This is a genomic window from Candidatus Zixiibacteriota bacterium, from assembly GCA_040753875.1.
Taxonomy (GTDB): domain Bacteria; phylum Zixibacteria; class MSB-5A5; order GN15; family FEB-12; genus DATKJY01.
Map to the genome: position 1 here is coordinate 1 of JBFMDV010000025.1, position 57,671 is coordinate 57,671.

Annotated in this window: 50 protein-coding genes and 1 pseudogene (1 of these 51 running past the window's edge); 33 read left to right on the top strand and 18 right to left on the bottom strand. The window is 56.1% G+C overall.

All coding sequences use genetic code 11. The features are described from left to right. Nucleotides 1-122: 122 nt before the first annotated feature. Nucleotides 123-887, bottom strand: coding sequence for a type III pantothenate kinase (locus tag AB1644_09015; protein ID MEW6051183.1), 765 nt, complete (start codon nucleotides 885-887; stop codon nucleotides 123-125). Between the two features lie 59 nt (nucleotides 888-946). Next, the gene (locus AB1644_09020; protein MEW6051184.1) at nucleotides 947-1,234 is read right to left on the bottom strand and encodes a hypothetical protein; all 288 of its coding nucleotides are present in this window, start codon (nucleotides 1,232-1,234) and stop codon (nucleotides 947-949) included. A gap of 106 nt (nucleotides 1,235-1,340) precedes the next feature. Between AB1644_09020 and AB1644_09025 the strand changes: the two genes are divergently transcribed. Beyond that, a complete protein-coding gene (locus tag AB1644_09025; GenBank protein ID MEW6051185.1) occupies nucleotides 1,341-2,012 on the top strand; it encodes a DUF116 domain-containing protein in 672 nt (223 codons plus the stop codon). Next, nucleotides 2,002-2,436 carry a GNAT family N-acetyltransferase gene (locus AB1644_09030; protein MEW6051186.1) on the top strand — a complete coding sequence of 145 codons (435 nt, stop codon included), beginning with the start codon at nucleotides 2,002-2,004 and terminating at the stop codon, nucleotides 2,434-2,436. Before AB1644_09025 ends, AB1644_09030 begins: the two co-directional genes overlap by 11 nt. Before the next feature lie 85 nt (nucleotides 2,437-2,521). Here AB1644_09030 and AB1644_09035 read toward each other — a convergent pair whose 3' ends face one another. Continuing rightward, on the bottom strand, nucleotides 2,522-2,965 hold the full coding sequence (locus AB1644_09035; GenBank protein MEW6051187.1) for a DUF5684 domain-containing protein: 444 nt from the start codon (nucleotides 2,963-2,965) through the stop codon (nucleotides 2,522-2,524). Between the two features lie 199 nt (nucleotides 2,966-3,164). Between AB1644_09035 and AB1644_09040 the strand changes: the two genes are divergently transcribed. Both AB1644_09040 and AB1644_09045 read left to right on the top strand, forming a co-directional pair. After that, entirely contained in the window at nucleotides 3,165-4,685 is a 1,521-nt protein-coding gene (locus AB1644_09040) for a c-type cytochrome (protein MEW6051188.1), read from the top strand. After that, nucleotides 4,672-5,694: a hypothetical protein gene (locus tag AB1644_09045; GenBank protein MEW6051189.1), complete on the top strand. Its 1,023-nt coding sequence runs from the start codon at nucleotides 4,672-4,674 to the stop codon at nucleotides 5,692-5,694. The genes AB1644_09040 and AB1644_09045 overlap by 14 nt, the downstream gene beginning before the upstream one ends. Nucleotides 5,695-5,964: 270 nt before the next feature. Here AB1644_09045 and AB1644_09050 read toward each other — a convergent pair whose 3' ends face one another. From AB1644_09050 to AB1644_09095, 10 genes are all read right to left on the bottom strand, one after another. After that, the gene (locus AB1644_09050) at nucleotides 5,965-6,531 is read right to left on the bottom strand and encodes a TlpA disulfide reductase family protein (GenBank protein ID MEW6051190.1); all 567 of its coding nucleotides are present in this window, start codon (nucleotides 6,529-6,531) and stop codon (nucleotides 5,965-5,967) included. Beyond that, nucleotides 6,531-7,121 carry a DUF255 domain-containing protein gene (locus AB1644_09055; GenBank protein MEW6051191.1) on the bottom strand — a complete coding sequence of 197 codons (591 nt, stop codon included), beginning with the start codon at nucleotides 7,119-7,121 and terminating at the stop codon, nucleotides 6,531-6,533. The genes AB1644_09050 and AB1644_09055 overlap by 1 nt, the downstream gene beginning before the upstream one ends. Before the next feature lie 59 nt (nucleotides 7,122-7,180). Further along, nucleotides 7,181-10,648 carry a DNA polymerase III subunit alpha gene (locus AB1644_09060; protein ID MEW6051192.1) on the bottom strand — a complete coding sequence of 1,156 codons (3,468 nt, stop codon included), beginning with the start codon at nucleotides 10,646-10,648 and terminating at the stop codon, nucleotides 7,181-7,183. Between the two features lie 75 nt (nucleotides 10,649-10,723). Next, nucleotides 10,724-11,203 carry a GNAT family N-acetyltransferase gene (locus AB1644_09065; GenBank protein ID MEW6051193.1) on the bottom strand — a complete coding sequence of 160 codons (480 nt, stop codon included), beginning with the start codon at nucleotides 11,201-11,203 and terminating at the stop codon, nucleotides 10,724-10,726. Between the two features lie 27 nt (nucleotides 11,204-11,230). Beyond that, the gene (locus tag AB1644_09070; GenBank protein ID MEW6051194.1) at nucleotides 11,231-14,332 is read right to left on the bottom strand and encodes a M1 family metallopeptidase; all 3,102 of its coding nucleotides are present in this window, start codon (nucleotides 14,330-14,332) and stop codon (nucleotides 11,231-11,233) included. Further along, nucleotides 14,307-14,945, bottom strand: a complete 639-nt coding sequence (locus AB1644_09075; GenBank protein MEW6051195.1) for a LysE family transporter — start codon at nucleotides 14,943-14,945, stop codon at nucleotides 14,307-14,309. Before AB1644_09075 ends, AB1644_09070 begins: the two co-directional genes overlap by 26 nt. A 96-nt stretch (nucleotides 14,946-15,041) precedes the next feature. Then, entirely contained in the window at nucleotides 15,042-15,779 is a 738-nt protein-coding gene (locus AB1644_09080) for a class I SAM-dependent methyltransferase (GenBank protein ID MEW6051196.1), read from the bottom strand. A gap of 29 nt (nucleotides 15,780-15,808) precedes the next feature. Continuing rightward, entirely contained in the window at nucleotides 15,809-16,594 is a 786-nt protein-coding gene (locus tag AB1644_09085) for an enoyl-CoA hydratase-related protein (protein ID MEW6051197.1), read from the bottom strand. 56 nt (nucleotides 16,595-16,650) lie between these two features. After that, complete coding sequence (locus tag AB1644_09090) at nucleotides 16,651-17,502, bottom strand: 3-hydroxybutyryl-CoA dehydrogenase (GenBank protein MEW6051198.1); 852 nt, start codon at nucleotides 17,500-17,502, stop codon at nucleotides 16,651-16,653. A gap of 38 nt (nucleotides 17,503-17,540) precedes the next feature. Further along, nucleotides 17,541-18,020 (bottom strand): GNAT family N-acetyltransferase, encoded by a 480-nt coding sequence (locus tag AB1644_09095; protein MEW6051199.1) that lies wholly within the window; start codon nucleotides 18,018-18,020, stop codon nucleotides 17,541-17,543. A gap of 149 nt (nucleotides 18,021-18,169) precedes the next feature. On the opposite strand from AB1644_09095, the gene AB1644_09100 reads away from it, so the two are divergent. The 29 genes and pseudogenes from AB1644_09100 to AB1644_09240 all read left to right on the top strand — a co-directional run bounded on the left by AB1644_09100 (nucleotide 18,170) and on the right by AB1644_09240 (nucleotide 50,926). Continuing rightward, entirely contained in the window at nucleotides 18,170-19,372 is a 1,203-nt protein-coding gene (locus AB1644_09100) for an acyl-CoA dehydrogenase family protein (protein MEW6051200.1), read from the top strand. Nucleotides 19,373-20,070: 698 nt separating this feature from the next. Next, a complete protein-coding gene (locus AB1644_09105; protein MEW6051201.1) occupies nucleotides 20,071-20,271 on the top strand; it encodes a hypothetical protein in 201 nt (66 codons plus the stop codon). Nucleotides 20,272-20,413: 142 nt separating this feature from the next. Continuing rightward, nucleotides 20,414-20,977, top strand: coding sequence for a redoxin domain-containing protein (locus AB1644_09110; protein MEW6051202.1), 564 nt, complete (start codon nucleotides 20,414-20,416; stop codon nucleotides 20,975-20,977). A gap of 106 nt (nucleotides 20,978-21,083) precedes the next feature. Further along, the gene (hypF, locus tag AB1644_09115) at nucleotides 21,084-23,402 is read left to right on the top strand and encodes a carbamoyltransferase HypF (GenBank protein ID MEW6051203.1); all 2,319 of its coding nucleotides are present in this window, start codon (nucleotides 21,084-21,086) and stop codon (nucleotides 23,400-23,402) included. Nucleotides 23,403-23,414: 12 nt separating this feature from the next. Beyond that, entirely contained in the window at nucleotides 23,415-23,660 is a 246-nt protein-coding gene (locus tag AB1644_09120) for a HypC/HybG/HupF family hydrogenase formation chaperone (protein MEW6051204.1), read from the top strand. 15 nt (nucleotides 23,661-23,675) lie between these two features. Then, on the top strand, nucleotides 23,676-24,782 hold the full coding sequence (hypD, locus tag AB1644_09125; GenBank protein MEW6051205.1) for a hydrogenase formation protein HypD: 1,107 nt from the start codon (nucleotides 23,676-23,678) through the stop codon (nucleotides 24,780-24,782). A gap of 107 nt (nucleotides 24,783-24,889) precedes the next feature. Then, nucleotides 24,890-25,423 carry a MarR family transcriptional regulator gene (locus AB1644_09130; GenBank protein ID MEW6051206.1) on the top strand — a complete coding sequence of 178 codons (534 nt, stop codon included), beginning with the start codon at nucleotides 24,890-24,892 and terminating at the stop codon, nucleotides 25,421-25,423. A 9-nt stretch (nucleotides 25,424-25,432) separates the two neighbouring features. Continuing rightward, nucleotides 25,433-25,894, top strand: coding sequence for a hypothetical protein (locus AB1644_09135; GenBank protein ID MEW6051207.1), 462 nt, complete (start codon nucleotides 25,433-25,435; stop codon nucleotides 25,892-25,894). Beyond that, the gene (locus tag AB1644_09140) at nucleotides 25,891-26,820 is read left to right on the top strand and encodes a S41 family peptidase (GenBank protein ID MEW6051208.1); all 930 of its coding nucleotides are present in this window, start codon (nucleotides 25,891-25,893) and stop codon (nucleotides 26,818-26,820) included. Before AB1644_09135 ends, AB1644_09140 begins: the two co-directional genes overlap by 4 nt. Nucleotides 26,821-26,966: 146 nt before the next feature. After that, nucleotides 26,967-27,263, top strand: a pseudogene (locus tag AB1644_09145) (PAAR domain-containing protein). A 786-nt stretch (nucleotides 27,264-28,049) separates the two neighbouring features. Continuing rightward, entirely contained in the window at nucleotides 28,050-31,331 is a 3,282-nt protein-coding gene (locus tag AB1644_09150; GenBank protein MEW6051209.1) for an OmpA family protein, read from the top strand. A gap of 131 nt (nucleotides 31,332-31,462) precedes the next feature. Continuing rightward, on the top strand, nucleotides 31,463-32,551 hold the full coding sequence (locus AB1644_09155) for a hypothetical protein (GenBank protein MEW6051210.1): 1,089 nt from the start codon (nucleotides 31,463-31,465) through the stop codon (nucleotides 32,549-32,551). An 11-nt stretch (nucleotides 32,552-32,562) separates the two neighbouring features. Next, the gene (locus AB1644_09160; GenBank protein MEW6051211.1) at nucleotides 32,563-32,994 is read left to right on the top strand and encodes a DcrB-related protein; all 432 of its coding nucleotides are present in this window, start codon (nucleotides 32,563-32,565) and stop codon (nucleotides 32,992-32,994) included. A 16-nt stretch (nucleotides 32,995-33,010) separates the two neighbouring features. Next, a complete protein-coding gene (locus AB1644_09165) occupies nucleotides 33,011-33,904 on the top strand; it encodes a hypothetical protein (protein MEW6051212.1) in 894 nt (297 codons plus the stop codon). After that, nucleotides 33,901-35,085, top strand: a complete 1,185-nt coding sequence (locus tag AB1644_09170; protein MEW6051213.1) for a hypothetical protein — start codon at nucleotides 33,901-33,903, stop codon at nucleotides 35,083-35,085. Before AB1644_09165 ends, AB1644_09170 begins: the two co-directional genes overlap by 4 nt. A gap of 51 nt (nucleotides 35,086-35,136) precedes the next feature. Beyond that, the gene (locus AB1644_09175) at nucleotides 35,137-35,811 is read left to right on the top strand and encodes a hypothetical protein (protein ID MEW6051214.1); all 675 of its coding nucleotides are present in this window, start codon (nucleotides 35,137-35,139) and stop codon (nucleotides 35,809-35,811) included. A 167-nt stretch (nucleotides 35,812-35,978) separates the two neighbouring features. Then, a complete protein-coding gene (locus AB1644_09180) occupies nucleotides 35,979-37,430 on the top strand; it encodes an AAA family ATPase (protein ID MEW6051215.1) in 1,452 nt (483 codons plus the stop codon). Next, nucleotides 37,427-38,533 carry an AAA family ATPase gene (locus AB1644_09185; GenBank protein ID MEW6051216.1) on the top strand — a complete coding sequence of 369 codons (1,107 nt, stop codon included), beginning with the start codon at nucleotides 37,427-37,429 and terminating at the stop codon, nucleotides 38,531-38,533. The genes AB1644_09180 and AB1644_09185 overlap by 4 nt, the downstream gene beginning before the upstream one ends. A 16-nt stretch (nucleotides 38,534-38,549) precedes the next feature. Next, complete coding sequence (locus tag AB1644_09190; protein MEW6051217.1) at nucleotides 38,550-38,990, top strand: type VI secretion system contractile sheath small subunit; 441 nt, start codon at nucleotides 38,550-38,552, stop codon at nucleotides 38,988-38,990. Nucleotides 38,991-39,008: 18 nt separating this feature from the next. Further along, nucleotides 39,009-40,433: a hypothetical protein gene (locus AB1644_09195; GenBank protein ID MEW6051218.1), complete on the top strand. Its 1,425-nt coding sequence runs from the start codon at nucleotides 39,009-39,011 to the stop codon at nucleotides 40,431-40,433. 53 nt (nucleotides 40,434-40,486) lie between these two features. Continuing rightward, complete coding sequence (gene tssD, locus AB1644_09200; GenBank protein ID MEW6051219.1) at nucleotides 40,487-40,891, top strand: type VI secretion system tube protein TssD; 405 nt, start codon at nucleotides 40,487-40,489, stop codon at nucleotides 40,889-40,891. A 62-nt stretch (nucleotides 40,892-40,953) separates the two neighbouring features. Beyond that, nucleotides 40,954-42,708: a phage baseplate assembly protein V gene (locus AB1644_09205; protein ID MEW6051220.1), complete on the top strand. Its 1,755-nt coding sequence runs from the start codon at nucleotides 40,954-40,956 to the stop codon at nucleotides 42,706-42,708. A 6-nt stretch (nucleotides 42,709-42,714) separates the two neighbouring features. Then, nucleotides 42,715-43,089 (top strand): GPW/gp25 family protein, encoded by a 375-nt coding sequence (locus AB1644_09210; protein ID MEW6051221.1) that lies wholly within the window; start codon nucleotides 42,715-42,717, stop codon nucleotides 43,087-43,089. A 121-nt stretch (nucleotides 43,090-43,210) separates the two neighbouring features. Further along, a complete protein-coding gene (locus tag AB1644_09215) occupies nucleotides 43,211-44,773 on the top strand; it encodes a hypothetical protein (GenBank protein MEW6051222.1) in 1,563 nt (520 codons plus the stop codon). After that, nucleotides 44,770-45,663: a type VI secretion system baseplate subunit TssG gene (locus AB1644_09220; protein MEW6051223.1), complete on the top strand. Its 894-nt coding sequence runs from the start codon at nucleotides 44,770-44,772 to the stop codon at nucleotides 45,661-45,663. Before AB1644_09215 ends, AB1644_09220 begins: the two co-directional genes overlap by 4 nt. An 84-nt stretch (nucleotides 45,664-45,747) precedes the next feature. Next, nucleotides 45,748-47,190, top strand: a complete 1,443-nt coding sequence (locus tag AB1644_09225) for a hypothetical protein (protein MEW6051224.1) — start codon at nucleotides 45,748-45,750, stop codon at nucleotides 47,188-47,190. A gap of 16 nt (nucleotides 47,191-47,206) precedes the next feature. Continuing rightward, a complete protein-coding gene (locus tag AB1644_09230) occupies nucleotides 47,207-48,136 on the top strand; it encodes a hypothetical protein (GenBank protein ID MEW6051225.1) in 930 nt (309 codons plus the stop codon). Between the two features lie 33 nt (nucleotides 48,137-48,169). Beyond that, entirely contained in the window at nucleotides 48,170-50,359 is a 2,190-nt protein-coding gene (locus tag AB1644_09235; protein MEW6051226.1) for a GTPase domain-containing protein, read from the top strand. Nucleotides 50,360-50,398: 39 nt separating this feature from the next. Further along, nucleotides 50,399-50,926, top strand: coding sequence for a hypothetical protein (locus AB1644_09240; protein MEW6051227.1), 528 nt, complete (start codon nucleotides 50,399-50,401; stop codon nucleotides 50,924-50,926). A 205-nt stretch (nucleotides 50,927-51,131) separates the two neighbouring features. Here AB1644_09240 and AB1644_09245 read toward each other — a convergent pair whose 3' ends face one another. The 5 genes from AB1644_09245 to AB1644_09265 all read right to left on the bottom strand — a co-directional run. Next, complete coding sequence (locus tag AB1644_09245) at nucleotides 51,132-52,763, bottom strand: carboxypeptidase regulatory-like domain-containing protein (GenBank protein MEW6051228.1); 1,632 nt, start codon at nucleotides 52,761-52,763, stop codon at nucleotides 51,132-51,134. 14 nt (nucleotides 52,764-52,777) lie between these two features. After that, entirely contained in the window at nucleotides 52,778-53,911 is a 1,134-nt protein-coding gene (locus AB1644_09250; protein MEW6051229.1) for a hypothetical protein, read from the bottom strand. Further along, entirely contained in the window at nucleotides 53,901-55,235 is a 1,335-nt protein-coding gene (locus AB1644_09255; GenBank protein MEW6051230.1) for a tetratricopeptide repeat protein, read from the bottom strand. Before AB1644_09255 ends, AB1644_09250 begins: the two co-directional genes overlap by 11 nt. 30 nt (nucleotides 55,236-55,265) lie before the next feature. Then, nucleotides 55,266-56,330: a CsgG/HfaB family protein gene (locus AB1644_09260; GenBank protein MEW6051231.1), complete on the bottom strand. Its 1,065-nt coding sequence runs from the start codon at nucleotides 56,328-56,330 to the stop codon at nucleotides 55,266-55,268. Nucleotides 56,331-56,408: 78 nt separating this feature from the next. After that, on the bottom strand, nucleotides 56,409-57,671 hold the 3' portion of the coding sequence (locus tag AB1644_09265) for a protein kinase (GenBank protein ID MEW6051232.1). The gene runs 474 nt beyond the window's last position; 1,263 of the gene's 1,737 nt are visible here — the last part of the coding sequence; its start codon lies off the right edge, out of view — the gene reads right to left on this strand; it ends in the stop codon at nucleotides 56,409-56,411.

The following is a 57,671-nucleotide window of genomic DNA, read 5'->3' on the forward strand; positions in this document are numbered from 1 at the left end:
TTTTCGTGGCTCCAGTGGCAGCGACGTATCCTCGTGCGTTGGGAATACTACACCGCTAATTTCCTGGGCTTTGTACAACTCGCCTGTACCCTCATCCTGCTAAAGCAATTTTGAGACAGGTTCTAGTTCATCTCCCCGATTAACCTCAGCCCCTCAAGCGTCAAAGTAGGCTCCGTGCGTTGAATAAACCGGGAATACTTGTGAATGCTGCCCGCCAAACCACCGGTCGCAACAACCATCGGTTGTTTCATCCCCCCCTCCTTGATAATCTGATCTGTAAGAAAATCAACCTGTCCGACGGTGCCATAGAATAAGCCGGATTTCAATGCCCCCGCGGTCGAACGACCGATCACCGAGTCCGGCGGTTCAATGCGAACCTCGAACAGTCGTGCCGCCCGGCGGGCCAGCTCCGACATAGCGGTCTCCGGTCCGGGTAACAGCACGCCGCCGAGATACTCCCCTTTTTCATTCACGACATCGAAATTGGTAGCCGTACCAAAATCGATTACAATCACCGGCCCACCGAACTTTGTGAACGCCGCCGCGCCATTGGCGATCCGATCCGCCCCGAGTTGGTCCGGTTGCTCAATGGTGATGGTGATCGGCAGCTTTATGTGCGCCGAGACCATCACCGGCACACACCCAAAGTACTTCTTGGACGTTGTTTCAAACGTGGGCGTCAGCGGCGGCACCACCGAGGCGATTACAACCTTCTCGATCTCTTCGTTCTGGACCTTCATCCGCTCCAGCAGTCCCGTAATGAAGAAGCCGGCCTCGTCGGCGGTCATCGTTCGGTTCGATGCCACACGGAAGTGGTCCTTCAGGGTCTCGCCTTTGAAAACCCCAACCACAGTATTGGTATTGCCGATATCGATGGCGAGCAACATGGCCGGAATATAGGGTTCGCGATGATTGGGTCAATCAAGAATAGTGAGAGTGGCCGTCGTCAATGCATGGCCGGACCGCCGGACTGCTGCTGATACCAGGCAATCCGCTGGTTGATCTTCTCGGCCGACGTATAGGCATCCCAAATCCCGTAGATGAACAGGATCGGGGTTGTGATGAAACCGATCAAAACTAACATAAGCAGGACGGAAAACCCGTAGGCGATCATGAAGACGATCCCCTTCGCGATCTGGCCGTTATAGATCTGTCCCAGTCCCATCCAGAAGAACGACAGGACGGCCGCCAGACCTGGATTCTTGTAGAAAACAGGCGGAGGCATGGTCTGCATAGCTCAACTCCTCCTAACGTGGTCCAATGCCGCTTCGCATCGAATAATATCACATACGATAAATTCGGACCAAAGTTTTTTCGGCCGGAGTCCATATATTGGGCGTGTGACTCGCACACCACCGACGTATCACCTGAGGCCGGGATTCGACGCCCGACTCGAATCCTTCCTGGATCAGTTCCTGAAAGAGGGGATGGCATATTTTTCTGAAGAATTTGGCGCCATCGACGGTTTCCTGGCTCACGCCCTCGCTGATCGAAGCGAGCGGGACGATCATGAGCTACGCCGCACTCCCAAAGAAAACTATCTTCACGCGCTCTTGACGGTCGCCATGCTCAACCGGCAGAACCGCCAGGCGTTTAACCGCAGCAAGGAGACGCTCATAGTCATGCCCGATTGCCTGTCGCTGCACAATCCGAGTTGCCTGAAAACGGATGAGAAATGGGGAGACCAGTGTCAAAGCTGCACGCCGACCTGCCGGGCGTACCAGGTACAGGAGTTGGCCGACCAGTATGGTGCCACCTGCCTGTTCTCCAAGCGAAAGCTGGCCGAGCAGATCGGGCATTTCGCGGGACGGTCAGAGAACCTCGGTGTGATCGGCATTGCCTGTATCCTCATGCTGGCGGAAGGGATGCGTACGGCCGCCGACGCCGGTCTGCCGGTGCGGGGCGTACTCCTTGATTTCTGCGGATGCGAACACTGGAACGACGAACCATTTGCCTCCGAGTTTGACATAAGTATGCTGGCAGGTATTCTGAAGGAGAAGTATGAACACTGAGATTCGCCGGCTAAGTATTGCCGACTATGACGACGTCATCAAGCTGTGGTCGCTGGCCGGCTTGCCCCATCGCCCGCGCGGTCGCGACAGCCGCCAGAAATTCAGCGAGGAGCTTCAGCTTCCAGTAGTCGGGCTGTTTGGGCTGTTTCACAACAGTGAGCTTCTTGCTGTCGGGCTGGCCAATTACGACGGCCGCAGGGGGTGGGTCAATCGAGTGGCGGTACACCCTGACTATCGCGGTAAAAGACTGGCAGGTGAAATAATTCGGGAATGCGAGCAGTTTCTCAGGAGTCGTGGCGCCGTGGTCATCTGCGCCCTGATCGAAGAGCACAATCTGCCGTCGATGGCGGCATTCTCCAAGGCCGGCTACATCTGTCACAATGATATCAAGTATTTCTCCAAGCGGGAATCACCGGACGCGTGAGGGCTTTGTCAGCAAAGGAAAACGCCGGCGGCAAATCCCTGCCACCGGCGTTTATCATCGGTCAATTGAACTGACCGGACCCCGATTATCGAGCACCGACCGGCTGACGCGGGCGGGTGGGATGAGAGAACGAGCCGGAGCGACGCGGCGGCGTGCTGAACGCCAACACGAGGGTCGCGATCAGGTTCGCAAACGGGATAATCATCAGAAAACCCCAAAATCCCGCCTGGCCGCAGTTTTTCGCAATATCGATCCAGAGGATGCAGAGCACCACGATATTGACGATCGGAATCAGGCAGAGCACGAACCACCACAGTGGGCGCCCTGCGGCCTTGATCATCAAGAAGAAGTTCAGTATCGGTACGAACGCCCACCAGGCACTCTCTTCCTGACCGGCGTTTTTGGCTATCCGATAGAACAGCCAGCTAAACAGCAGGTATAACCCCACCAGCAGCAGCCAGAACGCTGCTCCAATCGCGGCGAACATGCCTGCGCCGCCCGGTTCGACAACCATTTCCTCAACCATCATTTCCTCCTTGGCTATAGTCAGTTGATCTCTGCTTGCGCAACAATCACCGATCGGGGCGGATACAATGGTTATCGGCCAAATCGTGGAGCTACTTGAGAGACTTCGGGCGGCCCACAAACCTGCAAATAAACTTGCTCCGGCCGCCGTTCTGCGGTATGATGACCTCGGCCAAGGAACGGCCTTCCAAAGGAGGTGAGCGATGAATTATCCGTTTTGGGACGTTGGGATCGGGTACGGCTGGCTGATGGCAGTCGTGGCGGTTCTCCATGTCTTTGTTTCCCACTTTGCCATCGGCGGGGGGTTGTATCTTGTCGTGACTGAGCATCTGGCCCGCAGGACGAACGACGGACTTCGGCTTGAGTTCTTGCAGCGGCTGAGCAAGTTCTTTGTCCTGGTCACGCTGGTCTTCGGCGGACTGAGTGGGGTGGGAATCTGGTTCGTTATCGGACTGTTGAATCCGGCTGCCACGGAGGTGCTTATCCACAACTTCGTGTGGGGCTGGGCGACTGAATGGACATTTTTCGTAGTAGAGATCACCTCCGCGTTGCTGTACTACTATGGCTGGAAGCGGATATCGGCCAGAAGCCATCTCATCCTCGGCTGGATCTACTTTGTTGCCGCCTGGTTGTCATTGTTCATTATCAACGGGATCGTCACATTTATGCTGACACCCGGCTCCTGGCTTCAGACCGGCAATTTCTGGGATGGATTCTTCAACCCCACTTTCTGGCCCTCATTGGCGTTCCGAACGGGGGTGTGCATCATGCTGGCAGGATTGTACGCGTTGTTGGTCGCCTCACGTTTCCCTAAATCTGACTCCCTCACGAGGCTCGTTCGCTATAACGCCGGATGGGGCCTGGCAGGACTAATCCTCATGGTGCCCACTTTCTACTGGTATTGGAAGTCGATTCCAGGCGCGATAACCGTCTCTGCGCTTGAGCGGATGCCAACCCCTATTCAGGCGGTTACCGCATCATACTGGTACGCGGGAGGCGTGGCGGTACTGTTAATCCTGTTCGGTTTCCTCTTGGCGAAGAGATACACGACCGTAATTGCTCTGGTCACGATGCTGTTTGGACTCTTGTGGTTCGGCGAATACGAGTGGTTTCGCGAATCGATACGCAAGCCGTTTGTCATCACGGATTTCATGTACGGCAACGGAGTTGAAGTCGCCTATGCCCGCGTCTACCAGGAGGAGGGATATCTCAACCAGATGGTGTACCGTACCGGCGACAAAGGCGCCGATCTCTTTCGGCGGTTATGCCGAAGTTGCCACACCCTTTCGGGATACAAGCCCCTGAAGCCGGTATTCGACGGCACTGATGAGCCGTTTATTGCCGATATGGTGAAGGGCACGCAGCTGATGCGAGGTCATATGCCGCCGTTTCTCGGGAAACCGTGGGAAGCTGATACCCTTGCTGCGTATCTTGCGGCGCGGACCGATCGACGCCCCGTGAGCCAGGTTTTCGGCCTCAGCGGCGTAGAGCTGGGAAAGACAGTATTCGACCAGCGGTGTGCGCCCTGTCACTGGGCGGGAGGGGTTTCGGACAAAACAGAGTCTCTGGCGGGTCTTAGCGACCAGGAATACGACGATATACTGACTAACGCTGCTGAGCTCGGAGATGGTATGCCGGCGTTCACGGCGAGCGAAGAAGAACGTGCGGCACTGATAGCATACTTCAAGACACTACAGAAAGGGGCGGCCCATGTCACTCCCTGAATATAATTTTCTGTCCGCACCGCTCTGGCTCATTACCAGTTTGCATATCCTGACACTGAGCCTGCATTTCGCGGCCATGAATTTCCTGGTCGGCGGTATCATCATCATTCTGTGGGGCAGGTTTAGGAATCGATGGGACGATCCCACCGTCCAGATGTTTGTCCAACTGTTCCCCACCGCCGTAGCAGCCACGGTTACGCTCGGCGTCGCACCGCTGTTGTTCCTCCAACTGGTCTATCATCGCCAGGCCTACTCCGCTTCCATAGTAAGCGGCTGGTTCTGGCTGATGGTCATACCGGCCATGATAATCGGTTACTACTTCGTGTACGGCGCGGCCTTCTCAAAAAAGAGCTCCGGCACCGGTCGGGCTGTCGAGCTGACTATCGCCCTGGCGATGTTTTTGTACGTCTCGATAGTATACAGTTCCGTCTTCTCCATGGCGGAACGACCTGATGAAATCAAACGCCTGTACGCCCTGGACCAGTCCGGCCTGACGTTCAATCCCGAAGTCGGTGATTTTTTGCTGCGCTGGCTCCACATGATCTTCGGCGCCATTACTGTCGGCGGGTTTTTCGTGGGGCTTTTGGGGCGGAGCAACGAACAGGCATTCCGAGTCGGCAAGGGGTTTTTCCTGTGGGGGATGATATTCGCCTCGGTTGCCGGTCTGGCGTACTTGCTCTCGCTCGATGAATACCTTCGCGGGTTCATGCGCTCCCCCGCGATCTGGAGCCTGACCATCGGCATACTCCTGTTCTCCGGCTCGATTCATTTCTTTATGAAGCGCCGGTTCCTCCCGTCATCGATCATGCTGTTTGTGTCGCTTGTGACCATGGTGATCAACAGACACTATGTGCGCCTTCTGAAACTGGGCGGCCAGTTCGAGCCGTCATCACTGGCTGTCTCGCCGCAGTGGTCGGTATTCGCCATGTTTCTGATCTGTTTTCTCGTCGCAGTGGGGGCTGTCTGGTATATGCTGCGGCTTTATTTTCGCGAGAGACCGGTAGCATAGGTCGCGTCTCGAACATACGCTGGGAATACCCCCGGACAGAGCCAACGACTCTACCGGGGGCTTGCATTTCGTGCTGCCGACCGGATAAAAAAACTTGACTACATAGGTCCACAACTTATCTTAAGGTCAAAGTAACATCCTCCCGTTACATTCCATCCCAAACGGACGGTCGGTCGTGAAACAGCCGACCGTCTGTATTTACACCCGGCAAAAAGAAGGGGTCAGCGCCTCTCTGCGGCGCCGACCCCGAAAGAATTCAACGTGCTGTAATTACAGTATCGCGTCGAACCGCGGCTTGAACTGCTCGTAGGACTGAGCACCGATCACGCGCCCTATCTCGTTACCGTTCTTGTCAAGAAATATGGTCGTGGGGATTCCGCCGGTAACATTGAACTGCGACAACACATCGTAGTCGGCCATCAGCATCACCCAGTCCATGCCGGCCTCCTGCGTAAACACCTTGACGGTCATCGGCTGGTCCTTGACGGCCAGGCCGATGATCTCCACCCCCTTCGTGCGATATTCGTCATACAGCTTCACCAGGTCCGGGATCTCGCGACGGCACGGCGGGCACCAGGTTCCCCAAAAGTTGAGCACCACCGGCTGCCGTCCGACCCATTCGCTGGAGTTGCGAAGTTTGCCGTTCAGATCATACGCTTTGAATTGGTTCTGCCCCGCTGCCATCGCCGGCTGCGCCTGGAGATCGGCACCCGGCGTACTGCCAGTTTTCTGGTTATCGGTCTTGCAGGAGGCAAGCAATACTGCCGAGGCGGCAATTGACAAAATCGAAATTTGTCTGATTCGATGACCAATCTGCTTCGTCACGTTCGTGTTCATCACTTCTTGTCCGTGCCCTTCTGGTCGGCTGCTCCCGATGACTGCCTGGCTTCCAGCGTGTCGCAGTCGATCGTACGAGCGAAGGTCAGCTCTTTCATCAGTGCGTCTTTGACGCGATAGCCGATCAAACGATTGTACGCTTTCCCATCCGGGCAGAGAAAGAAGAAAGTGGGAAAGCCGGTCACGCCGAAAGCGCTGGTGGCCAGATTCCGCTCGGAGATCTTGTACCCCTCGATCATGAACTCCTTGTCGGAGTCGCCCCAGACTTTGACCGGCACGAAGTTCTCGTTCACCATCTTGACCACTTCCGGCTGGTTGAACGTCTCTTTCTCCATCTTCTTGCACCAGCCGCACCAGGAGGCGGTGATATCCACAAAGATATGCTTGCCTTCGTTTTTGGCTCTGGCAAGCCCCTCGTCGAACGGGATCCACTTGATCTCCGCGCCCTTGGCGGAGTCGGGTGGTTTGGCGGAGGTCTGTGCGCCTGCAGGCGCAGAACCGGTCGGTTTCTCAGCGGTCTCGGCCAATACGACCGGGACTGCGAAACAGACAAGCGCCATGACAAGCACGAGCGGTTTGATCAATCGCATACACTATTCCTGTAGAAAAAGTTACTCTTTCAATCCTCTGCTTACACTGCCGCAACTCGTCAGAAGCCGTTGCGTGTGGTTACCTTCCTGAGATGCGCCGCCGAATCACCCAAAAGCTCTTTGAGAGCGTTGAGCAGAGTGAAATCAGCGCTGACCGCGTATTTCCGAGAACGAATATACACTTCTGACCCGTTGTGACGAGCCGCCAGTAGGACCGGCGCCTCGCCCGGGTGCTCCTTTAACACGGCCAGCACCCTGTCCATCTGTGTCTCGGTACAATCCGCATCGACCTTTATAACGAGTTGGCAACTGAATCGTTCCGAGAGGCTTTCGAGCGGCATGACCTCTGAGGTGATCACCTTCGCGGCTTCTCCCTCTCGCGTTGAGACGCGTCCAGAAACCAGCACGATACTGTCTACTTCTATGTGCGCCTTGTTCTTATCGAAACAGTCGGAGAAACAGATCAGCTCGGCGCCGCCGGAAAAATCTTCAAGCCCCACGAAGGCCATGAGATTCCCTTTTTTGTCTACCATCTTCTTGACCGTCGTAATGATGCCGCCGACCGTCACTTCGCGACCGTCGTTTGCCTGTTTGAGGTCGGCCAGGCTGGAGGTGGAAAAGCAGACCAGTTCATCGCGGAATTTGTCCAGGGGGTGGCCGGATATGTAGAAACCCAGCATGGCTTTCTCTTCGGCCAGTTTTTTGGCGGTCGGCCAGTCTGGGACGTTTGGGAGTGCCGGCGCGACCCGTTGCACGCCACCGGATCCGGCGAACAGGTCATGAGAGTTGGCGGTTTCGGCCACGCGGTGACCGTAGTTCAGCATCGGCTCAACCGCTTCGAATTTCTGTGCCCGGTTGCCTTCCAGCGAATCACAAGCGCCGGCGGCGATCAGCGCCTCAAGTGTGCGTCGATTCAGGTGACGGGCGGGGACGCGGCTCGCAAGCTCCGCAAGGCTCTTGAAAACGCCCCTTTGTTGTCGAGCTTCCACCACCGAACGAGCAGCACCTTCCCCGACATTCTTGACCGCCAGAAGGCCGAACCGGATCCTGCCTGCCACCACACTGAAGTCGGTCTGAGATTCGTTGACATCGGGTGGCTCCACTTTGATCCCGAGCCGTCGAGCTTCTTCGAGCAGCGTATAGATGCGGTCGGTGTCGCTGATTTCCGAAGTCATGAGGGCTGCCATGAACTCGTGCGGGTAGTAGCACTTCAGCCAGGCGGTCTGATACGCTATCAGCGCATAGCAGGTCGCGTGGGCCTTGTTGAACCCGTAGCGGGCAAAGGTCTCGATCTGATGAAATATCTCTTCAGATACCTTGCGGTCTATCTTGTGCTTGTCGGTCCCCTCGAGGAACTCCTTTTTCTGTGCCGCCATCAGCGCCGCGTCTTTCTTCCCCATCGCCTTGCGCAGGAGGTCCGCTTTGCCAAGCGAATACCCCGCGAGCTGGTTGGCGATCTGCAATACCTGCTCTTGGAACACGATGACGCCATAAGTCTCGCCGAGAATCCGTTCCAGTGTCGGATGCAGGAAGTGAATATCCTTGGCGCCGTGCTTGCAGTTGATATAGATATCGATCATGGTGGAGCCGTCAGCCTGCTTGGCATCGAGCGGTCCCGGTCGATACAGCGCGTTCATGGCAGTAATATCGGCAAACGTCTCCGGACGGAGCTTCCGCAGGTAATCGCGCATGCCGCTCGATTCAAACTGAAAGATGCCGATCGTGTCTCCTCGGGCGAATAGCTGGTACACCTTGGGGTCATCAAGACTGAGGTTGTCGATATCGATGACGGCATCAGCGTGGTTCTCGGCGATCATCCGAAGGGCGTCATCGACAACGGTGAGCGTCCGCAAGCCGAGGAAGTCCATTTTCAAGAGGCCGATCTCCTCGACCATCTTCATGTCGTACTGTGTCGTGATTTCGTCCTCGGTACTCTTGAACAGCGGCACCCAGTTGGTCAGGGCTGAGGGCGCGATCACCACACCTGCGGCGTGTGTCGACGAGTGCCTCGCCAACCCCTCGAGCGTCCTGGAATAATCGATCAATCGACGGACACGAGCATCCTTTTCCACCAGATCCGCCAGTTCAGGCGTGGTCTTGAGTGCATTCTCGAGTGTCATATCCACCGCCGCCGGGATCATCTTGGCGATCTTGTCAACTTCGGCGTAGGCGATTCCCAGCACGCGCCCGACATCGCGCACGACGATGCGCGACTTGAGCGTCCCGAACGTGATGATCTGGGAGACATTGTCCGAACCGTACCGGTCGATAACGTACTGGATGATCTTGTCACGACCGCGGTCGGCGAAATCGATATCGATATCCGGCATCGAAATACGCTCCGGGTTGAGGAAGCGCTCAAACAGGAGTTTGAAACGGATCGGGTCCACATCGGTGATCTTCAGCACATATGAGACGAGTGACCCGGCAGCCGAGCCTCGCCCCGGACCAACACGTATCTTCTGCTTGCGCGCGTAGTCGCAGAAATCCTTCACGATAAGGAAATATCCGGCATACCCCATCTGCTTAATGACGCCGAGCTCGTACTCCATTCGCTTGCGAATCTCTTCGGTGATCTTCGGGTACCGTTCCCGTAGACCCGCTTCGGTCTCATGCCGAAGGTATGCATCGGCGTCGACATACTGCTGCGGGATCGGGAATACGGGCAGCTTCAGTTTGCCGGTTTCTATCTCGAGATTGCAGGCTTCGGCAATCCGGACAGTATTGGCCATCGCTTCCTTGAAATCACCGAACCGCTGTTCCATCTCCTCGGCCGTCTTGAAATAAATCTGATCGGTGTTATAGCGCATCCGATCGTGATCCTCGACCGTCTTGTTGGTCTGGATACACAGGAGAGCGTCGTGCGCCTCCCAGTCTTTCTGCCGGAGGTAGTGGCAGTCGTTGGTAACCACCAACGGGATGCCGGTTTCACGGGAAACGGCATCGACTTTCGGGATCACCTGTTGTTCCAGTTCCAGATCGTGATTCTGAATCTCGAGGAAGAAGTTCCCCTCGCCGAAAATCTGCTGATATTCTCGCGCAGTCGCCACTGCCTGGTCCGTCTCACCCCGAAGCAGATACCAATTCACCTCTCCCTGCAGACAGGCCGATGTGGCTATTAGCCCTTGCGAGTGCTGTTTGAGTATTTCTTTATCGATGCGCGGACGGTAGTAGAACCCCTCAAGATATGCCGTCGAGGCAAGCTTAATCAGGTTGTGATAACCGGTCAGGTCCTTGGCCAGCAGGATGAGATGAAAGCCGCCATTGGGATACTGACTCGAGGGTTTCTTGTCGAAACGGCTGCCGGCTGCGACATACGCTTCCATACCGATAATCGGCTTGATGCCTGCCCTGGTGGCTTTCTTGTAGAACTCTATCGCGCCGAACAAGTTGCCGTGATCGGTGACCGCCACCGCGGGCATCTTGAATTCCTTGGCGAGTTCGATCAGGTTGTCCAGCCGACAGGCGCCGTCCAGAAGGGAGTACTGACTGTGTGTGTGCAGATGTACGTAATTGGCGTATTTCATAGGTACGAAGAAATTACGTGCGCGGGGACGGTCCAGACAAGCACTTTATCACGCGATCACACCTGATCACGCGGCCTACAGCCATTTCTCGAATTCGATCTCATCGCGAATCGGAATGCCGTAGTTGCCGACAAGCGAAATTGACGGTTTCAGCTTGCGGGATTCAGCGATGGCATCCAAATGGACGGCGGCAATGGTGTACCCGCGTCGCTGATAGAACCGGATGGCATCCAGGTTGTCGTTGGTGGTGATGAACCAGAGCCGACGGCATCCCGATTCACGAGCTGCCGACTCAACCGCGCTCATGAGCGCGGTTCCAACGCCGCCAAAACGGACCATCGTATCGAGCGTTATTACTTCACACTGAGAGCCGGAGATCTGATAGGTCACCAACCCCGCACGCTTGCCGGAATCATCGATCGCGCAGAACCCGCGACACTGGTCCGGCAACACCTTCCGACCACGGGTGACGACAAATTCCCCTCCCCAAGCCAACCAGACCTGCTTCACCCAACCGAGGTCGTGGTCGTTGATAGGATTGATTGTCACGTTCACAGTGGCCTCTTTCCGAAATTAAGAGCTTCAATTGAGCGGAAGTATCCAGGCGACGGAGAACCGAAAATCGAACTCCTGCTCGCCTGGTTTCGGTTTGTTCAGGTATAGCGGGAAATCCAAACGAATGTGATGATTCGACCAGACGGGAGGGGTCGAAACCGATAGCCCGCCCGACATGTACCATTTGTCATCGATGGAACCGATGGAAACTCCGCTTTGGTGCCACGTCTCAATCTTTGGCATGTTAATCAGTGAGCCATCGATGAAAAACGTCTGATCCGTTTGTGATAGGAACCTGCCGATGACGGGGACTACCTTGAACCATTGGTAAGGCAAGAGATCAGGAGGAGTGATCTCAAGCGAAGCGCCAGTAGCTTGCATCAAATAGACTGCATGATCCTGATATCCGCGCACGCGGTTGTCAGCCAGATAAAAATTGTCCTCCCACCCTCGGGGAAACGTGCCGGATGACCTGAACACCTGAGACTGGGCGAATCGGTCAACGGACCTGGCGCGACTGAGGTGATACAGGTACTGGAGCGGCGGTTCACCTGAGACCCGAAGATACTCAAGGCCAAATTGCAGCCAGGGTCTGCCGCGACGGGTCAGGGTTAGTTTCCCCCGATGGAGAGTCTCTAACCAGGACCTGTTGGCAGTTTCGCTGCGAAAAGCCCCAACGACGCCGGAGGACGAAAAACCGATGCTGCCATAGCGGAAGGTTCTCAAAGCGGCGATCTCAAGAGCCGCGGTGTGGCTATTTCCCGCATCCCAGGTGAAGTCCGGTAAATACGGAATCAGACCGGCATCGAGGCCGCTTGGACCGTCCTCTTTGACTGAGATGTAGCCCACCTTAGTTCGCACAGTTTCGTTGTCGTCCTGCGAATAGAGCGGCTTATGACGAATGTCGAATCCGGCCGACAGGAATGTCCGGTAGTCCGAAACCACGATCTGCTGCAGCCACGAAGCCTGTGGAGCTGATGAGCGGAAGGGAATTCGCGAGCGATAGTCGATCATTGGTCGACCGGATTCCGTCCCCATGCGGGCATCCAATGAAAAGGCCGCCTCCGTTTCAAGAAACGATCCATGCGCGTGCAGCCCAATCTGGACACCGTTCGGCTCGTCGTACCAGATATCCGGACGCCACCGCAGCGCGTACGCATTGATCGGCGTGCGGTCATATTTCATGTTGTCCAATCGGAGTTCTATCGGCGGGAGCAAGCCAGAGCGGTTGTTCAGCCGATTGATATCCATCGTCAGTTCGAACGGGTCTACCACCACCCGCTTCACCTTTCGACGGGCACGTACCTTGAATGTGTAGGTTTCATCAAAACGCCGGAACTGGTTCCAGGTCGGCAACAGGATGTGGCCCGGTTTGGCGAACGATATTCCTTCGGGAGGAATAGTGTAATATGAGGTGTCCCCCTGCTCGAAAACCACGGCGACGTCGATCGGAGATACAAAACGGCCCCGGTTCTTAACCTTTATGGTGTGTTCCCAGGTCTGGTCATGGTGAGACGATTTCAGCCCTGCCAATGAATAGTCGAGCCGTGCCCGCCCGTAGAACCACTGGTCAAGGTAGTTATTCAGTTCGAGACCGGTACTTGTTTCCATGGAAGTGGCAAAGTCATCTTCGTACGGATGGCGGAACATCCAGTCTCGGCAGTACTTGTGCATGGCCGCATAAAACAGCGAGTCGCCGAGAATCGAACGCAGGGAGTGGAGCATGGCCGCGGTCTTGTAATAGGCAGAAACCCGATACGGCCAGTACTCCTCCCCCTGATCGTACGAGAAGACCATCGGCTTGTCATAACCCTGCTTCATCAGAAGCAAGAGCGGACGAAATCCGCGCAGGTTGCGGTCTTCATCGTGCGGAGCGAATGCGCGCTGATACCAGTTCCGATAGTTGTCCACGTTGCCATCCCGCCCCAGGTATTTCTCCATCACGTCGTGCTCGGCAAACGTGGTAAACCCCTCATCGAGGAACGGGCGGTCTGTTTGGTTGGACCCTACCTGCCCCATGAACCATTGGTGAGCGATCTCGTGGTAGATGACAATGTGGAAACCGGGTGAAGGACCATCGCCGCTCACCTGTGCCATCATGGGGAGTTCCATGCCGCTGTAACAATCAACTATCCGCAGTACCGGCCACTGATACGGATAATAGAGTTCGGAGAGAGTCGCGACCGCCTCTTTACCCAGCCTGACGGCGCTCTCCCAGGTGGCGGCATGTGCTCGGAGAATGTGGGCGATGATCGGCACACTGCCTGCGCCGGTGCTGTCCAGACAGAACTGCGACGACGACACGAATGTGAAGTCGTTCACCTTCTCGGCCACGTAATGCCACGACTTCGTTCTTGAAGTATCAAACGAAAACTGCGGCCAGCTTGCTTTCGGACCAACAAAGTTGTTTCGGTCCAGCGCGTTTCGTAGCGTATCAGGCAGGACATCTGATTCATTGAGCAGCAGCCCTGTGGCGGCGATTATCTGATCCTCAGGAGCCGCGATGGTCACGTCGAACCGCCCGAAATCACCATAACACTCGCCCCACCCCAGATACTGCGAATTGACCCAACCCAGTTTCCGGTCATACACACAGACCTGCGGATACCAGTACACCGCCTTGGTGACATCGCGAAACAGACCCATCCGCATGGCGTGCGGCGACGGCAGCACGGTGGTGAAGTCAAACGAGAATAGCGCCGTGTCGCCCGGTCGGACCGGCTTATCGGGTGTGACCGTAATAATGGTATTGTCGATCTGGTACCATCGAATAGTGCGCACGCCAAATCCACCCGTTGCCGGACTGAGGGTGAGTTTTCCCTCCTGCTCCGGTTTCAGGTCTGCGAATGAATAATCATTCTCGCGGCGGGATTTTTTGTCCGCACAGGAGCCGTTCTGAACGGCGTTGGGGAACGCCTTGAGAAATATTTCGTGCAGTGTGTCGGGGGAATTATTGACATACTCGATGTCGATTCGGCCGGTGATCGTCCGAAGGTCGCTTCGCAGCGCGACATTCATGACATAGTTGACTTCCTGTTGCCAGTAGGTGTCGGATGGACATGCGGAGATCGGGAGAAGGGAGACAAAAAGACAGGCAAGTCTGCTAAACGGCACCGGTGACACCATCATGGATGAACTTCACGCCAAGATACAGGAGAAAAGCAACGCAGGTCAAGATGAGAATCTTCAGCCCGCGTCCCATGATGAGATGTCGCCCGTTCCAGATAAGAACAGACACCAGCGTGTACCAGACAAAATCCGACATGATGTGTCCAAAGTAGAATACCACCGGACCGACATAGCCAAGCCCCTTCGCCTGCACCATAAACGCCAGCCCGATCGTCGCCCACCAGACAAACCAGTACGGATTCACCAGGGTAGTCGTGATTCCTTTCGCCGTGAGTTTCATGTGGGAACTCCCGTGTGCGGCGGTTGCGTCGTAGCTCACCCGTGACTTGAGCGTGTCGTACGCCATCATACCTGCCATGGCAAGGAGCGCCAGCCCGCCGACCAGCGCAATCACGCGGACAATGACCGTGTTATCCGTCAACGCCGCCAGGCCTAGCGCCAGCACGACCACGACCGCGATCTCGGCGATGGCGTGTCCGACCGAGAGGATCGGCCCGGTCTTCCAGCCACTGCGGGGTGTCTCGGCGATATCAACCGTCAGGAGAGGCCCGGGCATCATGGCCCCCGTGAACCCGACAACAAAGGAGTTGAAAAAGAGGGAGAGGAGTTCCATCGATATATGAAATGCGCAGATGTGTGAGTTGTTCCTAAGGCACGAAGAGACCGTTTCGCGGCATTCGCAGCATAAGCGCGACAAGGCGCCGCTCTATCACCCCGTCTTCACTCCCACCAGTGCCCAGGCCTCGCGGCCGTCCTCGTGAACGCAGCAGAGGCGACGTTCGACTATGAAGCCACACGCTTTGATAATCCGGAGCCAGGTCTCCGCCGGAAACAGGCCCAGAATGTGATGGTCCTGCTCGATCCTGAGCGCTTTCCCCTGCCGAATGAAATATAACAGGATCATGTCGTTTTTGGTGTCATCAGGGTCGGAATCGTATTCGTATTCGATGTGTGTCAACAAAGTGTCCCCGGCCCGCATGGTGTTATGGCGCACCTGGCCGTCGATAAACGTCTCCTTGTACCAATCAGGCGCCGCTATGACAACTCCTCCCGTCTCCAAGTGGAGATTCACTGTTTCAAACGTCTGCCGCAGGTCGTCCTCAGTCGTAAGATAACAGATCGCGTCATGAATAAGCACTGCTTTGAATGTCTGATTGAGCCGGACTGTCCGCATGTCCCCGACGGAATGCGGTACATCGGGATTCAACCGCATAGAATTGGCCACCATCTTGGGGGAAAGATCGACCGCGACAGCATCGTACTCGGCTGTGAAATGCGACAAGTTGAAGCCACCACCCACGCCTAATTCCAATATACGATGCCGTCCGGGACCGAGCTTCTCGCGAAGAATCTGTTTCCAGACCTCGGCTTCACGGGCATATGCCTCCGGTCCCGCTATGAGCGGATACAAATGCGCTAGATCATCGTACAGCCGGTTTTCGTCCATTCAGTTCCCCAGAAAAGGTGATGAGCCGTTCAATGGCCTGTAAACTGCGGTTTCCGTTTCTCCAGAAACGCCTCCATCCCCTCGTTTTTGTCGCCGGTGCCGCAGATCGAGCCAAAAGTCGCCTTTTCTAAGTCACACCCGGCGGTCAGATTGATATCCAGACCCCGGTGAACACATTCTTTGGCGGAAGTAATAGCGAGCGGCGCTTTGCTGGCGATCAGCTCTGCCATCTCAAACGCCTTAGTCATCAACTGGTCGGGTGGGTACAGCTCATCGACAAGCCCGATCCGGTACGCTTCCTGTGCATTGATGATCTCGCCGGTAAGTATCATCTGGAGCGCCTTTCCTTTGCCGACCAGACGCGGCAACCGCTGCGTGCCGCCGTAACCGGGGATTATTCCCAGATTGACTTCCGGCTGACCCAGCTTGGCCTTCTCCGAAGCGAGCCGAATATCACACGCCATTGCCAACTCACACCCACCACCGAGCGCAAAACCGTTGACAGCGGCGATCACCGGCTTGGGGAAGTTCTGGATGGTCTTCATCAGATACAGCCCGCGCGCCGACAGCTCGGTGCCGCTGCGGACATCGAGGTCTGCCAGTTCCGTGATATCGGCGCCGGCCACGAACGCCTTCTCGCCGGCGCCCGTCAGCACCACACAGCGGATACTGTCATCGGTCCAGTGGAAACTGAACAACTGCTGCAGCTCGTTGATTGTTTCTTTGTTGAGGGCATTCAGTGCCCTTTCGCGGTTGACAGTTACAACCAGCACCGCGCCCTTTTTCTCCACCAGGAGATTCTTGTAATCAGCCATCTGCTATTCCTTGTCTATGATCAATGCGAACTTTCAACCTTGAATCGAGTCCGGAATTATTTGCGCCCGTAATCATAAAACCCGCGGCCACTTTTCCTGCCCAAATAACCTGCGTTGACCATCCGTCGTAGAAGCGGCGGTGCGGCATAGTGCGAATCCTTGAACTCCTCGAACATGATATCCGCGATGTAGAGGATCGTATCCAGACCGATGAAATCAGTCAGGGTCAGCGGTCCCATGGGGTGCCCGCATCCCAGCATCATGGCGTTGTCGATATCCTCACGCGAGGCCAAGCCACGCTCGTACTGACGTATACCATCAAGCAAGTACGGCACCAGTAAAACATTCACGACGAAACCAGGGGAATCTTTCGCCGTCACGCAGGTTTTCCCGACCGACTCGGCGAATGCGAACGCCGTCTTGAAGGTCTGCTCCGATGTATCCAGCGTCTTCACTACTTCGCACAGTTTCATCACCGCCACTGGATTGAAAAAGTGCAGGCCGACAAACCGGTCACGACGATTGGTGACCGAAGCCATGTCGCCAATTGATAGCGACGACGTATTGGACGCGAAGATCGTCTCCGGCTTGCAAACGCCATCGAGTTCTCTGTAAACGGTCTTTTTGGCATCGAGATTTTCGATTACAGCTTCGCAGATGATATCGCAGTCGGCCAGGTCTTTCAGCGCAGTCGTCCCTTTGATATTCCCGACCACCTTGTCTTTCAGCGCCTGGTCAGCCTTTCCCTTTTCGATTGCCTTGTCGAGAGTCTTGGTGATATACCCCAGCCCCTTTTTGAAAAGCTCATCGGACACCTCGCGCGCCACGACTTTATATCCGGCCGCGGCCGCAACTTGCCCTATCCCCGACCCCATTTGCCCAAATCCTACGATACCTACTTTTGTAATCATGAATCAGATCCCGATTAATCCATCAGTAACTATGTCTAACGTTTTACCATCCGCATCATGCGCAGCCCCATGGTGTGCGGCGAGGTGCCATACAGCTCAAATCCGGCTTTGACATAACACCCGAGCGCCGCCTGGCTGTCGCCATACAAGTTGATCACAACTTTGATGATGTGCGGGCGCTGGGCCGCTCGCTCGTACAGAAGTTGCAGTGTCTTTGTGCCATACCCCTGCAGCCGCTTGTATTGGTCGACGATCACGTGGTTAATTTCCACCGCACGCTCCGCGGGACGGGGCCAGAGTTCACCGTAGGCGACCGGTTGACGATTCGCGAACAGCAGAAAAGAGCTGACTCCTTCGCGCTGCCAACTGTCGACAATATCTTCGGCAGGCGGAAAATCCTTGCCGCGACAAACATTGAAATAGGTTTCTTCGGAGTCAATCCAGGAGCGGACCACCTCGGAATACTCTTCGGTGTATCGAATGATGTCGGCTTTTACGCCAGTCGGTTCCGTCACACGTAATTCCTTCCGGTGCTGTCAAGGGTTACGAATATACGGGATGGGAACTGGCGTGGCAACAGCCGTTCTGAACCTTCGTTTGACATGACTGTCCGAGGTCGGTATATATGCAATCAACGACGAATGATGAAGGAGAATATAGACTCATGATAGACTTTTCCTTTACGGACAACCAGCTCGCCGTACGTGATATGGCGCGCGATGTGGCCGGCCGGGTGATACTCCCGAAAATCCAGGAATACGACCGCTCGCAGAAGCTGAATCCCGATCTTCTTCCGGCCCTGGCCGAGGCGAACCTGCTTGGGTTCTGCATTCCGGAGCAATATGGCGGGCTGGGGATGGACTATATTTCGCTGGGGCTGGCTTCAGAGGAACTGGAATACGGCGATACCTCGGCGCGCGTCATCCTGTCCGTACATATTGGCTTGTTCTCCTTACCTGTCCTGACGTGGGCCAACAAATCGCAGAAACAGAAGTATTTGGTCCCGGCTGCCAAAGGAGAGAAGATAGCCACATTCGGTTTGACCGAACCGGCTGCCGGAAGCGACGTGGTAGGAATTCAGACGACCGCGGTCAAAAAGGGGGACAAGTATATTCTGAACGGTGAGAAGATGTGGATTTCGCTGGCCGATGTGGCGGACTATTTTCTAATCTTCGCCTGGACCGATCTGGACAAGAAGAAAAAGCGGGACCACACCGGTATGTCCGCATTCATTGTCGAGCGTCAATGGCCGGGCCTGACCACCGGTACCATTCACGGCAAGCTTGGCGTGCGTGCCGGCAACACCGGGTGGATTTCGATGCAGGACGTGGCAGTACCGGCCGAAAATCTGGTGCACAAAGAAGGGGCCGGATTCAAGATCGCGATGTTTTGCCTTGATCAGGGGAGGTATACGGTGGCAGCGGGATCTTGCGGGCTTATAAAGGCATGCCGCGATGCCTGCGTTAAATACTCATTCGAGCGGAGAACTTTCGAACATCAAATCGCCGAGCACCAGTTGGTCAAGCAGATGATCGCCAACATGGAGGCCGCGTACGAATACAGCAGCTATCTTTGGATGAAAGCCGGCTGGCTGAAGAATCAGGGGCAGCGTGCGACCCGCGCCACCTCACTCGCCAAGTGGATCGCCTGCCGTGAGGCCGAAGCCAGCGCCGCCAACGCTGTGCAAGTGTTCGGGGCGTATGGCTTCTCTGATGAATATCCGGTCGAGCGGTTCTATCGCAATTCCAAGGGGGCTTCTATTTATGAGGGAACCCGCGAGATTCACACCCTGATGCAGGCGGACTATGCGCTCGGATTCCGCAAAGACGAGCCAACGGAGAAAGATTTGCCGGAAGTCAGTCAATGAATTGAGTCACGCGCCGGGCCGTCTTCGCCTCCGACGAATCTGGCCCGACGCCGACCCGGTGTGACGGGCATCCCCTCTCTTTGGCGCCCATCAAAACCCGTTAACCTTCAAAAAATACCCCCGGCGGTCTCGCGAGAGCGCCACCGGGGATCTAGACCCTCTACCGCGCAAGATGAGGGTACGTAAATGGCCCCCGTTTTCGACATGAATTAGGCCGAGGATGAGTTTGATACTTGTCCTCGATAGCACCTCTACTGAAAGTTGGCCATCTTCACGTCGTTTTTCTCTCTACTGTCCTAACAGTTAGTCAAATTGCCTGCCAAATCGCATTCGCAGTGCGAAGTTGTAACGTCTTGTGCCACAACGGGGAATTAATGCCCGGCGAGAACCTGGCCGCAGCCTGGGTGTGAGTTACTCAATTCGGCCACACTGCTCACGGGTAGGATCTACCCGACCGTCGGCTCGCACTGCCCAAATCGGTCGCATCACGCAGCCGCATAACAGCTTTGCAGCCTCGCGTTCGGGCCAAGGCTCTTTTAGAACCTCGTTGCCGCACATGTGGTTCTCGCACCTATTGCTCGACCCATCGCCCTGTTGTGCGAAATCGACTGATGATGTGACAATCAAGCGCCAGATAATTGTTGACATTATTCATCCATGAAGGTGATTTTTACCCAAGACGCGAAAGGAGGTGACGTATGAAAAAAGCGTTTGTCGCTCTCGCAGTGATCTTTGCGATGGCGTTCGTGATCGGCTCGACCGCTCCGACAGCCAGCGCTGCCAGCTGCTATTACACGTGTAGCTGCTCTGGGACTCCGCTCTATTGTTGTGTTGCCAATGGTGTGACGACCTGCAAATTCACCAGCAAGTTCCAGTGCCCGCAGATCTACAATTGCTGACAACGTTACATTAGTTCACCGGCGACCGGTCGATGAGCCGATTGAACCTGGCGGGAGCGGAGTCCACCTTCCTCCCGCTTTTTGTTGCCCGGCGAACCAGATTTCCTTACGCATGGTTTGCAGAAAGTGGAGAGACCAGCCAATGCCCGATTCGAAGTCGATAGCCAAGAATGTCATAACGCTCCTGTTGGTGCTGATTGTTGCTTTTGCCGGCGTGTATCTCGGCATGCGATTCCGTGAGCGGCAGAGTTCGCCGCCCGTGATGGAGCAGCAGTTCATTACCAAGCTCACCGTCAGTACCCCATTTCCCGACGTTGCCGTACTGAGCGAGGATGGCGTGACTAACAGCACGGGACAACTGCTCGGCGGCAAGCCAGCCGTCGTCTTGTTTTTGGAATTCGGCTGCCCTCCGTGCAAGGTCATGACGGCCAAGTGGGAACAGGCCCGGACCGACGAAAAACTCGCCGAACTGAACCTCTTCGGCCTCACCTTCAGTCCGCAGCATGAGATCCGCAAGTATCGGCTCGACAACAAGCTCACTTTCCCCGTCTATGCCGACACGGGCAACGTCTTCATGGACAGGTTCGAAGTTACGAATTATCCGTACATGGTGGCGATCAATCGAACGGGTGCTATTGTCTCACATAGCTTTGACGCCAATGAGGAGATCGATGCCGACGAGTTGATGCGGCTCCTTGAGAAATAACCATTTACCACTCCCTCCTTCGGCTGGGCCGGACATTCGCCGACACAATTGGGTTCCTGCCTGCAAATATGTTATATTTGGACATGCAATGGTGTCCGGATAGAACATGACCAGCGTGAGTTCCACGACAGGCCGCCTGAGGCGACGTCTCAGCGTCCAGGGGATTGTGCAGGGGGTCGGGTTTCGCCCGTTTGTCTACAGGCTCGCCAACGAGCTGCAACTTGCTGGATTTGTTCAAAATGACAGCAGCGGTGTTACCATCGAGATCGAAGGGCATCCTGAGGTGCTTGACCGGTTCGTCGGTCGGCTGCGATCGGATTCTCCCCCTCTGAGCCGCCTCACCGGTCTGTCGGTCGAACATATCAGCGCCGACGGCGGAACAACGTTCGCCATCATCGGCAGCAAGGATGCACTATCGCCACAGACGATTATCCCTCCCGATATCGCCACCTGCGATGACTGTCTTCGCGAACTGTTCGACCCGACCGACCGCCGCTTTCACTACCCCCTCATCAACTGCACGAACTGCGGTCCGAGGTTTACGATTGTCGAAGGTGTCCCCTATGACCGGCCGTCTACGTCGATGAAAATATTCCCCATGTGTCCCGCGTGCGCAGCGGAGTACCACGAGCCGACAAATCGAAGATTCCACACCCAGCCGAACGCCTGCCCAGCGTGCGGCCCAAGTCTGACGCTCATGGATGGCAGCGGTAACGCGATACCCGGTGATCCGATCGACGAAACCGTGCGACTGCTCCGGGCAGGCAAGATACTCGCCGTCCGGGGGGTAGGCGGATTCCACTTGGCGTGCGACCCAACGAACGATACTGCGGTCTCTGAACTTCGGCGCCGAAAAGGGCGCGCCGAAAAGCCGTTCGCTCTGATGGCCCCGTCGCTGGACAGCGTGCGGAAGTTCTGCGACGTATCGACCGACGAATCCACTCTGCTGTGCGACTACCGACGACCAATCGTGTTGCTCCGTGCCAAAACCGGCCACAAGCTCTCCGGGCTTGCTGCACCAGGCAATCCGTTTCTCGGCTTCATGCTGGCCTACAGCCCGCTCCATCACCTTCTCTTGAGGGGCAACTTCGACGCCCTGATCATGACGAGCGGAAACTTCGCCGAGGAGCCGATAGCCATTGGCTGTGAAGAGGCGCTTGAACGGCTCGCGCCCCTTGCGGACTATTTCTTGCTTCACGATCGTGAAATCCTGCAGCGGTGCGATGATTCGATCATGCGCATAGCCTCAGGCTCTCCACGTCTTATCAGACGCGCCCGGGGATTCGTCCCTGAACCGGTGTTTCTCAAGAGCGATCTTCACCGGCCTACTCTGGCGGTTGGCGGGGAATTGAAGAATACGGTGGCGCTCGGACGAAATGATGTCGTTTTTCTCAGCCAGCATATTGGCGACCTCGACAACCCGTCGGCATTGGGATTTTTCGAACATTGCATGGCCCATCTCAAGTCGATACTCGGGATCACTCCTGAGCTGATTGCGTGTGACCTGCATCCGGAGTATCTCTCGACAAAATGGGCTGCAAAACAGGGGCTGAAGTGTGTGCAGGTTCAGCATCATCACGCACATCTTGTTTCGGTGATGGCGGAGAACGGTGTGAGCGAGCGCACCATTGGGATCATTCTCGATGGCACCGGCTATGGCACCGATGGCACCATATGGGGCGGAGAGGTTCTTGTCGGAGACGCGGCCGACTTTGAGCGGTTTGCCTGGCTGGCGCCCGTGCCGATGCCGGGCAGAACGGCAGCGATTCGTCAGCCATGGCGGATGGCGCTGGCTTACCTGCAGTATGCGTATGGCGACGATTTCCGTGCCCTCGATGTTCCGCTCCTGAACGAGATTCCCGCTACTCATAGAGATACCGTGCTGCAGGCGATCACTCGTCACATAAACTCCCCCCTCACGTCGAGCTGCGGACGTTTGTTTGATGGCATTGCGGCAATTCTGGGGACTCGCAATGAAGTGACCTTCGAGGCGCAGGCTGCAATGGAATTGGAGTTCCTCGCGCACGAGTCGAAATCGGCTATGCCGGGGAATATGCCGGTGTTGGTTACCGCACGCGGTCCACTCGACTTCCGGCATCTGATACGTACAGTAGTCGAGGGCATTGCGCGTGACGTCCACCGACGCGACCTGGCCCATGCGTTTCACGTTGGTCTTGTCGAGTTGTTCCTAAAAGCTGCAACGGCCGCCCGCCAGGAAACCGACATCAAACGCGTGGCGCTCAGTGGCGGTGTGTATCAGAACCTGTTATTCTTTGAAGAAATGGTCCGCCGACTGCGAGAGGAGCAGTTCGAAATCCTGACCCACGTGCAGGTGCCAACCAACGACGGCGGCCTTGCCTTGGGCCAGATCGTGGCGGCGAATGCGATGGCCTCCAGGGGATCGCTTGGTAAAAAGTCCATTTGAGGTGATGAACAGATGTGCCTGGCCATACCCGGAAAACTGATCGAGACGTTTGAGCAAAACGGCCTTCGCATGGGGAAGGTTGACTATGGCGGGACGGTCAATACAGCCTGTATCGAATATGTCCCGGAAGCGGTCGTGGGGCAGTATGTGATTGTCCACGCCGGATTCGCCATTACTGTCATCGATGAAAACGAGGCTCAGAAAACCCTGGCCTTATGGGACGAGCTGGCTGAACACATGACCGATGAGAATTCGTAGCGCTGTGGACGTGTCATGAAACATCTCTCCGAGTACCGCGATCCCGGCCTGGTAAAGGCGCTACTATCACGAATAAATGCTGTGACCACCCGACCCTGGGTGATCATGGAGATCTGCGGCGGTCAGACGCACAGTATAGTCAAAAACGGGATCGACCGGATGTTGCCTCCGCAGATCGAGCTGGTTCATGGTCCAGGTTGCCCTGTTTGCGTAACGCCGTTGGAATTGATTGACAAGGCCATTGCGATTGCATCGTTCCCAAACGTGATCTTCACCTCATTTGGCGACATGCTGCGCGTGCCGGGTTCGAAGAAAGACCTGTTTATGGTGCGCGCTGCGGGGGGCGACGTGCGAATCGTGTACTCACCATTGGATGCCCTGGCTCTGGCCCGCCAATTCCCCGATAAGCAGGTGGTGTTTTTCGCGGTCGGCTTTGAGACTACCACACCGAACACTGCGATGACAGTCAAACAGGCGATGCGGGAGGGTATGAATAACTTCTCGTTACTGGTATCTCATGTTCTGGTGCCGCCGGCGATGACGGCACTGCTGGATTCACCCTTGAACCGCGTCAACGCCTACCTGGCCGCCGGACATGTGTGCGCGGTGATGGGCTGGCAGCAGTACGAGCCGATCGCGGGAAAATACCATGTGCCGGTGGTTGTAACCGGTTTCGAACCGGTGGACCTGCTTAACGGAATTCTGTCTGCCGTCACGCAATTGGAGCGCGGCGAGGCGAGAGTGGAGAATCAATATCCTCGGGTGGTCAGCCGCGAGGGAAACATGTCTGCGAAGAACGACGTGACCGAGGTGTTTGAGATCACCGACCGCGCCTGGCGGGGTATTGGCAATATCCCACGGAGCGGCCTCCGCCTTCGTGAGGAGTTCGCTTCATATGATGCCGAGAAGCGCTTTGCGGTCGATTCCATCACTGCGACTGAGTCGCCCGATTGTATCAGCGGGTTGGTGCTACAGGGATTGAAGAAACCGTTCGAATGCGCCGCGTTCGGCAATCGGTGCACGCCGCAGACTCCAATGGGCGCCACCATGGTATCATCGGAAGGGGCCTGTGCCGCATACTACGCCTATCATCGCGGCGATCTCAATCTCACAAGGCAATAGCGTTACTCCCTGCGCCATCTAAAGAAACACTCCCAATCTCATAGCCCGAAAACAAGAGTTCGGCTCGACTGAAACATTTACGTAAGCACTTACGTAAATACATCCTGATGGATAAACTAAGGCCGGATCTCATCACGCAGCTTGGAAGTCTCGCGTTAGCCAGCCGACTCCGGCGGTTAAGCGATCGCCTTATGCGAGACGTGGCCAGAGTGTACGCCGAGCAGAAGGTCGCGTTCGAACCGAGGTGGTTCCCGCTGCTATATTTGCTCAAGCAGCAAACGACGGTGAGTGTCACCGATGCCGCCCGGGCGCTTGGACTCACCCACCCGGCCATCAACCAGATTGCCGGTGCCATGATTAAGGCGGGGCTCGTCAGTGGCAACAGGGACCGCTCCGATGAACGCCGCCGACTGCTTAAGCTCACGCCCAGAGGCAAGGACACCTATGCGACCTTGACCCCCATCTGGCGGCAAATCGAGACTGCGAATAGCGAATTGTTGTCCGAGACAGGCCATGACCTGCTGGCTATCCTTACTTCAGTCGAATCGCTCCTTGACGCAAAAGACATGTACGCGCGCATCACCCATCGGCTGGACGGCAAACCGCATATTCAAAAGACAGTAATAGCGAAACGCAAATAGGAGATTCCCATGTTCAGGTGGTATCAAGGGTCGTTGTCGACAACAGTCTCCCGGACGATTCTCCGGGCGACAGCCCGTGTGCTTGTCGTTATCGCAGTCACGTGCTTGACCTGTGCGTCCGCGCGGGCGCAGTCCGGGCCGGCCGTGCCGGATGAGACAATCGATGGCGCCCGTCGAGCAGCCATCATCGACAGCCTCTCGGCCTCACTCAACAAGTTTTACGTTTTCCCCGACAAGGCGAAGAACATGGAATCCGCCCTTAGGAAAAAATTCAAGAGCGGCGGCTATGACAGCGTCACCAGCGCGCGGCAGTTCGGTGAAATGCTCACCAAAGACCTGCGCGAAATCTGCCACGACCGGCATCTGAGCGTCCGATTCTTTCCTGAGGACCAAATGGTAATCGATACCATGACCGACCAGCAGCGTCAGGAAATGCTCGCCGACATGCGTCGCCGAAATTTGGCTTCGTGAAACTCGAACGACTACCCGGGAATATCGGTTACCTGGATTTGAGACAATTCGTCGGCGCGGAGTTCGCCGGCCAGACCGCGGTCAATGCGATGGGATTCCTGGCCAATACCGATGCCATCATATTCGACCTCCGCCAAAACGGAGGTGGGGACCCATCCATGATCCAGCTGCTGACCAGCTACCTGCTCAAAGAACCGACCCATCTGAATAGCTTCTACATCCGACAGACCGACTCCATCGCCCAATTCTGGTCTGCTGCCTGGGTGCCAGGGCAGCGGTTGGAGAAGGCCGATGTGTACGTCCTGACCAGCAGTTTCACGTTTTCGGGCGCCGAAGAATTCACGTATAATCTCAAGAATCTGAAACGGGCCACGATCATCGGCGAGACCACCGGCGGCGGGGCGCACCCGGTTGAGGAGCACTTTTTCCCATCACTTCATTTTGGCGCGCGCATTCCGTTCGGGCGGGCCATCAATCCAATTTCCGGCACTAATTGGGAAGGGACCGGCGTAAAACCAGACATCGAGATTCCGGCCGATAAGGCCCTCGTAGTCGCCCAGCAGACAGCACTGAAGAAGCTTCTGGAAAAGGCCTCTTCTGAAGATCAAAAGCGTGAGATGGCCTGGACCCTCGAAGGGCTTGAGGCGTCATTGAATCCCGTGACAATGCTATCAACGGTTCTACAATCCTACACCGGCACATACGGCGAACGTACGATTACTCTTGAGGAAGGGCGTCTCTACTACCAACGTGAAGGACGTCCGAGATTTCAACTAATGCCGATGGCCAAAGACCTCTTTCAACTTCACGGGATGGACAACTTCCGACTCAAGATTCTCAGGGACGCATCCGGGACCGTGACCGGGCTTGAGGGGCGTTATGCGGACGGCTTTACGGACCAATCCCCTAAGGGGCCGAAACCGTAATAACATCGTCGCAGCCTACTATCTGTTTGTCCGGTCGGCAGTTCAATCGCACACCGCCGGCGGGACTTTTTCATTGACTTTCAGCGTCTACCATCGTTCTGTATTGCAAGGATTAACGCACAACTGCATCATACCAAGACGAGACCATGGCCGGCAAACCAGCAGCCCGATTAGGTGACCCTACCACACATGGTGGAACTATTGTCGTGGGTGCTCCCACGGTCCTGATAGGCGGAATGCCGGCAGCACGCGTCAATGATATGCACGTGTGTCCTATGGTGAATCCCGGTGTTCCACCGCCACCGCATGTCGGTGGACCTATTCTCATGGGCGCCATGACGGTCATGATCTGCGGCCAACCGGCCGCTCGGCAAGGAGATATGTGCCAGTGCTCCGGACCGCCGGACAGTATTGCTATGGGGTGCCCCACCGTGCTGATAGGTGACGGCGGCGGTGGCGGCGGGGGAGCCGGCAGTGGCAGCGGGAAAGCATCGTCGGCCCCCAAGGCCAAGAGCGGCACGGTCGAGGAAGGGCATTTCCTCGATGTTACGTTCGTCGACAAGGCGGGCCTTCCGGTCGGTGGTGTCGAGTATGTCATCAAGGGGCCTGACGGCACAAGTTCGTCAGGGACTCTGGCCGGGCGTATTCGCAAAGGGGGCGTCGAAAAGGGGAACTACGAAATCGCGCTCAAGGGAATCAGTAAGGCCGAGTGGTCAGTGAAGTCGGCCCGAGTAGGCGACAAAGTGCAACTGAAAGCCGAGTGCGCCGGAATTCCCTCCGGCGAGAAAGCCGTTTTCGACATCTTTGTTAAGGAATCGCGTTTCGCGCACAAGCTGCTGACGTCACTCGAATCGAGCGTGCAGGGGGATAAGATCGAAGCGGAGTGGGAACTGGTCATCGATGACCAGTTCATCAAGATTCAACAAGAGAAGAAACAGACGGGCGGGTATTCGTCGCCATCGTATTATTTCATCGTGAAAGCAGCCAACGCGGCGCGACGCTCCGATGTTCTCGAATACAAGGACTGGATAGAGGTGTCATATAAGGACGCCGATGGCAAGCCGCTGGCCAACAAGGAATATCAGGTGTTCCTGCCGAACGGCGAGGTGCGCAAGGGGAAACTCGACGGCAACGGATATGCCAAGATTGAGAACTTGCCCCCCGGACTGGTGCAGGTCAAAGTAGACCCTCGAAAATAGTCTCGCAAGGCGCCACCTTCGAGAAACGCTATGGCCGATCCAACCGAAACCAAAGTAGCCTTTCGCGAACTGCTCGCCACTTTCAGCCCCGTTTCTCATCGGAAATGGGAAGTCGCGCTCAAGAAAATCAACGTCCACATCCTGGAGATGGAGGACGCGCTGTTTCATCACAACAGCGCCGTGATGATGCCCGAGAATCCGGAGGGGAAATCATCTGCTGAGGGAGGGGGGGCGGATCAGTCGCAGGCCAAGGTAAGCGGCGTCAAGGCACTGGCGCTGGTGTTCAAGCAATTCGAGTTCAATCCTAAGCAGAAGATCGTCCTGGCTGGTCACACCGATACGTCCGGCGATGCAAAATACAATTTCGAATTGTCCGAGCTCCGTGCCCAGAACGTGTTATACCTGCTTATTGGCGAGCGGACCGAATGGGCCAAGGTATGCCACAAAAAGCAGAAGGTTGAAGACCACCAGCAGATATTGAAATGGACGTTTAAGACCCGCAAATGGCCGTGCAACCCGGGCGCGGTTGACAACTCCTGGGACACCGACACGGAGAAGGCGCTGTCCAATTTCGTGCAATACTACAACACCGAATTCGCCGACAAGAAAGGAACACCCCGGCTGGCCGATGACACCGTGAAGAAGGTCAAATCCGACGGACAGAAGCGCTGGCCGGTGGAACTGTGGGAAGCCGCCTACGATCTGTACAACGACGATCTGTGCGGCGTGCTGCAGGACAGCCCGGAGCAGTTGGACAAACGGCGCAAGGAGACGATCTTCTTTGTCGAGGATTCAAAACCGTACGTGGCGTGCGGGGAGTCGTTCCCCATCAAAGACAAAGAAAAATCCAACTATCGCTCGCAGGCCAATCGCCGGGTTGAGATCCTGTTTTTCGATGCCGACGAAGCGCCGGTCCTTAACTGCCCCAAAGACATTAGTGCGGTCCACAAAGAGAAGGATTGCCCGCTTTATCACGGTTATCATTTTATCCCGTTGTATATCGATCCAAGCGACCTGTATGCCGTAATGTACCATCTCAGTTTCAAATTCTACGACCGGATTGCGAACAAGCTGCGCGACGTTCCCGATGGGCTGACCATCGTCGCGATCGAGAACGGCACCGAGGAGATCCCGTGTGCGCGCGAGACAATCACAAAAGGGGAGTCAGTGGTATACGCGCTCAAACTGCAGTTCAAAACGCCGCTCAACGACCCGAATCGCAAAACGATACACTTCGAGTTCCGTACGGACAAGCAATGGGTCTTTACGGAAAATGCAGGGGCTTCGCCGAAACTGGTTACTGAAGACCCGACAAAAATCACAAAGCTCTCTTTTGAAACGCGACTGAAATACTACGACCTGCCGATACACTGGTCGTCACAGAACTACTGGACCCGGTTCGACGGCAACATGGCGACCGGCGAGCGGTTCGAGAAAGTGTTGAAGACCGACAAGAAGCTCAAGCCGTTCGGCACCAATGTCACCGCGCCCGACAAGCCGCTTCTTTTTTCGCTCGACGATATCGTGCTGGTAAATGGCGCCGGCAGTCAGATTTTATCGGACCGGGACAATACAGGCGCTGCAAAAGACCTCTCCGAACATTCACGGCTTTCCATGATTCATCCGGATGCAGCCGACAAATTCAAGCTGAAGGTGTTCAAGCCACGAGCCAACGCGGTCTATTGGAGCGATGTACCGTTTGCACAGAACCTCCTTACGGATACGCCGCCTCTCGCCTCACTGGTCGTGTTCTGCAACGGCTTCTATTTTGTCTCCGGGAAACGGACGACTGTGGATGCAACGTTCGACGCCACCAAGCACGTGCTGGGGGCCCGGGCGGCTATGCTGAACGATGCTGCCGCCGGTCTGGCTAAAGAGTTCCTTGGCTCTGGCGGCAGCGCGGATATCACCAATGATTATGTTGCCAAAGACTGCGGCCATTTCGACCTTGTCTACATGCATGGTCTGGCGGTCGATAGCAATAAGATCATCAGCGGGCTGCTTCTTTATTGGAACTGCCGTTTCAATGTGGACGTTGCGGCCGGCGGCCTGGCGGCGGACAAGACCAATTTCGAACAAAAGGGGATGGAGAATGCGATGGTGCGTCACACGGTCAAGGACTACCAGCTGGAGAAACTGGCCGGACCGCTGGACATGATCGTCAAGATCGGCGCATTATTCGAAGCCAAGCTGGACACGGTTGTCGGGGCGACACCGGTGACCCGCGGAGGTGCTCACAAGTGCATAGTCAGGCTGGTCAGTGACGCACAGGGAAGTTCCATGTCCATCAACACGGCCAAGTTTCGCCACAGCGGCTACGACGATGAAGCCAAACCATACGGAAGCGCACCCGGCGACCCGGATGATCCCCTCAACAATGTCGCCGATTATGACGGCAGCAAAACCAAGCGGCTGACTGTCGCCCATGAACTCGGGCACGCCTCGGGTCGCGACGATGAATATGTCGGGCGTTTGTCCGGCTTTCCCGGTCTGCCGGAGTACAGCCAGTATTATCCCGGCATGCCGTACTCAATCGATGAGTTGTCGCTCATGACCGGCAACCACGCGCTGCGCATGCGTCACTTCTGGGGTTTCGTCAACTGGCTGCATGATGAAGGAAAACCGGGGAAAACGCTGGTGCAGTTCTTGAACGGTACGACCTTCAAACTGATACACAAGGACCTGGCGTTCGACCTGACGAACAGCAAATATCGCAACATATACAAACCGGCGTTCAGCGCGCTCCCACATAACTTCGGCGGCTCCGCGACCAACGATCTGCTCCTGTACAAATTGGGCGACGACGAATTCGCCCGGCTGCTGACCGCCGGCCAGACCTATCGGGGGCTTCTGGTCGTTCGCACGAACGTGTGCGCAAAATTCGTCGACGGCGACGCGGTCGATCCGGCCAAGAAATGGTCGGCGGCGAGGAGGCGCCAGTGGCTGGGAGCGCTGGAACAAGATCTGCAGATTATGCTGGACAAGAAATATCGTCTCGAATGCACCAATGCGGCCAATGATTTCGCCAACGTGCATGTTCGATTTATGCCGCATTACGTTGTGACCGGGGGCGCTGCACCGGCCGGGACACATTTTACGGTGACCGTTACGCGGGATGGCTCCACAAATTTTGCGCCGGCAGGGAACGCGATCACGGTCGGAAGCAATGTTGATAACAAGAAGATCATTTGTTATTTTTTTGGAAAGACGTCCGGAACGGCCGATCTCACCTCCGCCGACCTGTCGCCGCTGGTTGACTGGATCAAACAACCGGCGGTTGCAAACGGACCGTTCGTCTTTCGAAATCAGTGAGCCACGGGCGTTATATGCGTACGAACATTCTGCGGCCATACGCGCTTTGGTTCACCGCAACCGCGTTGCTTCTTGGCGACACACCTGCAGCCATCGGGGCGGGGCGCCGAGGGCCAACCGAAGGAGCGAAGATGGAACAACCGACATATGCCACATATTGGGGCGGCTTCCGCCGAGCCTCCAGCTTATCTCATGCCGCCGCCCGCACAGGTGAACTCGCCTGGAAGCAGCCTCTTCCGGCTGCTGCAGCCGGACAGGTAAGACACCTGTTCATGTGGGATCAAAGCCTGGTCGTAGACGCGCCGTCGGAACTGCTGACATACTCGCTCGATGGCAAAATGGTCCTGCAGAAGTCCAAGGCATACGGCTCTTCACCGGTGGGCCGTGATGCTATCCTATACTACCAGGACCTCAACAATCGGCTGACGGCGATCAATCAGCGCGGCGAGACGTCGTTGACCAACGCCTATATCCCGGAATCGATGAGCAATGAGTTCCCGGTTACTCTGCTGGTCCCCCGCACTGATGATTTTGTGGCGGTCGTTCAATACCTCGGCGGGCCACACGGCCCGGCGCCACAGGTTTATGCCGAGGGGGTGAAATACGGCGACCGCGTCTCGATCTGGGAACATGAATTCGACGGCACCCAGGCACTGACCCCGCTCTTTATTCCTGAGATCGGGCAACTCGTGGTGTTTCCTGCTGATATCGTCCGGATAGATGCTCTGACCGGCAAACTAATAAGCCGCGTGCCTGTACCGGTTGAGAATCCGGTGACCGCCAGCGCTGATGCTGCCGGCCGACTCTACGTCACGGGATCTGTGAAAGGGCAGCCGATGATGATTGCGCTCGACCTCGAAGGCAAGGAACTCTGGCGGTGGGGCCTCCCTCTCTCGTTCGCTCGATGGAACGACACACAGCCGACGATCGTGGGCGATGACGCCACTGTCCTGGCGGTCACTTCAAACAGTATCTTTATCCGTAAGAATGAAAGCTTCACCTTGCTGTTCGAATCGAAGGATGCACCTGCTCGCTTTGCGGCCCGACTGGCCGACAGTTCGCTCTTGGTCTGTGCAGGAGCTTCGCTCTACCATATTGCCGCGTCGGGCGAAATCGTATACCAGTTCGATACCCAGGACATCATTACCGCGGCGCCTGTCGTGGCATCCAATGGAACGGTGTTCATCGCCACCCGAACCGAACTGCTGAGCATTCGTTGACGCGGTGAGTTATGAAAACAGTCCCCTATTCGTTCAGTCTCGCCCTCCCCGACGGTTGGGAGGACCGCACAATATACAGTTTCGTCGGTCCGGATGACGGCGACCTTCAACATATCATCACCCTCACTATCGATGACTCCCCCGTGTCCGATGCGGTGGCCGAGTTCGCCCGCGATCGGATCGCGGCCACGATGGCATCGCTGCAGGCTGCGGAGAAGGTCAAAGATGATGCGATACAGCTCCCTGGCGGTCGTGAGGCATGGGAATTGGTCTACAAATGGGTTCCTGCCGACAATACACCCCGCTTTGGCAAATGCCTGTATCTGCTTATCGATGGAGTCGGCTATGTTTTCACAGGAACGTTCACCAAAAAGACGATCAAGACCATCGCCCTGGAAATGGATCAGATGGCCGCTGCCTTGACACCGCCGCCAAAGAAGTAAGAGAACTATCACTGTTATGGGCCTCAAATTCGATAAATCGACCGACACCGCGCACAAGGTCAAACTGGAATCGCAGTTAGTCGATGCAAGCTGGCTCGGCGGCGTGGCGTATGCAGGGCAGAAGGCCGCATTTCGTGTCCAGACCGCGTTTGTCGGCAGCGGCGCATCCATTCAAATGACCGGCAAATCCGAGAAAGGCAAGAAACTCGGCAAGGTCAAAGACACAATTGTAAGCAATTCCTACATCGGTTCATTTGATATCCCGGCCGACCTTGAGCCCGGCGACAAAGTGTATTTCGAAGTCGAGTTGTCTAAGCATGGACTCAAGGGTGAATCTGACCTCATCCCGGTCCGCCCCTGTGTAACGATCACCAACATGAAATGGAGCGCCAACGAGGCACGACGCGGAGACGTTCTGACGCTATCTGCGGATATTCGCGGCGTTGTCGATGACACCGAGGCAAAAGTCACCGTATACGAGTACGATCGCGACAGCATTCACGACAAGATCGCCGAGTTGAAAGGGGTAGTGAAAAGCCACCAGCTTAGGCTTGACTGGGCGTATCAGTATTTTGAGGATACCGATGAGATTCCGACCGAACAAGAGCTACAGAAGTACGGCCGAGGCTATAACCCACCTGAGTATTTCTTTACAATTACGGTGGGGGACGAAGAGTTCGGAAAGAAACAGGAATCAGGTTTGCTCGAATTCAAGGACTTTCTGGAAATCCGACTGGTTGACAAGGACGGCAAGCCAAAAAAGGACGAACCATTCACGGTGACGCTTCCCGACGGTACGACTAAGGACGGCCAGTTGGACGCCAGAGGGTACGCGCGTCTCGATGATGTTCCGCCTGGCCGGTGCACGATCAAGTTCAAGAACGTCAAGGGAGTGCAGCAGATCGGATGAGCGGCGGCGACTCGATCACTACCGGTGCACCAGCGTTATTACTGGACGCATACGAAGAGCGGCACACCGTGTACGCTCAGGGATGTGATTTTCATGAGAGCGATGTTCGTGCCCGTGGCGGCAACTACGACCGATGGGCTTCCACTCTCGAAGCCAACCCGACGAACGCGACCTACCAGAGCATCCGTGCCGAGATTCAGACCGCAACCGCGACTCCACTGCCGGATGCAGCGGACGAACCGTACATTCGATGGCTGATCAGGCAGTTCCGAGATGCCATGGGGACGCTGTTTCATGATTACCTTCGGGAACACCTCCGCGATGTGCCCGGCAACGAGTCCAACGAGTATATCGTCAATTCGGAGACATCATCGGAATACACCAACGACGTCCAGCGCGTCCATTTCACGATCGAGATCGTGTACTCAAAGCAGGCCCTTAAACAGGCCCTCGAGCGCGAGGATACACAGGTTATCTATGGCGGTCACTCCCGCTACGGACGAGGGAGCGCCTTTCATCAATACAGTGGCGCCGTCCCGGTCACGGGCGAGCACTGGGAATGCGGTACCGGGCCGGACAACGGCATCTATCGGCTCGCGTACCCGTTTGTGCCGGTCTCATTCCACGATATTGAAACGCATCAATATGAGTGCTACCCCGTCGCGGTTGAGGATGGCCTTCCGGCGACGAGAGATCGGCATCCTGATGCTCGACGGTCGCTTTCCCGCGTATCCCTTCCAGGTGATGCCGTCGGGTATGTCGCGCCATACTACGAGTCTCCGAGTCAACAGTACTACGGATGCCGCATACTCGGAGAACAGCACGTGCTCATGTACGCCAACTGGACCGAAAGCCTGGGCGCCCCCTACGATATCGGCGCAACTGATATGCGCTGCCGGTGCTTCTGTCACTTCGGATGCAGCTCCCGTCTCCACTTCCGGGAGATTGTACGCGGGGCCGGATATAAGAACTGGGGACGCGACAATCCGCCGACTACGCGATTCGCCTATTTCACGACTGCCGAAGCCTACCCCATGGAGACCACGGCTTATTGGATGCACCGATGGCTGACCTACAACCGTCAGAATAACCATCAGTCCTGGTGGAACAGCCTGGAATCTGCCAAGCGAACGGCCAATCGTGATTTGGCGGGAAGGCGATATGGGTATCGAGTTTATTGACTTCACTCAGCCCGCCGACATGCATCGACCTGACTAGGATTTGATTTTATTATGAAAGCACGGACTGCAGGGCTTGGGTACGGGTTGGCACTCGCATCAGCTTTGCTTGCCGTTCTCACCGGCTGTTCAGAACGGGACAGAGGAGGTAACCAGATGCCATACAAAGGAATTTCTCAGACAATCCAGGAAGCCAAAGGGCCGGACGATCCCGCTTTGGACTCTCTTGCGACAAGTATTGTCGAAAGGTCGCTTAAGGACCCATCGGAAGTGGTGCAACTGGCTCATGTCGATGCCGTCGGTACCAGGCAGAAAGCCTCGACTGTCTTGCTACGACTTGGGGTGTTGGGACTTCCATCGCTGCTCGATGCACTCGCCACGCAAAAGCCGGATGATTACGTCTGGGACATGCAGACAGCGGTAACCAGCCATTTAGAAATGCAGGTAAGATTGGCCAAGCTGCTGGAAGAGATGCTCAAAGACACCCGACCGCAGACTCCTCCCAATCCGTTCGCGTTCCCCGATGAGAAGCCGGCTCCCCGGCGGGTGTGCGATGATGCCTACCTGCTCATGCGGCAGTTACTTTCACTTGACGAAACAGACGACGAACGCTTCATGAACGAAAACGCGTTTCTCAAAATGGACGAGTCCGAAAAGGACGCAGAGATTAAACGATTGCTGAAGTCGAATCGCTGGATTAATCTAATGGAGAGCGAGACGAGCCAGTAGAAAGTCCTTCCAAGAATGGCGAATGTAAGGGGCTAAAAGCATAAAAGACTTGACTTTCGATAGGGCGATGAGTACAATCTATACCCCGACGTGAAGATTAGCGAGCATCGGTATCAACTCACGCGGGGACCGCATCAAGACATTTTTAGAGAACGGAAAACGGCCATATGGATATTGCCAATTATTCCTCCGATTCGCGAGCCGTTATCAAAAACGCCCGGGAAATTGCCGCCTCTTTCCGCCACCCCGAAATCTATATCGAACATCTGCTCATCGCCACCATCCGGCATGAAGGGACCGAGGTTGAGTCTATAATCAACCAGCTTGGCAAAAACCGTAATTGGGTCGAATCCACTGTAGAGGAGTTTCTCAAAGAGCAGCCGTCCAAGAGCTCCGCTCGGGACAGCCTCACGGTCTCCCCGCCTGTTCAGGAAGTTCTTCAACAGGCGTCCGATGAAAAAGCGCGCCTGTACGATGCCCTGGTCGAGCCGCACCATATCTTCATCGCCATCTTCGATCCCAAATCCAAGCTGTCGGGCTATCTCCGCGACAAACTCGATATAGTCAAAGAGGACATTTACCGTGCCATCGCCGACAGCAAATCAGTAGCACAGATTGCCGGTTCGGTCTCCGCTGCGGGCGGGGTTGACGAAGAATCCAAAGGCGAGGTAGCCGGCACGTTACGATACTGTATCGATCTCACGAACCAGGCGGCCGCAGGCGAGTTTGATCCCTGTGTGGGCCGCGAGAAGGAAGTCCAGCAGGTTATCCAAATTCTGCTTCGCCGACGCAAAAACAGCCCGGTATTAGTGGGAGGTGCCGGTGTCGGCAAGACCGCCATCGTCGAAGGGTTTGCTCAAGCCGTAATCGAAAAACGGGTACCGAAGGCGCTGGAAGATGTCAAAATGATGCAAGTCGATATGGGGGCTTTGGTCGCCGGCGCCAAATATAAAGGGGAATTCGAAGAACGGTTCAAGAGCCTGGTGGGCGAGGTTGTCAAATCAGCCGGCAAGATCATTTTGTTCATCGACGAAATCCACACCATCTCAGGCACCGGTGGCGGCGGTGGCATGGATGCCGCCAATTTACTCAAGCCGCCGCTCGCTCGCGGACAGATCCGCCTTATCGGCGCCACTACGGAAGAAGAATACACCAAGCATCTTGAAAAAGACAAGGCGCTCGACCGCCGCTTCGAGCGGGTCAAAGTGGCACCCCCCAATTTCGATGAGGCGGTGCGCATTGTCCGTGGCGTCATACCAAAATACGAATCCCATCATCGCATCGCCTACACCGAGGCTGCGATAATTGGTTCCGTCAAATACGCCCAACGATATTTGAGCGAACGCAACTTGCCGGATATCGCTCTGGACATCGTCGATGAGGCCGGCTCGGAATTCTGTGTGAAAGAAGAATTTGCCAAAACGGCCATCCCGGCCATAGCATCGCAGATAACGGAAATCGAAAAACTTATCGCGGCATGCGACGGTAAAGACCCGGCCAAAGAACCCGGTCCGCACGAGAAGCTAACTGCGGCGTACGAAGAGTTTTCCCGCCAATTCGAACGGTTCAAAGGGTTCTGGGCACACCGACTGCCAACGGAAACGGGGGTGGCCTCATGAGCAAAACTCCCTTCAACCTCGAAGCCACGAGAAAGGACTTTCAGGAGAAGATCTCCACCTTCAATACTCTCAAGGGCGTTGTTGAATCGCTTGAGAAAAAGGTCGATGATGCCGATATCGCTGCCGTGGTCGCACGCCGCACCGGCATCCCCCTCTCCAAGATGCGGACAGCCGAGAAAGACCGCCTGCTCAAAATGGAAGAATTCCTATCTGCACGCATTATCGGACAGGATAAAGCCATCAAGGCTATTGCCAACGCCGTTCGCAAGGCTCGAGCCGGATTGAAACTCGCATATCGGCCGGTCGGCTCATTCCTGTTTCTTGGCCCTACCGGCACCGGCAAGACGTATCTGCCCAAGCTTCTGGCCGAGTTTTTGTTCGATGACAAGAACGCCATGGTGCGACTGGACATGTCCGAATTCATGGAAAGCCACTCGGTAGCCAAAATGATCGGCGCTCCGCCCGGCTATGTTGGGTACGAAGAAGGCGGACTGCTTACCGAAGCCGTGCGGCGCAAACCGTTCTCTATCGTTTTGTTTGACGAAACCGAAAAGGCACATCCGGATGTGTTCAACATCCTGCTCCAGTTGCTCGATGACGGCCGTCTCACCGATGGACAGGGGCGCACAGTGGATTTCTCCAACTGCATGGTTGTCCTCACCTCCAACTACGCGGCGGATATGATCCTCGACGCAGACCGTGAGGGACGCGAGGTGGACATGGATGCGGTCCGCAATTTCCTGTTCAAAAAGTTCCGCCCCGAACTGTTGAATCGCCTCAACGACATCATCGTTTACCATTCGTTTAAGCCGGAGCAGGTGGAGGTGATTGCAGGGTTGGAGTTCAACAATCTGAAGGCGATGCTGAAGGATCAGGATATCGATGCCACCCTGAGCCCGGCCGCCAAAGCGAAACTGGCCCGTGACGGCTATACGTTCGAGCTCGGCGCCCGCCCCATTCAGCGCATTATTGAAAAAGACATCATCAATAAGTTGTCCGTGGATATTATTACCGGAACGGTGGCATCGGGGGACCATGTCATGATCGATGTGATCAACGATGCTTACGTATTCACCAAGAAAGAGCAAACGTCAAAGGCATAGTGCACGGGAGGCCCATATGGCCAAATTCATTCTGGGCGCATCGGAGCGAGTCAAGAAGGATGATTCCATTCCGGTCGAGCTCCTGCCCTCCAACAAGATTCTGTATGCGGCAAAGCTGAACAGCGAACAGGACGCAGACGTCACGCCCACCCGCTGCAGCAATCTGAAAGAAGTGTTCGAGAAGTTCCGCCCGGAGTTCTCCGCCGAGATGGAGGACCCCGAAGGACAGCAGGTCAATGCGACCTTCGAGATCCGCGCCATGAAGGACTTCACGTCCAAGGAGTTGATCGAAAAGAACGACCATCTTTCCAAGACCTACTACGGCAAAGCGATGATGGACGATCTGGAGACTCAGCTCAAGAAGAACAACGCCCTGAAGAAGACGCTCGAAGACAAGAAGAAAAAGGAAGCGCTTCTCAAAGTGGCCAGGTACTACATAGACCTTCTCAGCGAGTGATGGAAAGGGAGTTAAATCATGGGTGATCAGGAAAAACTTCAGCCGCAGGCCGCCGATGCCGGCCAGGCTCAACAGGAAAAGCCACTCGCTGAGAAAATGTCCGACAAGGAATTCGCCTCCATGCTCGGCGATTCCTTCGGCGATTTTAGCAAACTGGCTGCATTACTGCCGTCGTTCAAGACGGCCGATGGCGACCTCGTGCGCGGGGTCGAATGGCTCGATCCAAAAAAAGACTTCCAACGAAAAGAGTTTCTCACCAAGAAGGAGTTCGCCAAACAGCGTTCCTTGCTGAAGGAACGACTCAAAATCTGGGTTGAGAACCTCGGCAAGTCGGACAATCTGGACGCCATCCGAAAGGACCTGGCTGAAGGAGCCGCCAAGCTCGAGCAGAATCTCTCCAAGAACATGCGCCGGGTCCACGAGGCCAGTCGTGAGATTGAGACTACCTACCGGGCGATCGACAAGTTCTTCGCCAACGCCCAACAGGAGCCGGACGAAAAAGTGAACGTCTTTTTCGCCAATGTCAGCGCCGAAGAGCTTTCCAACCCCGACGACAAGGAGAAATTCGAGAAGCTGGCCAAAGCCGTGGCGGACCTGTACCGCGAGTGGAGCATCAAGGAGTGTTTTGCTATGGCGGTCGTGCCGGGCTACCTCGGTAGTGTCGAGAACATCGACACCTTCGCCCGCCAACTTGGCTTGCCGAACAAGGTGCACGTGCTCACGGACCTCCCGAATTTCGAGAAATTCGAAGAGGTCATGGACATGCTGGAGGACCCCAACTACGCCAACCTCCCCGGCATCGACAACTACAAGCAGTATGTGTCGGTATTTGCCAACTACGTCCTGGCACGCAGCGCCAACCAGTACGAATCCGACGACATGTGGATTCCCCCGTCGGCAGTTGTGGCCGGCAAGATGTACCAGGGAGATACAACCATTGGCATGCAGCAGCCGATGGCCGGCTTCAAATACGGCAAAATCAACGAGGCCAAGTATCTCCGCTTCAAATGCAATCAGCCGGATGCCAGCAAGATCAATGAGAAAGGGATCAACCCGCTCGTCGATTTCGAGGGCACGGCGGTCGCCATGGGCGCGGCAACGCTGTTCACCAAGGAAACGTTCAACGTCTATTCGATCCGACGCACCTACGACTATGTCTACAAGACATTGCGCAACTACCTCAACAAGCAGACTTTCACGGTCATCGACCAGAAGTTCATCGATACGATGCGCAAGGATATCGACCTCTTCATGAAAGCGATCTCTGGCGGCGACAACATCCTGCAGGATTACAAGGTCGAGATCTTCGCCGATGAAGAGATGCGCAAACGCCAGGAAGTCGACGTCAAGGTAAGTCTGAACCCCAAGTATCCGGCCCGGAGCTTCAACATCGAGTTCGTGGCCTGGAACGAGGACAACAAGACCGGCGTCAAAGACAAGTGAGATTCGACCAGAACGAAAGTAAACATAAACCGTAGTCTCATAGGAGTTTCAAGATGGCACGGAGACCAGTACTACAAATCGACGGCGTCACGTACAAGAACGTGTACCAGGTATCGTGGGAGCTGTATACGTCCAAGGACAACACCGGACGCCCCGCCGATCGCGCCCACGCCGGCGTAATCAAAGTGTGGCGTGAGTCCGATGAAAACGTGGATGTCGCCCGCTGGGCTATGGATTCCAGCCAGCCCAAATGGAAAGCCGGCAAAATCCTCTTCAAGAGCCCCAATGACGCCACCATGAAGGAGTTGGCATGGGAGGAGGGATTTGTCACCCGATATGAAGAGATAATCCCGCACATCAAAGATCGGCCGGATGACCAGGTGAGCGAGTATTTCGAGATCTCCGCCCACAAGGTCAAGATCGGCGACGCCGAAATCGACAACCGGTGGGAAGAATAGTCTGAAGTTCAGGGCGAAAGGGCAGGACTTTCATGCCCTTTCGCCCCGCGAACGTCCCCCCTATGGACAAGCAGACCGAAGAACAGTCCGCCCCGCTTATCCAGACAGCGGCCATCTGCACCATTCGCCTGAATGGCCAGGAGATGAAGCATACCGTCTCCAGCGTGCAGTTGGACCAATATGCACACACCCACCACGTGCTCAAAGTTCGTCTGCTGCACGTCGCACAGACCGCCTCGGGTCGCGATATCTCCGACCCCACCCCGTTCGCCGGATTTCTGGGCGCCTCAGTCGGGCTGAATATCAAACCGCATGGTGGCATGGTCGACGCATCGAGGGAGCTGGAGTTTGTCGGGGTGGTCACTCAAGTCGATGTCGACAACAGCATTGACGGGCTCAACAGCGTACTGATCACCGCCCACAGTCCCACTATCGCCATGGACGGCGCACAGCGGAACGCTTTTTATTACGAGCAGTCGGCCAGCGACATCATGGGGGCCATCGTACAACGGTACCCCATTACGTCCGGCGCCATGGCCTCCACCTCTGGTGTAATGAAGTTCTGCGTTCAGTATGGTGAGACCGATTACCAGTTCATCCGTCGTCTGGCCGGAGGGAATAGCCTGTTTGCATTCTACGATGGGCGCAAGTTTGCGGTCGCCAAGGCAGGCAGTTCCACCACCGATGAGCTGGTCTGGCGGGAGACCCTTGGGGCCTTCAGCGTTGGACTCGGGACCGGTTCCTATCAGTTTGAGGGACAATCGTTCGACTATATCCAGAAGAAGATCGTGTCGGCATCCTCAGGAGCTTCATATCCGTCCGTATCGGGCATGCTCAAGAAATCACCGGACGCATCAAAACAGATATACACAAATCCAGGCACCTCACCCCTGGAGCCGCAGGTCCCGGACACACGCACGTTGGAGTCGCTCTTGTTGGCCCGCAAAGGTGACGTCCTTGGCCGCATGATCGTCTGCACCGGCACCAGTATTGTTCCGGCGCTGTCGGTGGGTCATTGCGCTAAGATAAAAGGAATGGGGTCGGCGTTCGACGGCACCTATTGGGTAAATAAGGTACATCACACAATTGATGATAGCGGCAAATATCATAATACGTTCGAGGGGACACCGCTGGATTTGGCTCACCCATATAACAGCCCCTCGCTCCCCCCAATCACGCACCTGCAGACCGGTCTGGTGACCGACAACGATGACCCTGAGGGACTCGGCCGCGTCAAAGTCAAACTCCCCTGGCTGCCCGACAATGACACTCCATTCCTACGCATCGCCTGGCCCGATGCCGGCAATGAGCGCGGATGGTTTCTCATGCCTGAGGTCGATGACGAAGTGCTGGTCGGATTCGAACAAGGGAATCCGGATTCCCCCGTGGTCATTGGCTGCCTCTATAATGGGAAAGACAAACCGGCCGTAGCGGGGGGCAGTTTTCTCGAAGGCGGCAAAGTAAAGATCAAGGAATTCAAAACTCGCAACGGCAACATTGTCAGGTTTACCGATGTTGACGGCGACGAGCAAGTCGAGATCCTGCAAAAGGACGGCAAGAACAGTATCACCATGAAAGTGAGCGGTCCGTCCATCATGATCGAGAGCAAAGACGGAGATATCACGATTAAGGGGAAGAACCTTACGCTCGACGGCGACACCATCAAGTTGAATACCAAGCAGGATATCGGGCTCAAGTCCGGGACGGATCTGAAGATCGAAGCCGGCGCCAACCTGACTCAAAAGGCAACCGCCAACATGGAAATGCAGGCGTCGGCGCAGGTGACTGTCAAGGGCGGAATTGTTCAGATAAACTGATTCTCCATGGATTATCTCGCGCTTCCCCTGATACTCAACGAAGGCTACCTGTCCCGGGCGGATTTGCATCAATCCATCCGCCTCTCCATCGGGCTGATACTTTCCACCCGACCCGGCACCATTCCGTTTCAACCGGACTTCGGCTGTGTGATTTGGGATAAGGAATACTCGGACCTGTATACGTCGAACAAGGCAGACATCCGGTCCGGAATCCGCAATGCCATCGATCGATTTGAAAAACGCCTGTACAATGTCTCGGTGACTTTCGCGACGGAAGCGGTGGATGCTACGCACCCACTTGGTATGAAGATCAAGGTCAGCGGGACCTATCGCGACAATGGCGATGAGAAGCCGTTCGACGAAACGTTCAATGTAGGATAACAACGTTGTGACCCCTCCTGGTTCTCCAAGCGACCGCGCGCGAACGGCCGAAGAAATTTTCTCACAAATGCACCGGGAACTCCGTTCCTGGAACGACCGGTTTCCCGAGTCACCGGAAAGAATGGACCCGATCCTTCGGATGATGCTGCAGCTGTATGCGAGTCAGCTCGCACAGATCGACAGCCGTATCGATCAGACCTGGGACAAAGCCGTACAAGCGCTCCTCAAGTCCGTGGTACCGGAAAGTCGGCGCTGGCCGGTACCGGCCTACACGGTAATGCGCTGCCAACCGCGAGACCCGGTGGTAGAAATCGATCCATACACCCGCTTCTTCTACCGCGAGCGCCGTGATGGCGGCCAGACCTTTTTCTTCTCCGCCACACGCAAAACCAGACTCTTGGCGGCACACCTCCGACATTTGATTTATGTTGATGGTAGCTCCGCCCGTGACCTCATGCAATCGGCTGATGGGCGCCCCGTTCGCGTGATGGCCGGTGCCACCAGCTCGGAGACCGCCAACGTATACGCGGCGATCGAGTTCGCCGGGCAGCCGTCGGCGCTTCGCAAAGCCACTTTGTACATCAAGGGATCGCGGGAGATCGCACGGCAGTTCCGGTGGGCATACTGGCATCCGTCGAACGGGACCGGACAGTTCAATGAACAGAGCTGCTTCTGCCCCGGTCTCACCACCACGATCGAAAATCTGTTCCCCGAAACTGACGGTGACGCCGACTGGGGCGGGCTGCGGACAACCGCCGATCTGTTTCGATCTCTTGAGGATTACTTTGTCGTCCTGCCGGAGCAGTTCGCCAACGACTGGCAAGTATGCGCAGCGCCGGAAGAGATCCGGACCAGCCTGACTCGCTCCGGCATCCCGCCGATTCCTCCCGACCGCCGGTACTACTGGATCCGCCTGGAGCTGCCGCGAGGTGGCGACAGGCTGGCGGTACAACCTCCCATCGGGCTTTATCTGGACAGCTTCATCGCCCTCAATAAGAACGAACTGCGTTTGTTCAAACACACCGGCGGCAACCGTCTGATCGAGATCGAACTCCCCGAAGAACTCAGTGAGATTCTCGAATTGTCGCAGGTAACCGACTCGCTGGGACGCGAATATAAGCCCCGCCACGAAATGACCGGTGAAACCGGTAAACAGCAGTATGCGGTCGAAGAGCGCGAACGCCGGCTGGTCCTCTGGTTTGATTTCTTTAACACCCTGGAGTCGCCGCCCGATGCGCTGACCGTCACCTATGCCATCACTGCCGGAACCGCCGCCAACGGCATCGAGGCCGGCAAGATAAATGAACTGTATGAAAACCACCCCGGTATCCAATCGGCCGAGAATCTGATCCCGACCGCGGGAGCGATCCCGGCCAAGACCGATGCACAGGTTGTCGATGAGATGAGCGCCCGCCTGCGCAACCGCAACCGGGCCCTTACGTTTGATGAGATTGCGAATTGGGCGAAGACATTCGACCCGCGAATTCGAGACGTCGTTTGCGAGAACGGCGTCGAGCGCGGCGAACGAGGCGTGCACCGGTGTATCCGCGTCCGCGTATCAGTGGGAGCTGATGATCTGTATTCCCATGATGAGGCCCGTCTTTTGAAATCCCGCCTGCATTCGTTTCTCAAAGCCAGGTCCGGTGTCAACACGCAGTTCGCAGTGGAGGTTGCCGCGGCATGAGTCAGACGACGCAGGCACTGATGCCGGAGTTTTGCGACCGGCATCGGCCCTTTCATTTCACCACCGCATTGAGTACGCTGGCCGGGCTGGGGATCGACCTGGCTCGTGTCGACCTGATGGCCGTTGGGCGCTACGCCAACTATCGGGGCGAAGTCCACGAGCAAACCCCGCAAGCAGGAACTGAGCTCCGAGACGACGTTCGTATCGCTCTCAAGATCGGATGTTCGAGTGCGGTCGATTTCATGCCATACCAGTTCTTTCAGGGAGGTGAGCACTGGGAGGAACGTGCCCGCGCCCTCCAGTCCCCTTTCGACGGCTCCGTGATACGACATGCCGCTATCGCTCAGAATCTGGCGATGAAATTCAACCTTGGTATGCCGGATCGAAGGCACCTTGAGCGGTTGCTCGGCCTGTTCCAATGCCACCTGGAGGGCTCCGGCGGCGACACGGCCGAATCATTGGCCTGGGTGCGCATCCTCCCTACCTTTCATTTCTGGTCCGGCAATGCCGCCTTGGTCGAGCGGATTCTTCATTATTTTTTCCCCTGGCGATTTCGGCTCATCGAGAATGTCGAGCGTGGGTTCCCCATACCGCTGCACCTGACGGAACGACTCGGGTCAAGCGGGGCGCGACTCGGACGTTCCGCGGTCATTGGCAGGTCGTTTCGAGAATGCGACTCTGGTTATGAATTGGTCATCGAGAATGTCCGACCCGGCCAGGTCCCGCACCTGTTTCCGGGTGCTCCGGTGAGAAAAAAACTGGAATGGCTGCTTTCTGTCTGTATGCCCGGAAACCTCGTCGGCACCATACGAGTCAAGGTGGCGGACCGTGGGGTCAAACTTGGAGCGGAACATCGGCTCGGCTATGTGGGGTACGCAACGAGGCTGTGAGCACTGTACAGGACGGTTACTACTATTGAGCTTGATAGTGGGCGGCAGGGGCTGTAGATTGGACCAATTATCAGAGGCATGATTATGGCTGACTTTCGCTTATACTCGGTGAACTGGCAGGACGGGATGCTGATCACGCGGCAGCATCTTAAGGACCAGGAATCATATTTCGAAGAACTCTCGCGATGGTACGCCGCCGGTGTGGCGGACCACTACGGGCTGGTGCGCAAATCTCTCTCGGGGAAACCTGCCCTCAGCATGAACATGTCCCTTCAGGGGAATAGGCTGGTGGTCGAGGTATTGCACTGCGAAGCGCTTACGCCCGACGGCAGCTTTGTCCAGATCGCCGAGGCCTCACGCAACATCGTTCGCGCGGAAATGGCCGTCGGCGAGTCGACCGTACCTGTCTACTTAACGGTCGATATCGCCGCCAGAAAACAGGTGGGCGAACCGGACCCGGCTGAGGATATCCCCCGCGTGCCCTACCTGACACTGGACTACGCGCTGCACCTCGGCACACGACCGAACGTCCCGGAAGGACAATGCCTGCAGATTGCCGAATTGATGATCGCCGGCAGCGAGGTAACTCATTCTCCCGCCTATTACCCGCCTTGCCTGAGTGTTAATGCCGACGAGCGTCTTCTGCAGCGGGCCACCGAATTCAGAAATCGCCTTGAGAATCTGTTGTCGCTCGCCTCGCGGGCCTACCTGGCCGTACCGGGGGCGTTGTCCGGAGAAAAAACCGACCTCCAGGCTGCATTCAAAGACACTATCTACCAGATCGTCTTTCATCTGGCTTCCAGTATAGACGAGCTGACGCTTGGCAGAAATGCTGTTCATCCGGCGCATCTCGTAACCTATTTCAAACGGCTGTTCCGGATCTTTTCGAGCCTGTTCAATCTTTATCCCGGCCTTCGCGACTATCTGAATGAGCGATTCTTTACCAAAGAACTGAACACCGATATCGGGCGCTTCATGGCCTCGGTCGATGCGTTCATCCTGACTGAGTACAACCACCACGATGTCGGCGGCCACCTGAACTCCATCGAACAGATCCTCGGCGTTCTCCGGGGCATACTGGCCTATCTTGCCCAAATGAAACCGACCGACCTCGGACGCGATGCCGTCGCCAGTGATACCCTCACGTATCAGGGCAGAACCTATCGCATGGTGACATATGGCGCCAATCGACTCGAGCAGGTGGGTGAACTAAGCTATCTGGTGATTGAGATCGCCGAGCCGCGCGCGATCGCCGATACGGTCATCCAACTGGCCAAGGACTTGCACACCGCGGCCGAATGGACCAGCATGCAGGTGCGGCTGGGATTGAACCAGGCACGCGGACTGGGTGAAACCGATCCCGTCGATGTCGACACCACAACCTTTGCCAATAAAGTGGCGTTCCGACCGCAGGATATGTTCAAGGCGCCATCGGTGCGGCAGGTTACCCTCATTTTCCGCGGCCTGCGCCAGCCGGAAAAATTCGCCAAACTCGGCAAGATGGACCTTGTCGTGTACGCAATGTGAAGACTGAGTAGAGAGTATGAGTGCAGGGATAAACGAGTATATCGAAGATCTGTTCCGATATCTGGAAACATACGAAAAAAAAGCTGCGTCGTTCGAAACCGAGGCGTTCTTCCAGACCTATAATGGCATCTCGGCCGTCTTCCAGGCGCTCCGACAGCAGCGCGACAAAGCCATAGCAGTCGATCAGTTCTTCCTGGAAAAAATCCAGTTGACGCCTCTCAATAGTTCTGACCTGCGACAAATCACTATTCAGATTCTGATCACTAATTTCGAATCGGAGGCGGATGTCGACGGTCAATCCAACCGCTCGTATCTGTATTGCCGCGGGTTGAGAAACGTGAAGCAGGACGTGCCGTATTTCGAAAACACGCTTGCACCGCTGCTTTTCCGTGAAGGGAGCCTGAACAACAACAGCCGCCTGAACGCCTTCCTCCTGACGGAAATGGCCAGAATCATCAATACGTATGGGAAGCGAGTGCAGGCGGGGCTCACACCGGAAGAGTTCGGTGCCATGTCGGACCCGCTCAAGTTCCTCGAGCTGGCGCGGCGGCGGCATGCCCTGGGACCAGAATTGCTCAAGGACCGGACCACGCTCGAGTTCCATCTCCAGCGCGTGGACACGTTCTCCAGGCTGCGCGAGAAGAGCAGGTTGTTCGAATACTACCTCATGCAGTGGCAGTATCTGGCCACCTCAAGCTTCTGGAAACGGCTTCGTCAATTCTTCTCCGAGGCAGGCGCCAAGCTCGGCGGCGCGTTCTCAAGCTCACGCTACACCGGGCTGGTAATGCGGCAGCGCAACCCCGCGTACTTCTATTACACCCTGATCATTCTCATTTCGATATTTCTGGCGATCTGGATTCCAATGCGGTGGCACAAGTACAATGATACGAAACTTCAGCAGTTGCAGGAGCGTGCGGCTCAGCCACCCGGCACGATGAGCAAATAGGGACATACGGGGTCCATAGTTACGGAAACGGCAGTGAAAGCACAGAAATTACTCAAGATATTCAAAAAGAGCGGTGGCAAGGGGGCGACGAAGAAGGCCGATGGCGGCTTTAGCTGGCCTTCGGGCGTGCGAGTGGGCGTGTATGGCCACGCTAACGCCGGCAAGACGGTTTATTTCACCGTTCTCAATGAGGATTCAAAGGTCTCGAAGGATCTGCAGATCTCGGTGATCGACAACGCCACGGCCGGGGAATTTTTGTCGCATTACCGGTCGATCTGGGGACTTGGCTCCCAATCCGGTGTTGGTACTGCTGTCGATCTCCGTGGAGAGAAGAGATTTCCGGAGCCGACAACCGGCGAGCGGCTGCTTTTGTTCAACGCCATTCTCGACCGTTCCACCAAAGTGCCGATCGTGACCTACGACTACAATGGCAAAGCGGTTTCCATATCCGAAATGCACGAATTGCAGGAAAAAGTGGCCGATTTCATGACCGGCTGCGATGGCATCCTGTTCTTTTTCGACCCCAAAGTACTCGGCGCCGAGCTTGTCAGCCAGGCGCACGTGGCATCGTTCGTGAACATGCTCGAACGGCTGGTACCGCTCAAAGCCCGTCTGCCGATACCTATCGCTCTGGTCGTGACCAAGGCGGACATTCTCGATGGTTTCACCGGTGAAAGCCAGGTTATCCTTGTTTCGCCGGAAGATGAGAAATGCCTGAGCGAGGATTTCGAGATGTTCCTCGAACGGGTACTGAGCAGCAATCGGGTGGCCTCGAATCAGGCATGGGCAGGTACCGTGCGTAATGTACTTGTTCGGCTGCGCGAGTTCCTCAAGGTCGTAGTTGGGCGCACTCTCGATTTCCAGGTCTTTTTCGTCTCCAACACCGGTCAGACCCCCGAGCGGATCGGCACCGATGTCGGCCGATCGATCTACACGCCACCGGCCAAGATTCGTCCGGTCGGCGTTAAAGAGCCGTTCCATTGGCTTTTGTCATCGGTCATTCGCAATCGCAAGATTTCGCGCTTCCGCGCGGTCGCCAAGTTCGTGGCAACAGTTTGCTTTATATGGATACTGATTTACTCTCTACCACATATCTATCATTACGCCTGGCTGCTGAATCGAACAACCGGTCTGGAAGATCAGGTACTTGCCTCCCGCGGGAATAACATTTTCAATATTCCCCCGGCTGAGCGCAGTGCCGTGCTCAATGCCTATGACAACTACTACAATTCCAAGATGGTAAGATGGCTCTTCGATGATTTTCGTGTGCCGGCAAATCAGATTCGCACGCGCTATCGAAACGTCAGTGAAGCCGGTGCCGTGGTACAACTGAATGACGCCGTGAAGCAGTTCTCCGAGATAGTCCGTGACCAGAACCTCTGGCCCAAACCGGACCTGCAGACCAACACTCCGGCACTGACCGATCGCCATAAACAACTGGAGGCCGAACTCTTGAGCTTCCAGAAGGGAGACCAGACCACCCCCTTGTATCGCCGGTCTGTCCGAGTCCAGAAATACTGGGAGCTCTTTAAGAACTCCGTAGTCGACCAGACCGATACCACTGTCTGGAGCGAACTGGTTCGCCTGGTCCAGCAGGAAGAATCGACGTCGGCAAGAGAATTAAGTGAGGAAGAGAAGGACCTCGGCCGGGCCATCAAAGAGAGACGCACGAAGAAAGTTGCGGTCGCACAGGCAAAAGAGGTCAGCAAGGATATTGGCGGTTTCACCACCAGCATCAATGCCAACCTCAATCCCAGCTTCCGGCTTGACACAGCGGTCACACAGCTTCGCACCCTTCGCACTCAGTTCGAGCAGGCCGGCGATGACGCCAATGTGAAGATGATCGACGCGTATCTGACGTCCGCTGCCCGTTTCAAACAGCGCCAGCGATACACGTGCAAGATCGAAACCGTCCCCGGGACCGGCCATTTGCATATTGAGGTTACCGATGCAGGCCGCGATCCCTCCTGGGGCGAATTGACCCAGATATTCGCCAAAGACCCGGTAACGTTTAGTTGGAAGATGGGGGACGATATTCACATTGCGCTGGACACTTCAGCGAGTGTCTGCCAGTGGGGCAAAAACCCCAGTGATGAAAAAGTGCTGAACGGTGACTATTCGCTGTTCCAGATGGAAGGCCAGATCAGTTTTGACAATGTCGGCAAGAAAGTGGCCATTAGCTTCACGCCGCCGTTGACAGACCAACTGCCAACGCTTAAATAGAGCCAAAGGCGGAACATCTTGAATCGAGAGGAAACGGTTATGAAACCCGGCTATATGACAAGGTTACTGGCAGTGGCGCTCGTTGGCGCTTTTGGCCTATGTTTGCTCAGTGGTTCCACAGTTCTGGCCGGCAAGGTCCAGCTGCCGGCAGGACAGGCCATCAAGGTCAAAATTGACTCCGCGCAAAAGGTCTCGTCCGGCTCCCTCAAACAAGGGGACAAGGTCAAGATATCACTGGCCGAGCCGGTGGTTATCGGCGGCGTCACAATCGTCGAGGCCGGTGCGCCCGGTACTGCTACCGTGGCTGAAGTTCAGAAGGCCGGCAAGCCGGGCAAGGGGGGTATGCTCAAACTGAAATTCGAAGAACTTCAGGGGAAAGGAAGTTTCAAACCGGCCAAAGGGGCAGGTATCAAGCTCGATGGCGAGGCAGTCGCCAAGGGCGGCAACAAGAAGATCATCTCTTTCATCCTCGGTTTTGGCCTGTTAATCAAGGGCGGACAGGGACAGTTTGCCGCCGGAACAGTTCTCGACGCCAAAATCAAAGAAGCGACGATGCTGGAGAATTAGACACAACTCCGGGCATGTGGAAAAAGTGTAGGGTCAAGTCATTGCGAGCGGAGATGGACCGCCACAGCCGGGACATCGGAGCGTGGCAATCTCGAAGTTGCCAAGAAGGACCAGCCGATGGCTGGTCCTTCTTCTTTTGTCGCTACGTCAACACGATGCAGCAGCTTTGCTTCGATCGCCTCACTTCTATCGAAGTAATGGACGCCTATTGACGGATTGCTTGCCCTCCTGTGGCAGACTGCGTTTTCCCTGACACGAACACAGGAACCGGTCCTGGTGGCGTGACCGTAATGAGATTTCTGTAGGTGAGCACCGGATAAGTTGTCCCAGGAGCCAAGTCACAGACGTACCACCATTCGCCGGTGCCTGCCGGCGGCACATCCCAACTCCCGTACCTTATATTTCCCCAATATAGATCCACATGCGCACCACAACCGGCGAGCGGTGCTTCCAACGACCAGTTTCGCACAGCGAACTTGGTGGGCAAGTACAACGAATAGATCGTTATGGTCTCCGGACCAAAGTATTCCAAATCGTCTCGGTCCAAGTGCGCGAATGGGGCATTTAGTGAGTCACCCTGTGCGCCTTGATATACTAACATCGTGGCGGCAGCCGCCTCCACCCACAGATATGCGTCGAGATCTTTCGGCGTCTCTCCCCACGAGAGCACAAACCGGAACCTGTTGGCGGGCAATTCCTGGGTCAGGACAATCGGCGCCAACCGAATGGAACTTCGGAAAGTGCGATAATCATAGAAGGTCACGTATCCGGCTTTGCTGACAATTACCTCAAAATTCCCTTCAGGAATGCCTGTGAGGTGGTATTCCCCCTGACTATCAGTCAGAACAGAATCACCCAGAGCATTGGGCCGGTTAGCTCGCTCCTGAGATTGAGTGATAGTGACCGTCGCATTTGCCAACGGCTGACCGGTGAGAGCATCAAGAACCCTTCCGGTCACGTCAAACGCTGCCGTCAGATCGTACCCAACAGTAAGTAAGCACCCGCCCGAAAACAGTATTGGCCAAGGGTTGGGCGTTTGTCCGACCGAATCCCTGAGGAGATCAAGGTACGACACCGCCAACATGGTCGAATCGATTGCGCCGGATGGAAAGTAGGAAGTGAAATATAGTTTCGCCAGCGTGCCCGACCTTCCCGTTTTGAATAGGCCATTCGGCGGCGCCTGCTTCGGGGACAATGTGAACGTCACAAACGTCTGACTGGTATCTGGGTAAGAGGAGAAAGTAAGAAACGCCATATCGAGATCGGAACCAGCGCTGGCGCTGTCGAACTGCATGATTGACGGGTCGTAAGTAACCCGGTAGATAATTCCCGTGTATCGTGCTGTATCATACAACCTCACCGACACCGAAAACGTATCGTACGGCAGCACATGCTTGAATCGGGGCGATATACGAATCATCGGCTTCACCGGTTGAAGCGATATCCCCACCGCATTCCGCTCCCCAGCGATGACATCAATCGTGTCAACACCCTGGTAGAGAATCACCTCTTCGAGCTGGTCCGTGTACATATACGTCGAGTCAAAACCCTCCACCGTGAATATCCGTCCACGTCCTGCAGGCACATCGATAGATCCCACCAGCCATCCGGCGCTGTCCGTGAGAATCAGCGGCGGTTCGAGCCGCCAGTCCGGACCCTCCACGCGCAACCGGAAATACATCGAATCCTGCGTCTGTGGCGAGACAATCTGCGCGCTCAGGCCGATGATGCCAATATCCTTCCGATTGCTGTTGATCCGCTCACTGCACGACATCATTGCCGCGACGGCGGCCAACACGACCAGCGCTGTGATCGAAACGAGAATGGTTCTTTTCATTGCTTTCTCCTCCCTCACAGCGCCAGTTTCAGGTCAGTGTACAGTTGATAGCCGGTGATATCCATATCCCCGCCATCGGCCGAGCCGGTGTAGTACGTGAAACCGATATCAAACAGCCCCTTCCCCAGTTTCCTTCCAAAGGCACCACCGATTCCCAGAATGTTCGAACTTCCCAGTCCCTCGTCCGCAGGCCGCTCGTCTTCTCCGACGAACCGAATGTCCAAACTTGGGCCGGCGAACCAGTTCGGCCCCAGATATTTCATGACTGAAAAACCGGCGTTGAACTCGTTGCCGAGAAGTCGTAGCTGCTCGCTGATCGTCTCGTCGGCCTGATAGCGCGTATTGCGTCCGCGAAGCAGATACCCAAGGTCAAGACTGGCCGCATACGATTCTGCCTTTTCGGTCCTGACGCCGAACTGCAGCTCGGTCTGAGTCCCTTGCTTGAACGATTTGGAGCCTTTGTACTTGTCGGCAGTGTACAGCGTGAAAATCAGATTGCCGGTCCATAACCAGCTGCCGCTGCCGCCATCGAGACCGCCGTTGACGCTAATCCAGTCGCCGGGGTCATACTTATCCGCCCCTTCGTAGGGCGTGTACTTGCCATTGAACTGGTACATCAGACCGGCGCCGGCTCGCACCGAGCCAAGCATTGTCGCGCCGCCGACAAGACCGTTAAACCCAAACCCCTCGCCCAGACGGCGCACCGGAAACGACAGGAAATTCTGTGTCAGCAGTTGCAGGACGTTCCATTCCTCATCGAAGGTCAACTTCTTCTTTCCGGTCGGCAAACTTATTCCACCGCTGATAAGCAAATGGTCATCCGAAAACGAATGGCTCACCTGGGCGCGGACATCGCCGATCCCCGTGAGTTTGTAATCGTTGCCCGCAACCGACAGATCACTCGAGGCGCTCGCCAGATACAACTGCGCCTCAAAATTCTCCCCAAGCGGCACGAACGACGTGACCGGGAAGGAATACTGGTCGACCTCGGTCTTGAAGGTGTCCGATTTGATCTCCCAGTGTGTCAGCGTCAGCCGCGTACCTGCCGCCGCCGGTTGACCGTAGATAATCTGTCCCTGTGCTGTCGAAGCACCCATGATAACGAGAGCCGCGACAATCACACACAATGCCCGTAGCTTACTTGCCATCGGTCGTCCCCCTTATCACCACCGTGCCAGTCCCTTCGATGGGCGGATTGATAATCACACGCGGCGAACCCGTGAATCCGGGGATTGCACCGCCGCGATGGAGAATGTTGTTCAGGCGGACATCCAGTCCACCCAAGTCGAGCCGCCTGCCCGCATCTGGCGAGGATTCACCCCTGCCGCCTGTACCCTCAAGCACCGCGGCTTCAAACGGCGGAAAATCACCGCCGCCAGGTGCCGGTGGCGGGGCTGCGGCAGCAGCCATAAGACTCGACTGATTCGCGGCCTCTGTAAACCCATTATCCTGCGCCGCAGCGTTGTTGAATTCGGCCTTCGCCTGATCAAAGTCTCCCCTGTTGCGGTAATCCAAACCCCGACAATATGCGATGAACGCCAGATATGATTCGGTCGGCACTTTGGAAATGGCGTCGCGCTCTTCGGATGTCAGCGTGATCCCCATCTTGTCCAGCACGGAAAACACAAACTGCTTCTGAAGTTTGAAGAACGCCTTGACGTCCCCCTCCGATGCTTCCGGGTACTTCAGCGAACTGTCAGTAGTTGTAATGACGGCACCATCGAGGCGAATCTTGTCTTCCCCGGCACCGATCAACGTGCCTGTCACCACGCGTCGACTGCCCAGCAGCTTCCCCACTCGCGGGGCCGTGCTTTTGTCGGCGGCTGCCGATTGTCCCAGCTTCAACTCGTCCAGGATCAGGTCTATCTTCAAACGATCCACCACTCTGAGTGATCTCACCTTGGCGAGATCGATCGACGTAAACTCAGCCAGTCCCGCTCCAATCGGCGCCAATTCAGGCTGAAGGCGGGAACCGTCGAAATTAACCACCGCAATCGTGTTCTCCGGTATGGTATCAGCCTTGATTGTCTGTTCGTTCTGAACTGCGAGCACCGCATCCTCTTTGAGCTTCTGCGACATCAACAAGTCGAGCCGTGCTCGGACGTCCGACCGCAGTTTCCCCTTGGGATTCAAGTTCAGGGCAGCGGCGTAGGCATCGATGGCCTTTCCCATCTGCTGCTGTTTCTCAAACACCAGGCCCAGATACATATTGGTTTTGGCGTCCGGTGTGATGCGGGCCGACTGCATCAGCGCATCTTCGGCCTTAGGCCAGTCCCCTTTTTTGTAGAACGCCAGACCAAGCTCCCGCCATGGTGCGGCACTCTTGGGGTTCTTCTGGATCTGACGGTAACAGGCGGCGATCTCCTTGTCGGAAGCATCCTCCCCGACCGGCGCTGCTTCCTGCGACCAGGCCATCCCGGCGACCGCCACCAGCACCAGAGTCACCCAGAGACCAAGAATTCGTTTCTTCATTCTCACCTCTTCGTGTCCGAACGGCTCCGGTCAACCCACCAACGGCCGATACAGGTCCATTTTACGCTTGGCTTCGACAAACTTCGGGTCCGCCTCGTACGCCTTTTTGAAATTCTCGTAGGCGTTCTTGTAATCGTACTTGTCCATGTAGTCGAGCCCCTTCGAATAGAACGTGGTGGCGTCCGACGAGGAGGTACCGCCCTCCTGCAGAAGCTGGCGCGCCTTGTCACTCAGTGTGACATCGAGCTTCTGCGACAATTCCGCCACCAGCCCTTTCTCCATATCGAAATAATCCGGCTTCCCTTCCTTGTCCACCGAAGCGACTATCTCCGATGTCTCAACCTTCACCACTCGCACCACCATGCGCGTGGTCCGCTCGTCGAGCTGGGTGATACTCCCGAAAACCATGTACTGCGCGCCGAGAATCTTGCCGACGCGCACCGCGGTGGCCTGGTCCACATTGCCGGACTGCTGCAGTTCGATTTCCTTCAGCACGAAATTGATCTTGTCACGCTCCACCACTTTGAGATCGCTGACCTTGGCGAAATCCATCGCGAACATGTCCGCCAGCCCCTTGCTGATCAGACCAAGCTGCTCCTGGTATTTCCCGACCGAGTAATTGTCGAACTGCATGATCGCAATCGTCTTGACAGTCGGACCTGCGATCTGATCGGCGCAGGTCAGCATACCTGCCGCCTGGGTGATCCGATACCACCGGTCGCGCAACTCGGGAGGCCAGAGCTCGCGCGGCAGTCTGAGTACGCACGGCCCGATCTTGGCCATGGTCTCCAGGTACGACACCGCCTTGCCGCGATACTTCTCGCCCATTCCGTAGGTGAGAAGGCTCAGCGTCTCGTATACAGCGATACTGTCACCCTGGGTGAGGTCCTTCCGCTTCAACTGGTCATTGGCGATCGCCAGACCTTTTTCGAACTCCGCTGCCGCGTAAAACGACAGCGCCTCGGTCAGCTTGTCGGCCACCGACGATACCTTTGCTTCCTTCTGCGCAAACGCATTCGGCGCCACCAGCCATGCGGCCGCGAGGGCCACGATGAGAACACCCCACAGCTTCCCTGGATGGATTCTGGTACTCATAACGGCTCCTTATGAACAGATATAATCAGATGTTTGACTTTGACCCAAAATAGCCATTTTGGATGCACAAGGAAAGATTTATTCCGCGAAATTGAATTCCACTCGCACGGTGCTGTCGGGAGCTACCTGCACATCTTTCGAAAGCTCCCGAACCTCACCGCCGACATCCAGGAAGGCACGAATGGAATGAGCCCCCGCCGAAACCGAATACGTGTTGGGCGTGGGGCGTGCCTGCAGCTCACCATCGATATAGATCTGCGCTCCTACGGTCGGCCGCGAGCTGATCCGCAACTCTCCGGTGGCGGATGGCGTGACAACTTCCGTCCGCTCCACTTCCGGCGTGAATGTGAATGCATAGGTTCGGCGTTCGGTCTCACCTGATGCCACATCCACCGTATCAACCCGCACCCGCTCGACCGCCCGTTCATTCTTCACCATGATGATATGCGTACCGGCGGTTACCGGTACTGACATACCGGGGACCGAACTCCCCTTCAACACGCCGTCAACAAACACATCTCCTCGTGGCCTGACACTGATGGCCAGCGTGGCCATGGCGGGCGGCGTACCGTCTGCGGTTACACCTTCGACAGTGTAGGTCACCACATGAGTGTCCCGTAGCGAGGCATCACTGTGGTCGGTCGCGACAAACGTGATACGGTGCGCCCCGATTTGATTCTCCGACGGCGTCCAGTCGAACAAACCATTGGCGGGTGCAAAGGTCGCGTTATCAGGCAGATTCTCTGCGCTCAGAATCGGATTCGTCTTGTCCTCATCGCTTGCAGCAATTGCAAATCGAAGTCGCGCGCCCGGCTTCAGGGTCTGGTCCGCTATCGCCATGAGCTTGGGCGGATGATTCACACCCGGTTTGAGAAACAGCCAGCCGCCGACCGTCGCAACCGCCAGCACAACGATCCCCGCGAACACGGGGAGACGAGAACGCCCGCGACGACCCTCGCTTCCGCTCTTCATGACAGCGACCGTCTTTTCGGGCGCAGCGCCACCATCGACAGGAACCGCCTCCAGCGCCTGTTTCATGGCCAGAGCTGATTCAAAACGCGACATCGGGTTCTTATCGAGTGCACGAACTACGACCGCCTCAAGCTGCTTGTGGATGGCCGGGTTAAGCGAGCGCGGTTTGGGTGCTTCGGTAAACAGCTTGGCATCCCGTAGCGCAAACTCGTTGTCCCCTTTGAATGGAAGTTCCCCGGTCAGCATAAGATACAGCGTCGTGCCGAGCGCGTATATATCCGCCAGAGCGTAATTCGTATCCTCTTTGGGATTAAATTGCTCGGGTGGCATATAGGCAGGCGTGCCACAGGTAGCTCCTGCCATCGTGAG

Excerpts from the sequence above, each read along its gene's own strand:
- AB1644_09030 (MEW6051186.1), top strand. The coding sequence starts at position 2,002 with ATGAACACTGAGATTCGCCGGCTAAGTATTGCCGACTATGACGACGTC.
- AB1644_09105 (MEW6051201.1), top strand. The coding sequence starts at position 20,071 with ATGAAAAAAGCGTTTGTCGCTCTCGCAGTGATCTTTGCGATGGCGTTC.
- AB1644_09195 (MEW6051218.1), top strand. The coding sequence starts at position 39,009 with ATGGGTGATCAGGAAAAACTTCAGCCGCAGGCCGCCGATGCCGGCCAG.
- hypF (MEW6051203.1), top strand. The coding sequence starts at position 21,084 with ATGACCAGCGTGAGTTCCACGACAGGCCGCCTGAGGCGACGTCTCAGC.
- AB1644_09160 (MEW6051211.1), top strand. The coding sequence starts at position 32,563 with ATGAAAACAGTCCCCTATTCGTTCAGTCTCGCCCTCCCCGACGGTTGG.
- AB1644_09210 (MEW6051221.1), top strand. The coding sequence starts at position 42,715 with ATGGATTATCTCGCGCTTCCCCTGATACTCAACGAAGGCTACCTGTCC.
- AB1644_09175 (MEW6051214.1), top strand. The coding sequence starts at position 35,137 with ATGAAAGCACGGACTGCAGGGCTTGGGTACGGGTTGGCACTCGCATCA.
- AB1644_09130 (MEW6051206.1), top strand. The coding sequence starts at position 24,890 with ATGGATAAACTAAGGCCGGATCTCATCACGCAGCTTGGAAGTCTCGCG.
- AB1644_09205 (MEW6051220.1), top strand. The coding sequence starts at position 40,954 with ATGGACAAGCAGACCGAAGAACAGTCCGCCCCGCTTATCCAGACAGCG.
- AB1644_09150 (MEW6051209.1), top strand. The coding sequence starts at position 28,050 with ATGGCCGATCCAACCGAAACCAAAGTAGCCTTTCGCGAACTGCTCGCC.
- AB1644_09120 (MEW6051204.1), top strand. The coding sequence starts at position 23,415 with ATGTGCCTGGCCATACCCGGAAAACTGATCGAGACGTTTGAGCAAAAC.
- AB1644_09255 (MEW6051230.1), bottom strand. The coding sequence starts at position 55,235 with ATGAAGAAACGAATTCTTGGTCTCTGGGTGACTCTGGTGCTGGTGGCG.
- AB1644_09100 (MEW6051200.1), top strand. The coding sequence starts at position 18,170 with ATGATAGACTTTTCCTTTACGGACAACCAGCTCGCCGTACGTGATATG.
- AB1644_09185 (MEW6051216.1), top strand. The coding sequence starts at position 37,427 with ATGAGCAAAACTCCCTTCAACCTCGAAGCCACGAGAAAGGACTTTCAG.
- AB1644_09110 (MEW6051202.1), top strand. The coding sequence starts at position 20,414 with ATGCCCGATTCGAAGTCGATAGCCAAGAATGTCATAACGCTCCTGTTG.
- AB1644_09215 (MEW6051222.1), top strand. The coding sequence starts at position 43,211 with ATGGACCCGATCCTTCGGATGATGCTGCAGCTGTATGCGAGTCAGCTC.
- AB1644_09220 (MEW6051223.1), top strand. The coding sequence starts at position 44,770 with ATGAGTCAGACGACGCAGGCACTGATGCCGGAGTTTTGCGACCGGCAT.
- hypD (MEW6051205.1), top strand. The coding sequence starts at position 23,676 with ATGAAACATCTCTCCGAGTACCGCGATCCCGGCCTGGTAAAGGCGCTA.
- AB1644_09060 (MEW6051192.1), bottom strand. The coding sequence starts at position 10,648 with ATGAAATACGCCAATTACGTACATCTGCACACACACAGTCAGTACTCC.
- AB1644_09015 (MEW6051183.1), bottom strand. The coding sequence starts at position 887 with ATGTTGCTCGCCATCGATATCGGCAATACCAATACTGTGGTTGGGGTT.
- AB1644_09075 (MEW6051195.1), bottom strand. The coding sequence starts at position 14,945 with ATGGAACTCCTCTCCCTCTTTTTCAACTCCTTTGTTGTCGGGTTCACG.
- AB1644_09035 (MEW6051187.1), bottom strand. The coding sequence starts at position 2,965 with ATGATGGTTGAGGAAATGGTTGTCGAACCGGGCGGCGCAGGCATGTTC.
- tssD (MEW6051219.1), top strand. The coding sequence starts at position 40,487 with ATGGCACGGAGACCAGTACTACAAATCGACGGCGTCACGTACAAGAAC.
- AB1644_09170 (MEW6051213.1), top strand. The coding sequence starts at position 33,901 with ATGAGCGGCGGCGACTCGATCACTACCGGTGCACCAGCGTTATTACTG.
- AB1644_09080 (MEW6051196.1), bottom strand. The coding sequence starts at position 15,779 with ATGGACGAAAACCGGCTGTACGATGATCTAGCGCATTTGTATCCGCTC.
- AB1644_09045 (MEW6051189.1), top strand. The coding sequence starts at position 4,672 with ATGTCACTCCCTGAATATAATTTTCTGTCCGCACCGCTCTGGCTCATT.
- AB1644_09180 (MEW6051215.1), top strand. The coding sequence starts at position 35,979 with ATGGATATTGCCAATTATTCCTCCGATTCGCGAGCCGTTATCAAAAAC.
- AB1644_09240 (MEW6051227.1), top strand. The coding sequence starts at position 50,399 with ATGAAACCCGGCTATATGACAAGGTTACTGGCAGTGGCGCTCGTTGGC.
- AB1644_09055 (MEW6051191.1), bottom strand. The coding sequence starts at position 7,121 with ATGCGATTGATCAAACCGCTCGTGCTTGTCATGGCGCTTGTCTGTTTC.
- AB1644_09165 (MEW6051212.1), top strand. The coding sequence starts at position 33,011 with ATGGGCCTCAAATTCGATAAATCGACCGACACCGCGCACAAGGTCAAA.
- AB1644_09225 (MEW6051224.1), top strand. The coding sequence starts at position 45,748 with ATGGCTGACTTTCGCTTATACTCGGTGAACTGGCAGGACGGGATGCTG.
- AB1644_09040 (MEW6051188.1), top strand. The coding sequence starts at position 3,165 with ATGAATTATCCGTTTTGGGACGTTGGGATCGGGTACGGCTGGCTGATG.
- AB1644_09245 (MEW6051228.1), bottom strand. The coding sequence starts at position 52,763 with ATGAAAAGAACCATTCTCGTTTCGATCACAGCGCTGGTCGTGTTGGCC.
- AB1644_09155 (MEW6051210.1), top strand. The coding sequence starts at position 31,463 with ATGGAACAACCGACATATGCCACATATTGGGGCGGCTTCCGCCGAGCC.
- AB1644_09020 (MEW6051184.1), bottom strand. The coding sequence starts at position 1,234 with ATGCAGACCATGCCTCCGCCTGTTTTCTACAAGAATCCAGGTCTGGCG.
- AB1644_09260 (MEW6051231.1), bottom strand. The coding sequence starts at position 56,330 with ATGAGTACCAGAATCCATCCAGGGAAGCTGTGGGGTGTTCTCATCGTG.
- AB1644_09135 (MEW6051207.1), top strand. The coding sequence starts at position 25,433 with ATGTTCAGGTGGTATCAAGGGTCGTTGTCGACAACAGTCTCCCGGACG.
- AB1644_09070 (MEW6051194.1), bottom strand. The coding sequence starts at position 14,332 with ATGATGGTGTCACCGGTGCCGTTTAGCAGACTTGCCTGTCTTTTTGTC.
- AB1644_09230 (MEW6051225.1), top strand. The coding sequence starts at position 47,207 with ATGAGTGCAGGGATAAACGAGTATATCGAAGATCTGTTCCGATATCTG.
- AB1644_09050 (MEW6051190.1), bottom strand. The coding sequence starts at position 6,531 with ATGAACACGAACGTGACGAAGCAGATTGGTCATCGAATCAGACAAATT.
- AB1644_09190 (MEW6051217.1), top strand. The coding sequence starts at position 38,550 with ATGGCCAAATTCATTCTGGGCGCATCGGAGCGAGTCAAGAAGGATGAT.
- AB1644_09085 (MEW6051197.1), bottom strand. The coding sequence starts at position 16,594 with ATGGCTGATTACAAGAATCTCCTGGTGGAGAAAAAGGGCGCGGTGCTG.
- AB1644_09250 (MEW6051229.1), bottom strand. The coding sequence starts at position 53,911 with ATGGCAAGTAAGCTACGGGCATTGTGTGTGATTGTCGCGGCTCTCGTT.